The 55,997-nt window shown below is 67.5% G+C and carries 59 protein-coding genes, 1 pseudogene and 1 riboswitch (1 of these 61 running past the window's edge); of the genes and pseudogenes, 25 read left to right on the top strand and 35 right to left on the bottom strand.

What is annotated here, in order from left to right:
• Positions 1-721, top strand: the 3' portion of a protein-coding gene (locus tag HPC46_RS24335) for a hypothetical protein (RefSeq protein WP_179474726.1). The gene continues 167 nt to the left of window position 1, outside the view; 721 of the gene's 888 nt are visible here — the last part of the coding sequence; its start codon lies beyond the left edge, outside the window; its stop codon occupies positions 719-721.
• On the opposite strand, the gene HPC46_RS24330 is transcribed toward HPC46_RS24335, so the two are convergent.
• On the bottom strand, positions 718-1,605 hold the full coding sequence (locus HPC46_RS24330; protein ID WP_179474724.1) for an amidohydrolase family protein: 888 nt from the start codon (positions 1,603-1,605) through the stop codon (positions 718-720). The two genes, HPC46_RS24335 and HPC46_RS24330, sit on opposite strands and share 4 nt — an antisense overlap.
• Positions 1,606-1,830: 225 nt before the next feature.
• Between HPC46_RS24330 and HPC46_RS24325 the strand changes: the two genes are divergently transcribed.
• Together HPC46_RS24325 and HPC46_RS24320 are read left to right on the top strand one after the other, a co-directional pair.
• Complete coding sequence (locus HPC46_RS24325; RefSeq protein ID WP_179474722.1) at positions 1,831-2,472, top strand: response regulator; 642 nt, start codon at positions 1,831-1,833, stop codon at positions 2,470-2,472.
• Positions 2,465-4,027, top strand: coding sequence for a GAF domain-containing sensor histidine kinase (locus HPC46_RS24320; protein ID WP_179474720.1), 1,563 nt, complete (start codon positions 2,465-2,467; stop codon positions 4,025-4,027). Before HPC46_RS24325 ends, HPC46_RS24320 begins: the two co-directional genes overlap by 8 nt.
• On the opposite strand, the gene HPC46_RS24315 is transcribed toward HPC46_RS24320, so the two are convergent.
• The gene (locus tag HPC46_RS24315; protein WP_233716633.1) at positions 4,024-4,248 is read right to left on the bottom strand and encodes a three-helix bundle dimerization domain-containing protein; all 225 of its coding nucleotides are present in this window, start codon (positions 4,246-4,248) and stop codon (positions 4,024-4,026) included. The genes HPC46_RS24320 and HPC46_RS24315 overlap by 4 nt on opposite strands.
• 143 nt (positions 4,249-4,391) lie before the next feature.
• Between HPC46_RS24315 and HPC46_RS24310 the strand changes: the two genes are divergently transcribed.
• Positions 4,392-4,793, top strand: a complete 402-nt coding sequence (locus tag HPC46_RS24310; protein ID WP_179474716.1) for a hypothetical protein — start codon at positions 4,392-4,394, stop codon at positions 4,791-4,793.
• On the opposite strand, the gene HPC46_RS24305 is transcribed toward HPC46_RS24310, so the two are convergent.
• The 6 genes from HPC46_RS24305 to HPC46_RS24280 are packed head-to-tail and all read right to left on the bottom strand — an operon-like array spanning position 4,790 to position 11,367.
• Positions 4,790-5,236, bottom strand: a complete 447-nt coding sequence (locus HPC46_RS24305) for a type II toxin-antitoxin system Rv0910 family toxin (RefSeq protein WP_179474714.1) — start codon at positions 5,234-5,236, stop codon at positions 4,790-4,792. The genes HPC46_RS24310 and HPC46_RS24305 overlap by 4 nt on opposite strands.
• Positions 5,237-5,239: 3 nt before the next feature.
• Entirely contained in the window at positions 5,240-5,446 is a 207-nt protein-coding gene (locus HPC46_RS24300) for an antitoxin (protein WP_179474712.1), read from the bottom strand.
• A gap of 3 nt (positions 5,447-5,449) precedes the next feature.
• The gene (locus HPC46_RS24295) at positions 5,450-7,855 is read right to left on the bottom strand and encodes a cation-translocating P-type ATPase (RefSeq protein WP_179474710.1); all 2,406 of its coding nucleotides are present in this window, start codon (positions 7,853-7,855) and stop codon (positions 5,450-5,452) included.
• Between the two features lie 28 nt (positions 7,856-7,883).
• Complete coding sequence (locus HPC46_RS24290) at positions 7,884-9,467, bottom strand: serine hydrolase (protein WP_179474708.1); 1,584 nt, start codon at positions 9,465-9,467, stop codon at positions 7,884-7,886.
• 18 nt (positions 9,468-9,485) lie between these two features.
• Positions 9,486-10,631: an MBL fold metallo-hydrolase gene (locus tag HPC46_RS24285; protein WP_325096758.1), complete on the bottom strand. Its 1,146-nt coding sequence runs from the start codon at positions 10,629-10,631 to the stop codon at positions 9,486-9,488.
• A gap of 4 nt (positions 10,632-10,635) precedes the next feature.
• On the bottom strand, positions 10,636-11,367 hold the full coding sequence (locus tag HPC46_RS24280; protein WP_179474706.1) for an enoyl-CoA hydratase: 732 nt from the start codon (positions 11,365-11,367) through the stop codon (positions 10,636-10,638).
• A 34-nt stretch (positions 11,368-11,401) separates the two neighbouring features.
• Here HPC46_RS24280 and HPC46_RS24275 point away from each other — a divergent pair, with 34 nt between their 5' ends.
• Entirely contained in the window at positions 11,402-12,874 is a 1,473-nt protein-coding gene (locus HPC46_RS24275; protein WP_179474704.1) for a carboxyl transferase domain-containing protein, read from the top strand.
• Positions 12,875-12,893: 19 nt separating this feature from the next.
• Here the strand turns inward: HPC46_RS24275 and HPC46_RS35785 are convergent, their stop codons facing one another.
• Positions 12,894-13,487 carry a TetR/AcrR family transcriptional regulator gene (locus HPC46_RS35785; protein WP_179474702.1) on the bottom strand — a complete coding sequence of 198 codons (594 nt, stop codon included), beginning with the start codon at positions 13,485-13,487 and terminating at the stop codon, positions 12,894-12,896.
• Between the two features lie 80 nt (positions 13,488-13,567).
• On the opposite strand from HPC46_RS35785, the gene HPC46_RS24265 reads away from it, so the two are divergent.
• Positions 13,568-14,797 (top strand): acyl-CoA dehydrogenase family protein, encoded by a 1,230-nt coding sequence (locus tag HPC46_RS24265; RefSeq protein ID WP_179474700.1) that lies wholly within the window; start codon positions 13,568-13,570, stop codon positions 14,795-14,797.
• Here the strand turns inward: HPC46_RS24265 and HPC46_RS24260 are convergent.
• From HPC46_RS24260 to HPC46_RS24245, 4 genes and pseudogenes are all read right to left on the bottom strand, one after another.
• Positions 14,794-15,387 carry an NUDIX hydrolase gene (locus tag HPC46_RS24260; protein WP_325096756.1) on the bottom strand — a complete coding sequence of 198 codons (594 nt, stop codon included), beginning with the start codon at positions 15,385-15,387 and terminating at the stop codon, positions 14,794-14,796. The genes HPC46_RS24265 and HPC46_RS24260 overlap by 4 nt on opposite strands.
• Before the next feature lie 58 nt (positions 15,388-15,445).
• A pseudogene (locus HPC46_RS24255) lies at positions 15,446-16,093 on the bottom strand (phosphoribosyltransferase); the annotation flags it as partial.
• 39 nt (positions 16,094-16,132) lie between these two features.
• Complete coding sequence (locus HPC46_RS24250; protein ID WP_179474696.1) at positions 16,133-17,950, bottom strand: ABC transporter ATP-binding protein; 1,818 nt, start codon at positions 17,948-17,950, stop codon at positions 16,133-16,135.
• Positions 17,947-19,908 (bottom strand): ABC transporter ATP-binding protein, encoded by a 1,962-nt coding sequence (locus HPC46_RS24245; RefSeq protein ID WP_179474694.1) that lies wholly within the window; start codon positions 19,906-19,908, stop codon positions 17,947-17,949. Before HPC46_RS24245 ends, HPC46_RS24250 begins: the two co-directional genes overlap by 4 nt.
• A gap of 227 nt (positions 19,909-20,135) precedes the next feature.
• On the opposite strand from HPC46_RS24245, the gene HPC46_RS24240 reads away from it, so the two are divergent.
• Entirely contained in the window at positions 20,136-20,837 is a 702-nt protein-coding gene (locus tag HPC46_RS24240; RefSeq protein WP_407665554.1) for a response regulator transcription factor, read from the top strand.
• A gap of 4 nt (positions 20,838-20,841) precedes the next feature.
• Positions 20,842-22,179 (top strand): HAMP domain-containing sensor histidine kinase, encoded by a 1,338-nt coding sequence (locus HPC46_RS24235; RefSeq protein WP_179474691.1) that lies wholly within the window; start codon positions 20,842-20,844, stop codon positions 22,177-22,179.
• Between the two features lies 1 nt (position 22,180).
• Here the strand turns inward: HPC46_RS24235 and HPC46_RS24230 are convergent, their stop codons facing one another.
• From HPC46_RS24230 to HPC46_RS24210, 5 genes are read right to left on the bottom strand one after another with little or no spacing between them, the layout of a single operon-like run.
• Entirely contained in the window at positions 22,181-22,921 is a 741-nt protein-coding gene (locus HPC46_RS24230; protein ID WP_179474689.1) for an SDR family NAD(P)-dependent oxidoreductase, read from the bottom strand.
• Between the two features lie 41 nt (positions 22,922-22,962).
• Positions 22,963-23,325, bottom strand: a complete 363-nt coding sequence (locus HPC46_RS24225) for an FKBP-type peptidyl-prolyl cis-trans isomerase (protein ID WP_005139554.1) — start codon at positions 23,323-23,325, stop codon at positions 22,963-22,965.
• A gap of 18 nt (positions 23,326-23,343) precedes the next feature.
• Entirely contained in the window at positions 23,344-24,129 is a 786-nt protein-coding gene (locus HPC46_RS24220; RefSeq protein WP_179474687.1) for a GntR family transcriptional regulator, read from the bottom strand.
• A gap of 4 nt (positions 24,130-24,133) precedes the next feature.
• Positions 24,134-24,910 carry a 3-oxoacyl-ACP reductase FabG gene (gene fabG / locus HPC46_RS24215; protein ID WP_179474685.1) on the bottom strand — a complete coding sequence of 259 codons (777 nt, stop codon included), beginning with the start codon at positions 24,908-24,910 and terminating at the stop codon, positions 24,134-24,136.
• Positions 24,911-24,936: 26 nt separating this feature from the next.
• Positions 24,937-25,950: a phosphotransferase enzyme family protein gene (locus tag HPC46_RS24210; protein ID WP_179474683.1), complete on the bottom strand. Its 1,014-nt coding sequence runs from the start codon at positions 25,948-25,950 to the stop codon at positions 24,937-24,939.
• A 281-nt stretch (positions 25,951-26,231) separates the two neighbouring features.
• Between HPC46_RS24210 and HPC46_RS24205 the strand changes: the two genes are divergently transcribed.
• Genes HPC46_RS24205 through HPC46_RS24195 form a run of 3 tightly spaced genes read left to right on the top strand, consistent with a single transcriptional unit; the run spans position 26,232 to position 29,439 of the window.
• Positions 26,232-27,806 (top strand): APC family permease, encoded by a 1,575-nt coding sequence (locus HPC46_RS24205; protein ID WP_179474681.1) that lies wholly within the window; start codon positions 26,232-26,234, stop codon positions 27,804-27,806.
• Between the two features lie 37 nt (positions 27,807-27,843).
• The gene (locus HPC46_RS24200; RefSeq protein WP_179474679.1) at positions 27,844-29,163 is read left to right on the top strand and encodes an aspartate aminotransferase family protein; all 1,320 of its coding nucleotides are present in this window, start codon (positions 27,844-27,846) and stop codon (positions 29,161-29,163) included.
• Positions 29,164-29,190: 27 nt separating this feature from the next.
• Complete coding sequence (locus tag HPC46_RS24195) at positions 29,191-29,439, top strand: DUF2630 family protein (RefSeq protein ID WP_179474677.1); 249 nt, start codon at positions 29,191-29,193, stop codon at positions 29,437-29,439.
• Here the strand turns inward: HPC46_RS24195 and HPC46_RS24190 are convergent.
• The 7 genes from HPC46_RS24190 to pdxH form a co-directional block, all read right to left on the bottom strand.
• Complete coding sequence (locus HPC46_RS24190) at positions 29,432-29,848, bottom strand: MarR family winged helix-turn-helix transcriptional regulator (protein ID WP_179474675.1); 417 nt, start codon at positions 29,846-29,848, stop codon at positions 29,432-29,434. The two genes, HPC46_RS24195 and HPC46_RS24190, sit on opposite strands and share 8 nt — an antisense overlap.
• The gene (locus HPC46_RS24185) at positions 29,838-31,289 is read right to left on the bottom strand and encodes an MFS transporter (RefSeq protein ID WP_179474673.1); all 1,452 of its coding nucleotides are present in this window, start codon (positions 31,287-31,289) and stop codon (positions 29,838-29,840) included. The genes HPC46_RS24190 and HPC46_RS24185 overlap by 11 nt, the downstream gene beginning before the upstream one ends.
• A gap of 70 nt (positions 31,290-31,359) precedes the next feature.
• Positions 31,360-32,655 (bottom strand): citrate synthase, encoded by a 1,296-nt coding sequence (locus HPC46_RS24180; RefSeq protein WP_179474671.1) that lies wholly within the window; start codon positions 32,653-32,655, stop codon positions 31,360-31,362.
• A gap of 115 nt (positions 32,656-32,770) precedes the next feature.
• Positions 32,771-33,412, bottom strand: coding sequence for a TetR family transcriptional regulator (locus HPC46_RS34725; RefSeq protein ID WP_325096755.1), 642 nt, complete (start codon positions 33,410-33,412; stop codon positions 32,771-32,773).
• Positions 33,413-33,451: 39 nt separating this feature from the next.
• Entirely contained in the window at positions 33,452-34,114 is a 663-nt protein-coding gene (locus HPC46_RS24170) for a TetR/AcrR family transcriptional regulator (RefSeq protein ID WP_179474669.1), read from the bottom strand.
• A 29-nt stretch (positions 34,115-34,143) separates the two neighbouring features.
• Positions 34,144-35,418: an MFS transporter gene (locus HPC46_RS24165; RefSeq protein WP_179474667.1), complete on the bottom strand. Its 1,275-nt coding sequence runs from the start codon at positions 35,416-35,418 to the stop codon at positions 34,144-34,146.
• Between the two features lie 2 nt (positions 35,419-35,420).
• Positions 35,421-36,047: a pyridoxamine 5'-phosphate oxidase gene (gene pdxH / locus HPC46_RS24160; RefSeq protein WP_218894609.1), complete on the bottom strand. Its 627-nt coding sequence runs from the start codon at positions 36,045-36,047 to the stop codon at positions 35,421-35,423.
• Positions 36,048-36,164: 117 nt separating this feature from the next.
• Between pdxH and HPC46_RS24155 the strand changes: the two genes are divergently transcribed.
• On the top strand, positions 36,165-37,289 hold the full coding sequence (locus HPC46_RS24155; protein ID WP_179474663.1) for a citrate synthase 2: 1,125 nt from the start codon (positions 36,165-36,167) through the stop codon (positions 37,287-37,289).
• Positions 37,290-37,308: 19 nt separating this feature from the next.
• Here the strand turns inward: HPC46_RS24155 and HPC46_RS24150 are convergent, their stop codons facing one another.
• The gene (locus HPC46_RS24150) at positions 37,309-38,646 is read right to left on the bottom strand and encodes an MFS transporter (RefSeq protein WP_179474661.1); all 1,338 of its coding nucleotides are present in this window, start codon (positions 38,644-38,646) and stop codon (positions 37,309-37,311) included.
• A 160-nt stretch (positions 38,647-38,806) separates the two neighbouring features.
• Between HPC46_RS24150 and HPC46_RS24145 the strand changes: the two genes are divergently transcribed.
• Positions 38,807-39,256, top strand: coding sequence for a VOC family protein (locus HPC46_RS24145; RefSeq protein ID WP_179474659.1), 450 nt, complete (start codon positions 38,807-38,809; stop codon positions 39,254-39,256).
• A gap of 7 nt (positions 39,257-39,263) precedes the next feature.
• Positions 39,264-39,737, top strand: a complete 474-nt coding sequence (locus tag HPC46_RS24140) for a 5' nucleotidase, NT5C type (RefSeq protein ID WP_325096754.1) — start codon at positions 39,264-39,266, stop codon at positions 39,735-39,737.
• On the opposite strand, the gene HPC46_RS24135 is transcribed toward HPC46_RS24140, so the two are convergent.
• The gene (locus tag HPC46_RS24135; RefSeq protein WP_179474657.1) at positions 39,734-41,419 is read right to left on the bottom strand and encodes an FAD-dependent oxidoreductase; all 1,686 of its coding nucleotides are present in this window, start codon (positions 41,417-41,419) and stop codon (positions 39,734-39,736) included. The two genes, HPC46_RS24140 and HPC46_RS24135, sit on opposite strands and share 4 nt — an antisense overlap.
• A 19-nt stretch (positions 41,420-41,438) precedes the next feature.
• Positions 41,439-42,455 carry an AurF N-oxygenase family protein gene (locus HPC46_RS24130; protein WP_179474655.1) on the bottom strand — a complete coding sequence of 339 codons (1,017 nt, stop codon included), beginning with the start codon at positions 42,453-42,455 and terminating at the stop codon, positions 41,439-41,441.
• 156 nt (positions 42,456-42,611) lie between these two features.
• Between HPC46_RS24130 and serC the strand changes: the two genes are divergently transcribed.
• Positions 42,612-43,727 carry a phosphoserine transaminase gene (gene serC / locus HPC46_RS24125; RefSeq protein WP_179474653.1) on the top strand — a complete coding sequence of 372 codons (1,116 nt, stop codon included), beginning with the start codon at positions 42,612-42,614 and terminating at the stop codon, positions 43,725-43,727.
• A 72-nt stretch (positions 43,728-43,799) separates the two neighbouring features.
• The gene (sepH, locus tag HPC46_RS24120; protein ID WP_179474651.1) at positions 43,800-44,591 is read left to right on the top strand and encodes a septation protein SepH; all 792 of its coding nucleotides are present in this window, start codon (positions 43,800-43,802) and stop codon (positions 44,589-44,591) included.
• Between the two features lie 3 nt (positions 44,592-44,594).
• Here the strand turns inward: sepH and HPC46_RS24115 are convergent, their stop codons facing one another.
• Genes HPC46_RS24115 through HPC46_RS24105 form a run of 3 tightly spaced genes read right to left on the bottom strand, consistent with a single transcriptional unit; the run spans position 44,595 to position 46,172 of the window.
• Positions 44,595-44,867 carry a DUF2537 domain-containing protein gene (locus HPC46_RS24115; RefSeq protein WP_179474649.1) on the bottom strand — a complete coding sequence of 91 codons (273 nt, stop codon included), beginning with the start codon at positions 44,865-44,867 and terminating at the stop codon, positions 44,595-44,597.
• 49 nt (positions 44,868-44,916) lie between these two features.
• Positions 44,917-45,744, bottom strand: a complete 828-nt coding sequence (locus HPC46_RS24110; protein WP_179474647.1) for a TrmH family RNA methyltransferase — start codon at positions 45,742-45,744, stop codon at positions 44,917-44,919.
• Positions 45,741-46,172, bottom strand: a complete 432-nt coding sequence (locus HPC46_RS24105) for an Rv0880 family HTH-type transcriptional regulator (protein WP_179474645.1) — start codon at positions 46,170-46,172, stop codon at positions 45,741-45,743. The genes HPC46_RS24110 and HPC46_RS24105 overlap by 4 nt, the downstream gene beginning before the upstream one ends.
• A gap of 102 nt (positions 46,173-46,274) precedes the next feature.
• On the opposite strand from HPC46_RS24105, the gene HPC46_RS24100 reads away from it, so the two are divergent.
• Positions 46,275-46,565, top strand: a complete 291-nt coding sequence (locus HPC46_RS24100; protein ID WP_179474643.1) for a DUF2530 domain-containing protein — start codon at positions 46,275-46,277, stop codon at positions 46,563-46,565.
• Positions 46,565-47,017, top strand: coding sequence for an SRPBCC family protein (locus HPC46_RS24095; protein ID WP_005139496.1), 453 nt, complete (start codon positions 46,565-46,567; stop codon positions 47,015-47,017). Before HPC46_RS24100 ends, HPC46_RS24095 begins: the two co-directional genes overlap by 1 nt.
• Here HPC46_RS24095 and HPC46_RS24090 read toward each other — a convergent pair.
• On the bottom strand, positions 47,014-47,904 hold the full coding sequence (locus HPC46_RS24090; protein WP_407665556.1) for a DUF3027 domain-containing protein: 891 nt from the start codon (positions 47,902-47,904) through the stop codon (positions 47,014-47,016). The genes HPC46_RS24095 and HPC46_RS24090 overlap by 4 nt on opposite strands.
• A gap of 171 nt (positions 47,905-48,075) precedes the next feature.
• On the opposite strand from HPC46_RS24090, the gene HPC46_RS24085 reads away from it, so the two are divergent.
• Together HPC46_RS24085 and HPC46_RS24080 are read left to right on the top strand one after the other, a co-directional pair.
• The gene (locus HPC46_RS24085) at positions 48,076-49,683 is read left to right on the top strand and encodes an MFS transporter (protein ID WP_179474736.1); all 1,608 of its coding nucleotides are present in this window, start codon (positions 48,076-48,078) and stop codon (positions 49,681-49,683) included.
• Positions 49,680-50,171 (top strand): DUF2771 domain-containing protein, encoded by a 492-nt coding sequence (locus HPC46_RS24080; RefSeq protein ID WP_179474639.1) that lies wholly within the window; start codon positions 49,680-49,682, stop codon positions 50,169-50,171. Before HPC46_RS24085 ends, HPC46_RS24080 begins: the two co-directional genes overlap by 4 nt.
• Here the strand turns inward: HPC46_RS24080 and HPC46_RS24075 are convergent.
• Positions 50,168-51,031, bottom strand: a complete 864-nt coding sequence (locus HPC46_RS24075; RefSeq protein ID WP_179474637.1) for an alpha/beta fold hydrolase — start codon at positions 51,029-51,031, stop codon at positions 50,168-50,170. The two genes, HPC46_RS24080 and HPC46_RS24075, sit on opposite strands and share 4 nt — an antisense overlap.
• Positions 51,032-51,099: 68 nt before the next feature.
• Between HPC46_RS24075 and HPC46_RS24070 the strand changes: the two genes are divergently transcribed.
• The gene (locus tag HPC46_RS24070; RefSeq protein WP_179474635.1) at positions 51,100-51,720 is read left to right on the top strand and encodes a winged helix-turn-helix transcriptional regulator; all 621 of its coding nucleotides are present in this window, start codon (positions 51,100-51,102) and stop codon (positions 51,718-51,720) included.
• On the opposite strand, the gene HPC46_RS24065 is transcribed toward HPC46_RS24070, so the two are convergent.
• On the bottom strand, positions 51,717-52,715 hold the full coding sequence (locus HPC46_RS24065) for a glutathione S-transferase family protein (protein ID WP_179474633.1): 999 nt from the start codon (positions 52,713-52,715) through the stop codon (positions 51,717-51,719). The two genes, HPC46_RS24070 and HPC46_RS24065, sit on opposite strands and share 4 nt — an antisense overlap.
• Before the next feature lie 18 nt (positions 52,716-52,733).
• Entirely contained in the window at positions 52,734-53,144 is a 411-nt protein-coding gene (locus tag HPC46_RS24060; RefSeq protein WP_005139488.1) for a cold-shock protein, read from the bottom strand.
• A gap of 148 nt (positions 53,145-53,292) precedes the next feature.
• On the opposite strand from HPC46_RS24060, the gene HPC46_RS24055 reads away from it, so the two are divergent.
• The 4 genes from HPC46_RS24055 to HPC46_RS24040 all read left to right on the top strand — a co-directional run.
• Positions 53,293-53,685 (top strand): YccF domain-containing protein, encoded by a 393-nt coding sequence (locus HPC46_RS24055; protein ID WP_179474631.1) that lies wholly within the window; start codon positions 53,293-53,295, stop codon positions 53,683-53,685.
• Positions 53,682-54,746, top strand: coding sequence for a GTP 3',8-cyclase MoaA (gene moaA / locus HPC46_RS24050; RefSeq protein WP_179474629.1), 1,065 nt, complete (start codon positions 53,682-53,684; stop codon positions 54,744-54,746). The genes HPC46_RS24055 and moaA overlap by 4 nt, the downstream gene beginning before the upstream one ends.
• 16 nt (positions 54,747-54,762) lie before the next feature.
• On the top strand, positions 54,763-55,008 hold the full coding sequence (locus HPC46_RS24045; protein WP_179474734.1) for a MoaD/ThiS family protein: 246 nt from the start codon (positions 54,763-54,765) through the stop codon (positions 55,006-55,008).
• Positions 55,009-55,256: 248 nt separating this feature from the next.
• A riboswitch (cyclic di-AMP (ydaO/yuaA leader) is annotated at positions 55,257-55,443 on the top strand.
• 9 nt (positions 55,444-55,452) lie between these two features.
• Positions 55,453-55,997, top strand: a 545-nt coding sequence (locus HPC46_RS24040; RefSeq protein WP_179474627.1) for a transglycosylase family protein, incomplete at its 3' end; no start/stop codon positions are given.

The following is a 55,997-nucleotide window of genomic DNA, read 5'->3' as shown; positions in this document are numbered from 1 at the left end:
GCAACTGTTCACCACGGTCATCCCGTTGATGATCATCGGCTTCAGCTACATGCAGGGCTTCGCCGACAATGCCAGCCCGGGAACGATCTTCACCCGGCAGTTCGCCCTGCAGCATCCGCTGAGCGACCGGCTGCGGGAGGCCTTCGGCAATTCCGCGGGGCTACGGGCGGATTGGACGCTGATCGGGGTGGCGAGTTTTCTCGTCTGGGGCATCCCGATGGCCGCCTCGGTGGCGACGATCTTCGCCAGAGCCTGGCGCCGCGAGCAGTACGGTCTGCTGGCGCGGCTGCTGCGCGGCAGTGCCTGGTTCGTGTTGTACCTGGCCACCATGGCGGTGCAGGAGCGGATCATGTTCGGCCATCACCACCACGGCGTCAGCCGGGGACTGCTGTTCGTCATCGGACTGCTGCCGGTGTGGCTGTTCTGGTCGCTGACTCCGGCGCTGCTGGTGCGCGACGGCGGCCGCGGCCTGCGCTCGCTCGCACTGGCCGGGCTGGCCGGTGTGACGATCGACGGCGTCGCGATCCCGCTGGGCGCCCGCCTGATCTTCCCCTCACTGCTGCACGACTGGGACGGCTTCGGCCCGATCGGTGTGGCGATGGCGTTGCTGATCTGGTGCGGTGCGGTGGGCGCCGGATGGGTGCTGACCGCATGCGTCGGCGCGGTGTTGTGGGAACGCAACGCCCCGTCGGCGATGGTCGTCGAGTCCCAGACCGCCTAGGCCAGGCCGAGCACCCCCAGTGCGTTGTCCTTGAGGATCAGCGAGACCACCGCGGGATCAAGACCGAGGGACTCGAAATCTCGCCGCCAGCGGTCCAGGGCGATATAGGGGTGGTCGGTGCCGAACAGGGCCTTCGTGCGCAGCTGGCGTCCGATCGCCGAAACAAGCTGGGGTGGAAAGTATTTCGGTGACCAACCGGAGAGGTCGAGGTAGACGTTGGCCTTGTGCGAGGCGATGGCGATCTGGGCGTCGACCCATGGCACCGCCGGGTGGGCCATGACGACGGTCAGGTCGGGGAAGTCGGCGGCGACGTCGTCGAGCAGCATCGGGTCGGAGTAGCGCAGCTTGATCCCGTGCCCGCCGGGCAGCGCCGAGCCAAGCCCGGTCTGGCCGGTGTGAAACAGCACGGGCACTCCGGCGGCGGCGATCGCCTCGTAGATCGGATAGAACCGGCGGTCGTTGGGTTCGAAGCCCTGCAGGCTGGGATGGAACTTGAAACCCCGGACGCCGTAATCGCCGGTCAACTCCCCCACCCGCCGCACGGCGTCGGCATCCCACGGGTCGACGGAGCCGAACGGGATGAGGACGTCGTTGTTGCGGACGGCCCCCTCGATCAGCTCCTCCAGCGAGTTGGGCTGATGGCCCGACATCGTGTGCGCGTCGATCGTGAACACGACGGCCGCGGTGTTGTGCTGCCGGTAGTGCTCCGCGAGGTCGTCGACGCGTGCGAAGTAGTCGGGTCCGAGCTTGAAGTAGCGCCCGGTGGCCTCGGCCAGCTCGTCGTCGTAGGCACAGTGGCCGGCCCCGTCGATCTCGACGTGGGTGTGGAAGTCGATCGCGTCGACCGCATGGACATCGATGGCGGGTGAGTACCGGGCGGTCATCGACGCAGTCTAGAAGAGGAGTTTGGGCCGGCGGGATGGAGAAGGATCCACCCGCCGGCCCGAGGTGCGCGCCGTAGGGTGCAGTTACCGACGCGCAGTACCAACGATCCACCCACACGGGTCCCCGCACCAGGCATTGTCAGGCCCCTCCCGGGCAGCGTTTGTCTGTCGATTTCGGGACCAAAGCCCCTACCGGGCCGGGACGCTTCCGGGCTGTACTGCGGTGTGATCAAGGTGTTCCTGGTCGACGACCACGAGGTCGTGCGGCGTGGTCTGGCCGAGCTGCTGGGCAGTGACCCCGAATTGACCGTCGCGGGTGAGGCGGCCACCGTGGCCGAGGCGCTGGCGCGTATCCCTGCGGCACGGCCCGACGTCGCGGTGCTCGACATCCGGCTGCCCGACGGCAGCGGCATCGACCTGTGCCGGGATCTGTTGGCCGCGCACGCCGAATTGCGTTGCCTGATCCTGACTTCGTTCACCGACGAGGAATCCATGCTCGACGCGATCCTGGCCGGCGCCAGCGGGTACGTGGTCAAGGACATTCGCGGCATGGAGCTCGCCGAGGCCATCAAGACCGTCGGTTCGGGAAAGTCGTTGCTGGACAACCGGGCCGCAGCCGCGCTGATGTCCCGGCTGCGCAAAGACACCGAAATCGACGAACGGTTGCGTGACCTGTCGTCAACCGAGCGCACACTGCTTCAGCTGCTGGGCGAGGGCCTGACCAACCGCGAGATCGGGCAGCGAATGTTCCTCGCCGAGAAGACGATCAAGAACTACGTGTCCCGGCTGCTGACGAAGTTGGGCCTGTCCGGGCGCACCCAGGCCGCCCTGTTTGCGGCGGAGACGTTGCGCAGCAACGATGTTTGACCTTGACGTCCGGGACGGCCTGATCGACGCGATGCTCGCGGTCTCCTCCGGGCTGGAACTCGAGAAGAAGCTGCACACCATCGTGCACACGGCAATGGGTTTGGTGCACGCTCGTTATGGTGCAGTCGGGGTGATCGGCTCCGAGCCGGTGCTGGAGCGGTTCGTGTTCGAGGGTATCGACACCGAGACCGCCGCGTTGATCGGTCCGCTGCCCACCGGGCACGGGATGCTGGGCCTGCTGTTGAACAATCCCAAAGTGATTCGCGTCGAGGATCTTTCACAGCATCCGGCGTCGATCGGCTTTCCGCCTCATCACCCGCCCATGCGCAGCTTCCTCGGCGTACCCATCCGGATCCGCGATCATGTGTACGGCAACCTCTACCTGACCGAGAAGGCGAACGGGGCGGCCTTCAGCGAAGCGGACGAGGTGCTGGTGCTCGCACTGGCCGGTGCCGCGGGGATCGCGATCGACAATGCGCGGCTGTACCAGGCGGCCCATAGCCGACAGTTGTGGATCGAAGCCACCCGCGACATCAGCACCGACCTGCTTGCCGGTGACGATCCCGCGGCCGTGCACCGCGAAATCACCGTCAAGGCATTGGCTTTGACCGCATCCGATTTCAGCTTTTACGCCATGCCGGACGATTCGGGTCACTTGGTGATCAACGCGTCGACCCGCGCCGAGTTACTCGACCGTCGGTTACCGGCGGCCGGGTCGGCGGCGGCGGCATTCACCGATTGTCTTCCGATGCGGGTCAGCGAGTTCCACGATCTGTCCGGCGAAGACGACCTGACCGCGCTGGTGCTTCCCGTCTGCGAACCCGACACCGCGACCGCCGTTCTGGTGTGTGCGGCCGGGCCGGGCAAGCGGTTCTCCGAGGCTGATCTGGACATGGCCGCGTCGTTCGCTGCCCAGGCCGGACTGGCACTGCATCTGGCGACCGCACAGCGGCGGATGCGCGAACTCGACGTGCTCACCGACCGCGACCGGATCGCCAGGGATCTGCACGACCATGTGATCCAACGGCTGTTCGCGGTGGGTTTGTCGCTGCAGGGCGCGCTGACCGCCGACCAGGCCGAAGGCGCCCGGCGGGTCACCGGCGCGCTGGACGACCTGCAGGACGTCGTCGAGGAGATCCGCACCACGATCTTCGATCTGCACGGCGGGTCGATCACACGACTGCGTCAGCGCATCGAGCAGGCGGTGACGCAGATGACCGTCGACTCGGGGGTACGTCCGGCGGTGCACATCAGTGGGCCGCTTTCGGTGGTGGACGCCGGGCTCGCCGATCACGCGGAGGCGGTGGTGCGGGAGGCCGTCAGCAATGTGGTGCGCCATGCACAGGCGCGGTCGGTGACCGTGTCAGTGACGGTGGACGACAACCTGACCATCGGCGTGAGCGACGACGGGGTGGGGATCGGCGAGGACACCACCCGCAGCGGTCTGGCCAATCTCGCCGCGCGCGCCCATGAGTGCGGAGGCGAGTTCGGCATTGCCCCGCGTCCCGGCGGCGGCACCCGGCTGGTCTGGTCGGCGCCGCTGACACTGGGTTAGACCGAGATCTCGACGGCCGGCTGCAGGATGAACAACTCGCGGCACTGCCGCTCGACGAACAGCGGGACGAACTCGCGGATGCGGGCGCCGTCGAACCGGTGATGTGCGCTGTCCACGGTGTCGCTGATGACGTGATCGGGTACGTACGGGAACAACTCGGTCAGACGGTCGACCACCTGATCGATCTGGCGCTGCTCCTCAGCACGTTCCACGCCGGACATCATCGGACGAAGTACGCGTTTCGCGCAACTACCGACTCGACGGCGGGTGTCCGTCACGTGTCGGCTCGGTGAACAAAAAGCGGTGGGCGCAGCGACATCTCACCCGTTGCGCGCTAGAAGGCTAGGTCGGCTACAGTTCGCCCGTGACCTCACCGAGCAATGTGGACGCGGGCAATCTCACGCCCGAATCCGCGAATCGCCTTCAGGCCGAACATCTCCGGGAGATGTTGCTGGCCCAGTGTGAACAGCTCGACGCTGACCTGGCTACCTATGGCGGCGCCCTCGAGCGATATCAGCGCCGCGGTGAGCAAACTCAGGCCCGCCGGATTCGGGGAATGATCCGCGCCGCCCAACGCGAGCGCCGTTCGGTGCAGGATCTGATCGCCGGACTGGAGCGCCGGTTCCTGGCCCCCGAGCGCTCCCGAAACGAGCAGCCTCGTCACCCGCTGCCCGGCGCGGGGCCCGCGCGCCATGGCGTGCCCCGAGTGCATCCCTACCCGAGCCCGCATCGCGTCATCAGGGCCCAGGACGGGGCGCGAACCTAGGACGGAGCAAAGACCGCGACGAAGCGGTCCAGCGACTCCTTGATGTCACCGCGCAGCGCAGCGGCCACGATCATGCCGATCGGCCCGAACAGCGGCGCGCCGCCCAGATGGACGTCCATGGTCACCACGGACGCGTCGGGCTTCTCGTCGTGCGCCCGGACCTTGCCGATCAGCTTGACCTTGACCCCGCCGACACCGACGCCGTTGAGCGTCATCGCCTCCGGCGCCTTGAAATGGACGATCGTCCACTTCACCCGGTTGGGCATGCCCTTGACCTCGACGATGGACTCCACGACGGTGCCCTTCTCCAGGGTCTCGGGCAGCGTGGAGCGCCAGACCCGGTGAATGGTCAGCCATTCCTTGTAGCGCGACAAATCAGAGGCATGTTGCCAGGCCTGCTCGGGTGGGAGTGGAACGTCTACCGATACTGAGAGCTTGGCCATAGGTCAGGTCGGTTGGTCACCGGAGTCGGTGCGGTTCTTCTCGACCACGTTCTTGGCGGCGTCCTGCACTTTGTCGACGGTGCTGGAGTACTTGCCCCGTGTCTTCTCATCGATGATGTCGCCGGCCTTGTCGATGGCCTGCTCCACCTTGTCGGCATTCTGACTCAAGACTTCCTTGGTCTTACCGAGGGCTTTGTCGAGGAATCCCATCGCTCAATCTTGCACCGCGGGCTCGGTTCGCCACAACGTGCGCCGTTCGCCCAGCGCCCGGCCCTGCACCCACCACGACACCTCGATCAGCCCTGCCGCGAGCAACCCCAGCGCCACCCCGGACGAGGTGACCGCCAGGTTGGACGGGTCCAGCATGAATGCCTTGCGGGCCAGCGGTATGGCGAATATCACCACGTACGCCAGCCCCGAGGTGGCCACCAGCGCGACCCGCCACCACTGGTACGGGCGGGCAACGACGGCGAGGACCCAGATCGCTCCCATCAGCAGGGTGATCAACGCCGCCGTCGAGGCTTGCGTCTGCTCGGCCGCGGGCGCGCCGTAGCCGTGGGAGGCGATCAGGTACGACGCGTACGTCGTCACGCCGACGATCAACCCGGACGGCAGGGCCGAGGTCATCACCCGTCGCACGAACCCGGTGTGGGCACGTTCGTTGTTGGGCGCCAGCGACAGGATGAACGCCGGGATGCCGATGGTGAACCATGCCGCGATGGTCACGTGGATCGGCTGGAACGGGAACAACAGCGGGGGGGTGCCGAACAGCTTGTGGGACAAGCCTGCAAAACCCACCAACAGGGCCAGCAGCACCGAGTAGACCGTCTTGGTGAGGAACAGGTTGGATACCCGCTCGATGTTGCCGATGACGCGTCTGCCCTCGCCGACCACATAGGGCAGGGTGGCGAACTTGTTGTCCAGCAACACAATCTGGGCTACCGCACGTGAGGCTGGACTGCCCGACCCCATCGCCACCCCGATGTCGGCGTCCTTGAGGGCGAGCACGTCGTTGACACCGTCGCCGGTCATCGCGACGGTGTGATCGCGCGCCTGTAGGGCGTGGACCATGGCCCGCTTCTGATCCGGGCGGACCCGGCCGAACGTGGTGTACGTCTGCATCACGTCGGCCAGCGCGTCCGGCTCGTCCGGCAGGTTCCGGGCATCCATGGTGTCGCCGAGCAGGCCCAGCGTCCCGGCCACCGCACCGACGGACACCGCGTTGTCACCGGAGATCACCTTGACCGACACATTCTGGGAAGCGAAGTATTCCAAGGTGTCTCGGGCATCGGGGCGGACCCGCTGCTCGAGGACCACCAGCGCGACCGGGGTGACGTGGCCGGGCGCGTCGGGGCTGTCGACCGCGACGTCGCCGGCGGCGAGGAGCAACACGCGCAAGCCGTGAGCACCGATTTCCTCGGCCTGCGCGGCTGCGGCCGACTCTGGGTCCAGCAGCACATCGGGGGCACCGATCAGCCAGTTGCCGTGCTCGCCGTAGGAGACCCCGCTCCATTTGGTCGCGGACTTGAACGGTGCACTGCCCGTTGCCGTCCAGCCCGGAGCATCCGGGTACGCCTCGGCGATCGCCTGCATGCTCGCGTTGGGCTTGGGGTCGTCGGCGGCCAGGGAGGCCAACACGTCGGCGACCCGGTGGGCGGTGTCGTCACCGACCGGCGTGACCTCGGCCAGTCGCATGCCGTTTTCGGTGAGGGTGCCGGTCTTGTCGGCACACACCACGTCGACGCGGGCCAGCCCCTCGATCGCGGGCAGCTCCTGAACCAGACATTGCCTGCGCCCCAACCGGATCACGCCGACCGCGAAGGCGATCGACGTCATCAGGACCAGGCCTTCGGGAACCATCGGGACCAGCGCGCCGACCATCCGCAGCACCGACTCCCGCCAGCCGACTCCTGTGGTGAAAAGCTGGGTGTAGATGACCAGCAGGCCGGTGGGCCACAGCAGGTAGGTGATGAACTGCAGGATCTTGTTGATGCCGCTGCGCAGTTCGGATTTCACCAGAGTGAACTTGCTGGCCTCCTCGGCGAGCTTGGCGGCGTACGCTTCACGACCCACCTTGGTGGCGCGGTAGGCACCGGTTCCGGCGACGACGAAGCTGCCTGACATCACCGTGTCGCCGGCATGCTTGGCGATCGCATCAGCCTCGCCGGTCAGCAGTGATTCGTCGACCTCCAGGTTGGCGGCCTCGAGCAGCTCACCGTCGACGACGATCTGGTCGCCAGGCCCGAGCTCGATGACGTCATCGAGCACTACCTCGTTGGGCGGCAACGGCTTTGTCCCAGATCTCCTGCGCACCACGGGCTTGGCCTGACCGACGATAGCGAGGTTGTCGAGTGTCTTCTTGGCGCGCAGTTCCTGGATGATGCCGATACCGCTGTTGGCGACGATGAGCAGCCCGAACATGCCGTTGATCAGCGACCCGGTGGACAGCACGATGCCCAGCAGTACGCCGAGGATGGCGTTGATGCGGGTGAAGACGTTGGCCCGCACGATCTCGCCGACGCTGCGCGATGCCCGGGTCGGGACGTCGTTGGTCTTGCCCTGCGCAATCCGGGCGGCTACTTCATCAGCGGAAAGACCCACCGCGACACCGGTTGTCATCGAATCTTATTCTCTTCGCGCAAGCGGCTCATCGGAAGAAGGTCCCCATCTTGTCTTCGTCGTAGAACTCGAGCGTCAGCTTGTCGCCGGCGAACGTCGCCTTGGAAATGCTTCCCGGCGGGAAATTCTCACTCGGGAATGCGAACGTGAACACGTCACCGTCCCAATGGGTGAGCTCGACGGTGTCGGGTCGCGGACCCATCGAGAGGGTGAGCTTGCCGCCGGACTCGGCGACCACGGCCGGGCCCCAGTAGTCGTTGCGGTACGAGCCGGCGTAGCCGGCAAGCGGTTTCGGCGGCGCCGGATTGGCGGGCGGTGATTTTCCGGCCAGCGACCCGAACGGTTTGTCCATGTCGGCGAAGGCCTGCGCGTAGAGCTTGCGCCAGTCCTCGCGCACCTCGCCGAACTGGACCAGGTCGGCGAACTCCGCGGTCAGCGTCTCCGGTATGCCGGTCGGGGTGGCGTTGGTCAACGCGACGATCGCAACATCCGCCGAGGGGATGATGACGAAGTTGGTTGCAGCGCCGAGATCGAAGGCCCCGGAATGGCTCAGCTGCACGCGAGCCGCCGACGTGGTGCCGACGTTGAACCCGTACCCGTAGAAACCGGTGCGCATCGCCGGCTCACTGGGCGGGCTCGACACGATCTGCGGTGACACCGCGGGCAGCAACGCGGCCGGGTCGACGATCTGCTGCCCGTTGTACTTTCCGTCGGCCAGCATCATCGTCAGCCAATGGGTGACGTCGTTGACCGACGAACTGACCCCGCCCGCGGGTGCTTCGGGGTCCGCGTCGCGCTGGTACAGCGGTTTGTAGGAGCCGTCGATGCGGATGTGCCCGAGCGCCTTGTCTGCCCGGGCTTCGTAGTCGGCGAACTTCGAACTGGTCGACTTCATGCCCAGCGGCCGGTAGAGCACCTCCTCGCTGAGGTCCTCCCAGCTCTTGCCTGATGCGACGGCCACCGCCTCGGCAGCCGCCGTCAGTCCGAAGTTGGTGTAGGCGTAAGAGATTCGGAACGGAGCGAGTGGTAGTTGGCGGAGCCGCTCCAGCACGTAGCGACGGTCGTAGCCGAGGTCCTCGAGCTGATCGCCGGCGTGGTCGGGCAGCCCGGACCGGTGTGAGTACAGGTCGCCGACGGTGACCATCTTGGTGACCACCGGATCCGACAGCGCGAACCACGGCAACTTGTCGATCACCGGCGTGTTCCAGCTGATCGCGTTCTGACTGACCTGATGAGCGACGACGGTCGAGCCGATGGGCTTGGACACCGACGCCAGCTGGAACACCGTGTCCGGATCGACCTTGTTGGCGGGATCGTCGGCCGGGCGGCTGACATCCTTGACGCCGAACCCCTTGGCGTAGACCGTCTTTCCGCCGTGCACGACGGCCACCGCCATGCCGGGGATACCGGAGGACTTCATCAGGTCCTCGGCGATGCCGTCGAGCTTGGCGACGGCATCCTCAACGGCGTTGTCCGGCAGCGCCACCGCGGGCACCAGCGGGGGCGGCTGATCGGACAGCGTCTTGGCGGGTTCTTGGGAGGCGGTGCTGCTACACGCGGCCAGAGCAGCGACGAGAGCAACGATCGCGGCACGCGCTGCCAGAGCGGTCATGCAATGCACCGTAGTGGCTCACAGCTCCCACCACCGGTCTATCGTCCCAGCCGTGGCGGTCACCACCCGCCCGCCGGGACGTGGCACCGCGGTCCGCACGCCCGCATCGCCGGCCGATACCAGCAACCGTTCGACCGGCTCGGCCCAGGGATGGGGGGCCAGCCGGAAGGTGCACCAGTGGATCGGAACCAGCAGCCCGGCGTCGCTGACATCGCGGTGGGCCCGCACGGCTTCCTCGGGGTTCATGTGGATGTCCGGCCAGGCGGTGTTGTACGCCCCGATCGGCATCAGCGTCAGGTCGAAGGGTCCGTGATCGGCGCCGATCTGTTCGAAACTACGGGTGTAGCCGGTGTCGCCGCCGAAGTAGGCGCGATGCTGGGGACCGATGATCGCCCAGGACGACCACAGGGTGGTGTTGCGCGACAGGAACCGGCCCGAGAAGTGCCGCGCGGGCGTGCACACCAACCTCAGGTCCCCGATCCGGGCCTGCTCGTTCCAGTCCAGCTCGATGATGCGCTCCGGCGGGATCCGCCATTGCCGCAGGTGCGCCCCGACGCCGAGCGGGACGACAAACGGCGCCCTTTGCGTGCGGGCGAGCGCGAGGACGGTGTCCATGTCCAGATGGTCGTAGTGGTCATGGCTGATCACCACTGCGTCGAGGGCCGGCAACGCCTCCAGCGGCGCGGGCACCGGATGCAGACGCGCAGGGCCCACGGTGCGCGACGGCGAGCAGCGGTCACTCCACACCGGATCGGTGAGCACCCGGTAGCCGTCGATCTCGACCAGTGCGGTCGAATGGCCCAGCCAGGTCACGGCCAGCGGCTCGGAGCTGATCGGCGCGGCCGAGTGGACCAGCGGAATCGTTCCGGCCGGGCGGCTGGCCGAGCTCCTGCTGAGCATGTCGAACAGGACGAGCCGGTTTTCCTCGGCGTCCAGCTTCAGCGGGGCGGCGGGCTCCAGGTTGTGGAACACGCCCTCCCGGTAATTGGGCGAGCGGTCGGCGACCGGCCGAATCCCGCCCGGCCCGGCGCCCAGCGAGGCGGGTGCGTCGTTCAGCGCGCGCAGGAGCCAGCCGCCGGTGGCCAGCGATGCGGTCCCGGCGGCCAGTCGCAGGGCCGCCTTCCCGGAGGGCAGGAGCGAAGCGACCCGGGGAAGGCTGAGCACGGGCTCAGGCCCCCGTGAACTTCGCGGAGCGCTTCTCCATGCGGGCCACCTGGGCCTCGATGACGTCCTGGCTGCCCCAGGCCTTGTCGAACAGCTCCTTGTGGACGGGCCACTGCTCCTCGAACGCGCCGTCGTCGTTGAGCACTCGCTTGGAGGCCTGCAAGGACAACGGGGCCAGGCCGGCGATCTCGGCGGCCCAGGCCTGGGCGTCGGCCAGGTCACCGAGCCGGTTGGCCATCCCGGTCATCAACGCGGTTTCGGCGTCCAGCTTCTCGGCGCCGAGCAGCATGCCGCGGGCCCGGCCGTAGCCGGCCAACGAACTCAATCGGCGGACACTCCAGTTGTCGAGCGCCAGACCATATTTGGCGATCGGGAACTGGAAATAGGCGCCGGGAGCCACCACGCGCAGATCGCAGATCATGGCCAGCTGAACGCCGGCGCCGATGGCGGGGCCGTTGATCGCGCCGATCACCGGCATCGGCACGGCGTCGATGGCCTTGTTCAGTGCGATGGCCTTGTCGGGGAAGTCGGCGGCGAACACATCCCCGGACAGGTCGGCCCCGGCGCAGAACACCGTGCCCTGTCCGGTGAGGACGATCGCACGCACATCGTCGGCGGCCGCCTTCTCCACTGCCTCGCGCAGTGAGTCCACGAGCTCGGAATTGAGAGCATTGCGGCGTTCTGAGCGCTGCAGCTCGATTGTGGTCACATCCCCGACGCGGTTGATACCGATCATGTCGACGAGCGTACTGGCCCGATAGCCTCCCCTCATGAGTCGCATCGGGGCTGCCGAACTGCGCGACGCCGCACTGGACCCGGGGTCGTTCCGGAGCTGGGATCACACACCTTTGCTCGTCGAGGCCGATGAGGCCTACGCCCGTGAGCTGGAGCAGGCCCGCGCCGCGACCGGTTTCGACGAGTCGGTGCTGACCGGTGAGGGCACCGTGTTCGGCCGCCGGGTCGCGGTCGTGGCCTGCGAGTTCGACTTCCTCGCCGGCTCCATCGGGGTGGCCGCTGCCGAACGCATCACCGCAGCTGTCGAACGTGCGACTGCGGAGAAGCTGCCGCTGCTGGCCTCGCCGAGCTCGGGCGGCACCCGCATGCAGGAGGGCACGGTCGCGTTCCTGCAGATGGTGAAGATCGCCGCGGCGGTCACCGAGCACAAGCGGGCGCATCTGCCCTATCTGGTGTATCTGCGGCACCCGACGACCGGCGGGGTGTTCGCGTCGTGGGGTTCGCTGGGGCATATCACCGCGGCCCAGCCGGGCGCGCTGATCGGATTTCTGGGCCCGCGGGTCTATGAGCACCTCTACGGCGAACCATTCCCGCCTGGGGTGCAAACCGCGGAGAATCTGCTGCGGCACGGCGTAATTGACGCAGTGGTCGGTGTGGAGGCGTTGCGCGCGACGCTCGATCGCGCGCTGACCGTCATCACCGATGCGCCGACCGCACCGCCGGCGGCGGTGGCCGACGAGCCGGTGCCCGATGTGCCGGCATGGGAGTCGGTGATCGCATCCCGACGTCCGGACCGCCCGGGGGTGAGCTGGCTGCTGCGCGAGGGGGCCACCGACCGGGTGCTGCTGTCCGGAACGCACGGCGAGGCGGCCACGACGGTGCTGGCGCTGGCCCGCTTCGGCGGTCAGCCCGCCGTCGTCGTCGGCCAGCAACGCGTGGTCGGCGGAGTGGTGGGACCAGCCGCTCTGCGCGAAGCCCGCCGCGGCATGGCGCTGGCCGCCGGTTTGCAGCTGCCGTTGGTGCTGGTCATCGACACCGCCGGGCCCGCACTGTCGGCCGAGGCCGAACAGGACGGACTGGCCGGCGAGATCGCCCGCTGCCTGTCCGATCTGGTCACGCTGGACACCCCGACGGTGTCGGTACTGCTCGGCCAGGGCAGCGGCGGACCCGCGCTGGCGATGGTGCCCGCCGACCGGGTGCTGGCCGCCCAGCACGGCTGGCTGGCCCCGCTGCCGCCGGAAGGCGCCAGCGCGATCGTCTTTCGCGATACCGAGCACGCGCCGGAACTGGCTGCCGCACAAGGAGTTCGGTCGAAGGATCTGCTGCGTAACGGCATCGTCGACGCGATCGTGCCCGAACATCCCGACGCCGCAGACGAACCGGTCGAATTCGCACGCCGGCTGTCCGACGCGATCGCCAGGGAGGTCCACGACCTTCGCGAGACGCCTGCGGAATCGCGTTATTCGGCCCGCCTGCAGCGCTATCGGCGGATCGGCCTGCCCAGCTGACGCGGGTTGTACCCATTGGTCACGCCGAGGGTGGCTGCAGCAGCGTCAACACCGCCTCGGTGACCGCGTTCAGGTCCTTCTTCGCCGCAGGGCTGGTGGTCGAGGTGCTGTTGAGTGCTCCGATCACCAGATCTCGCAGCGTCCGTGGGTCGATGTCGGTTCGGACCACGCCGGCCCGGCGCCCGCGTTCGAGCACCTCGTGCCAGACGCGTGCGAAGCGGCGCTCGTGGGCCACGTGCGCGGACCGAAGGTGCGGCGGGAGTGTCTCCACCATCCGCACCACTGCGGCGGCGCGGTCATCGCTGGCGTGCAGGGCATCCAGGTGCCCACGGATCGCCGCCCGGAGCCCGTCGATCGCCGGCGCGTCATCGGGCACCGCATCGATCGCGGCTTGCAATGCGGCCCGCGCCGTGCCGACGCCGTCAACCAGAGTGGCTGCCACCAGTTCGTCTTTGGTTCGGAAGTGGAAGTAAAGGCTCCCCACCTGCAATCCGGCCTCAGACGCTATCCGGCGCAGGCTCGCGCCGCCGTAACCGTGTTCGGCGAACACCCTGGCGGAGACGTCGAGGATCCTGCGCCGGGTTCGGGCGGCCTTGCTGTCGACGATCTCCACCCGCCCATCCTATCGAATCGGACGATCGTTCGAATTCAGCTAGCATTCGAACGATCGTCCGATTACCGAGGAGCTCGCCCATGACCGCCGCCATTCGCCGTACGCAAGACGACATGTCCCACGACGTCTTCCTGCCGAGAGAGACCATCGAGCTCAGGGCGCGAGCGCGCGAGTCCGTCGCACGCCACCTCGCCCCCCTGGCACGTGAGATCGGATCCCGCCAGGAGTCGGTCGACAGCTTTCCCTGGCAGTCGTTCCGCGGGCTCGCCTCCGATGGGATGTTCGCCGTGCCGTTCGGACCCGAACACGGCGCCGGTCTGCAATACCCGATGTTGGCCACCTGCACGGTCGCCGAGGAGATCGCGTACGAATCGTCCTCGATGGCAGGGGTCTATGACGGCCAGTGCATTCTGGTTCCCGCCACCCTGCGCTACGCCGACGCCCGGCTACGCGACATGCTGGTGCCCGAGCTGATATCCGGCCGACAGGCATTCGCGTTCGCCACCACAGAGCCCGAGACGAGTTCGGACCTGACGGCCGAGCGGCTCGGCACATTCGCGGAAGAGAGCGATGGCGAGTTCATCGTCACCGGCCGGAAGCGCTGGATCACCAACAGTGTTGTGGCCAATTGGGTTTCGATGTTGGTGCGAGCCGGGCGGACCGGCAGCAGGGCACACATGTTGTTGATCGACCTGACGAGCCCGGGAGTCCGGATCGGTAGCCCCGATCTGAAGATGGGCCATCGCGGGCAGATCACCGCCGACATCGTCCTCGACGAGGTACGCGTGCCGCGCGAGAACCTCCTGGGCGAGTGGGGCCGGGGCATGGCCGTGGCGTTGTCGGCACTTGTTCGCGGCCGGATCGGAATCGGCGCGGCCGGCGTCGGTGTGGCCCAGGCCGCCCTCGACCTCGCGGTGCACCGGCTGCGGACCCGCCACGTCTTCGGCAAGCCGCTGGGGGCCATGCAGCACTGGCAATTCCAGATGGCCCAGCGCGCCACCGAACTGGAATGTGCCCGCAGCCTGTACCAGAAGGCCGCGATGCTGCTCGACACCGGCGACGCCACCGCCGAGCCCGAGGCCGCCATGGCCAAGGCCTATGGCACCCGGCTCGCCAACGACCTTGTGCGCGAGGCGATTCAGATCCACGGCGCGCTCGGCTTCGCCCGCCAGGTCGGCGAGACCGGCGAATCAGTGCGCCTCGAAGAAATGTACCGCGACGCCAAGATCCTCGAGATCTTCGAAGGCGCAAACGAACTTCAACAGTGGATCGTGGCTCGCCGACTGATCGGGCGCGAGATCACCGGTTAGGTGCTGCGCCGGAACAGCTCGGCGGGCCGCCCGCCGGTGCGGGTGACCAGATGGCCGGTGGGCCGCAACAACGGTTTCATCAGACGCCGGAACCCGTCGCGCTGCAGCGGCCGACCGGCGACCGCCTGATGCACCCGGTGCAGCTCGCCGAGGGTGAACTGCCGGCCCAGCAGATGGCCAGGATCGGGCTGCTCGGCGTAGTGGTCGCGGACGTATTCCACCGCGCGGGCGATGATCTCGGCGTGCCCGTACCGCAGCCGTCCCGGGCGGTTCACCGCGACCAGGCGGGTCTGGCCCTGCCCGCGGGACTCCAGGCGACGGAGCGGCACCACTTCGACGTGGGCCACCGACAGCACCCATCCGCGGCTGTCGCGTGCCGGGTCGTCGTAGACGTGTAGCTGGCGCGGGCGCAGGCCTCGCACACCGGCCTTGACCTGAAGGGAGCGCTCGACCGCATCGGCAAGGCGCTCACCGGGATGCAGGAAGGTTCCCGGCAGCGCCCAGCCGCGAGCATCGGCGCGGCGCACCTGAAGGACCATCAACTCCGGGTCGGCCGGGTCCAGAGTCACAAGCGCGGTGTCCACGGCCACATTCGGGCGCGGGTAGTGATCCAGTGGGTGATTCGTTGTATCGGTGATTAACTCATCATTGCGTAAACCCGCGCTCGGCGCACCGCAGAAGTGTGCAGACTTCCTCGTCGGAGGTCTGGTCGAAGTTGTCGTAGCCCTGGCCCACCGCGCTGAAATGCCGTGGCGCACCCGGACATACGACATCGTCGGCATAGTCGCGCAATTCGGCGACGGTGTCGGCTGCGCCGATCGGGGCGGCCAGCACCACCGTCGCCGCGCCCTGCGCGCGAGCCACCAGGCAGGCCGCGCGGGCCGTCGAGCCGGTGGCGAATCCGTCGTCGACGATCACCACGACCCGGCCCGTCAACGGGATCGGGGGGCGACCGCCCCGGTAGCGCTCGACGCGGCGCTGTAATTCGGTGCGCTGGCCGGCCTCCACCTCGGCGATCTCGGCCGCGCTGACGAGCACATGCCGCAGGACCGAGTCGTTGAGCACGCGCACCCCGCCCTCGCCGATGGCGCCGAACGCCAGCTCGGGCTGACTGGGCACCCCGAGCTTGCGCACGACGAGGACGTCCAGTGGGGCCTGGAGTTCCTTGGCAACCTCGAAGGCCACCGGAACCCCACCGCGCGGGAGGCCCAGGACCAGCGGGCCGCGCTCGCGGTAACCGTGCAGCCGGCCAGCCAGCGCCCGACCCGCGTCAGCCCTATCGATGTAGCGCTGCATACGCACATTTTCCGCGCCCGCGACCCCATGTGGGCGCGATTACGCCAGGGACTCCAGCCAGGCCCGGTGCAGCGCCGCATAACGGCCCTGCGAGTCGACGAGCTCGCCGGGCGGGCCGTCCTCGACGATGCGGCCGTGCTCGAGCACCAGTACCCGATCCGCGATCTCGACGGTCGACAACCGGTGGGCGATGATCAGCGCCGTCCGGTCGGCCAGCACCGTCCGCAGCGCCCGCTGCACCAGTCGTTCGCTCGGGATGTCCAGCGAGGAAGTCGCCTCGTCGAGGATCAGCACCGCCGGATCGGCGAGAAACGCCCGGGCGAACGCGATCAGTTGTCGCTGCCCCGCGGACAGCCGTCCGCCGCGGGTGGCGACGTCGGTGTCATAGCCCGCGGGCAGCGCCGCGATGAACTCGTCGGCGCCCACCGCTTCAGCTGCCGCATGCACTTCGGCGTCGGTGGCCGACGGGCGGCCGAACCGGATGTTATCGGCGACGCTTCCGGAGAACAGAAAGTTCTCCTGAGTGACCATCACGACGTGGCGGCGCAGCTCGCTTTGGGCGAAGTCCCGCAGGTCGACACCGTCGAGGGTGACCACCCCGGCGGTCGGGTCGTAGAACCGGGCGATCAGTTTGGCGATCGTGGTCTTGCCGGCGCCGGTGGTGCCGACGAGTGCCACGGTCTGGCCGGCGGGCACCACGAGGGACAGCCCGGGTAGCACCGGACGATCGGGCACATAGCTGAATCGCACGTTGTCGAAAGCGATCTCACCGCGAATCGTCTCCGGGTGAACCGGAACCGGGGGGTCGGCGATGGCCGGCTTCTGGGCCAGCACCCCGGCCAGCTTCTCCAGTGCCGACGACGCCGACTGAAAGGTGTTGAAGAACTGCGAGATCTCCTGCATCGGTTCGAAGAACATCCGCAGATACAGCAGGAACGCCGCAAGCGTGCCGATGGTCATCTCGCCGTGCAGCACCCGAAAACCGCCGTACAGCAACACCACACCGGTGGTCAGGTTGCCGACGAGCTTGACCGCGGGCATGAAGATCGCCAGCTGCCGGAAGGTCTGCTCGTTGTCCTCGCGGTACCGATCCGCGACCTCTTCGAAGATCTCCTGATTGCGCGGCGCGCGACGGTAGGCCTGCACCGCCTTGATGCCCGTCATCGTCTCGACGAACTGCACGATCACCAGCGCGGCGCTCTCCCGCACCCGGCGATACGTCTTGGCCGACTCCGAGGAGAACCACCACACCAGTGCGACGAGGATCGGGAAGGCGGCCAGGCACATCAGCCCCAGCTTCGCGTCGAGAGCGACCAGCAGGATGGCGGTGCCGAACAAGGTCAGCACAGCGGTGATCAAGCTGTCGAAGCCGGTCTCCAGCATGTCCTGGATCGCCTCAACGTCGTTGGTCAGCCGGCTGACCACCCGTCCCGAGGTGTAGCGGTCATGAAAGGCGACGTCGAGGCGCTGAAAGTGCCGGAACACCCGGCGGCGCACCTCCAGCAGCACCCGCTGGCCGATCCGCCCGGAGCGGTTGAGGAACACCAGCCGGCTGATCGCCTGCACACACACCACGCCGCACAGCACGGCGATGACGATGATCAGTTCGCGCGCCGAGCCGCCGGCCAGCAGCGGTGGAATCGCATGGTCGATGCCGCGCTGTACGAGCAGCGGAACCGCCAGACGCGCAGCGTTTTCCACCACGACCACGATGGCGAGCAGCCCGACGGTCAGCTTGAACGGCGCCAGCAGCGAGCCCAGCAGCGCGCGTGCTTCCCGGCGGCGTGGTCTGACGTCGTCGATGGGTAGGTCGTCGGGCTGCTCGTCGAGCCGGCCCCGCCATTCCGTCGCCGTCATCGCCTCCTGCCTTCCGACGCATAGTCGGCGGTGCGGCGCGCGGCGCCGCGCTCCTCGCAGGCCTCCTCGTAGGCACGGTCGAGCCTGCGACGCTCGTCGTCGTCCTCCCAGCCGGGCTGGTGCTCGCAGCCGTCGTCGAGTTCGTCGTCGGCGGCCAGCAGGAAGCGGTATCGCGGAACTCCTGCCAGCAATTCGGCGTGGGTGCCGATGTGGGTGATGGTGCCCGCGCCATCGACGGTGTCGAGCAGTGCGACCTTGTCGGCCAGCAGGACGGTCGAGGCGCGGTGGGCGACAACCACCGCCGTGACACCGGCCAGCACCCGGCTCAGCGCCTCGGTGACCTCGGCCTCGGTGTGGACGTCGAGGGCCGACAACGTGTCGTCGAGCACCAGGATGCGTGGCGCGGCCAGAATTGCACGGGCAAGCGAAAGTCGTTGCCGCTGACCACCAGACAGGCTCATTCCCTGTTCGCCGATGCGCGTCGCCAGACCGTACGGCAGGTCGTAGACGAACTGCGCGGCCGCGACCTCGATGGCGCTGGCGAGGTCGTCGTCAGTTGCCTCGGGCCTGCCGAGCCGGAGGTTCTCGGCCACCGACATGGAGAACAGCGTCGGGTCCTCGAAGGCGGTGGCGACGGTCTCGCGCAGCGCGTCCAAGGTGAGGTCGCGGATGTCGGTGCCGTCGACGCGGATCGCGCCCTCGGTGACGTCGTAGAGCCGGGGCAGCAGCGAAGCCAGTACCGACTTGCCCGCACCGGTGGCGCCCACCAACGCCAGGGTCTCCCCCGGTTCGACAGTCAGATTGACGTGGCGCAGCGCGAACGTGTCGGAGTCAGGACTGGAGCTGTCGTTCCCCGCCGCCGCGGGAAAGCGGAAGCCCACGTCGTCCAACTCCAGCCGGCCCCCCTGCGGCGCGGCAGTGCGCGGCCCGTCGGTGATCTCGCGGGGCGCGTCGAAGATCTCGGCGATCCGGTTGGCCGCCGTCATCGACTCCTGGGTCATCGACAGCAGGAATCCGAGCGAGGCGATCGGCCAGACCAGCGACAGCATCATCGTGATGAAGGCGACCAGGGTGCCCATCGTGACCAGCCCGTGGCCGGCGGCGTACGCCCCGAAGCCCAGCACGACGATCAGCGTGAGGTTGGGGATCACCTCGAGCATGGTCCAGAACTTCGCCGATACCGTGACCTTCTGGATCTGGGTGTCGTACAACGTGCTGGCTTGCTCGTCGAAGCGGTCGTAGACGTAATCCTCGCGGCCGAAGGACTTCACCGCGCGCAATCCCAGCGCCGACTCCTCGACGTGGGTGGCGATGTGGCCGGCCTGGTCCTGGGCCTGGCGGGCCAGCCGGGTGAAGGCCCGTTCGAAGTGCAGCACGGTCAGCGTGATCGGTGCGATCGAGATGAGCACGACCACCCCCAGTGGCCAGTACATGGCCAGCAGGATGATCGTGACGACCGTGATCTGCAGGACGTTGAGGATCAGGAAGACCAGCCCGAACGACAGCAGCCGGCGAATAGTGCTGAGGTCGTTCATGATTCGCGACAGCAGCTGGCCGGATTGCCACCGGCCGTGAAACGACATCGGCAAGATCTGCAACCGGGCGTAGAGATCCTTGCGGATATCGGCCTCGACCCCCATCGTCGCTCTGGCCACCAGCCAGCGCCGGATGAACCACAGCACCGCCTCTGAGATGCCCACGCCCATGGCCGCGGCACCGAGCACCCACAACCCGTGCTGGTCCTGGTGGCGGACCGGACCGTCGATCACCGCCTTGGTCATCAACGGGATGGCGACAGTGGCGACCAGGCTGGTGACCGCGACGACGATCATCGCGATCCAGCGCGCCCGAAACGGCATCAGATAGGGCAGCAAGCGGAGCAGATCGGAGGCGGCCCTGGGCGCAGGACGGGGTGCGGCGATGGCCGGATCCGGACGCACCGGAATTTCGGAACTCACCTTGTCCACCCGTCAACCAGTTCTTTCGTCATCGACTACTGCTGAAGATATGCAGACCGTCCGACATGACCCCCGATGTCGATGATCGCACGCACTGCAATCGGTTATCGGCCACGACGTTCACGCTAGAACCTCAACAATCATTGAGGTCAAACCCTTCCGCCGCACGTCATCGTGTCGTGGCTGCCTCCCACTGGTAGGACCGTCGATCAGGCAAGATGGGGCCCATGGACAGTAGTTCGGCCGCACCCCGAGTACTGGTGGTCGATGACGATCCCGACGTGCTCGCATCACTGGACCGCGGGCTGCGGCTCTCCGGATTCGAGGTTGCCACCGCCGTCGACGGCGCCGAAGCCCTGCGGTCGGCCACCGAGACCAGACCCGACGCGATCATCCTCGACATCAACATGCCGGTGCTGGACGGCGTGAGCGTGGTGACCGCGCTGCGCGCGATGGACAACGACGTGCCGGTCTGCGTGCTCTCGGCCCGCAGCTCGGTCGACGACCGGGTCGCCGGCCTGGAGGCCGGGGCGGATGATTACCTGGTCAAACCGTTCGTGCTGGCGGAACTGGTGGCCCGGGTCAAGGCCCTGTTGCGCCGGCGCGGCGCGACGGCCACGTTCTCCTCGGAGACCATCGGAGTCGGCCCGCTCGAGGTCGACATCCCCGGCCGGCGGGCCAGGGTCAACGGCGTCGACGTCGACCTGACCAAGCGGGAGTTCGATCTGCTGGCGGTGCTCGCCGAGCACAAGACGGCGGTGCTGTCCCGTGCCCAGCTGCTCGAACTGGTGTGGGGCTACGACTTCGCCGCCGACACCAACGTCGTCGACGTCTTCATCGGATACCTGCGCCGCAAGCTCGAGGCCGGCGGCGCGCCCCGACTGCTGCATACCGTGCGCGGCGTGGGCTTCGTGTTGCGCACCCAGTAACCCCGTGAAACTCGCGCGGATCTTTCGCCGCACGCCGTCCCTGCGCACCAGGGTGGCGTTCGCGACGGCGATCGGCGCGGCGATCGTGGTGACCATCGTCGGCGCCATCGTCTGGGTCGGCATCACCAACGACCGCCTGGAACGGCTGGACCGGCGCCTCGACGAGGCGGCAGGTTTCGCGGTTCCGTTCGTGCCCCGCGGGCTCGACCAGATCCCGCCGTCGCCCAACGACCAGGACGTGGTGATCACGGTCCGCCAGGGAGACACGGTCCGGTCCAATTCCGATGTCGTACTGCCCCGGCTGGACTCGGACTACGGGACCGGCGAGGTCGACGGGGTTCGCTATCGGGTGCGCACGGTGGAACTCTCCTACCCGGTGGCCACCACGCTGGAGGTCGGCGCGACCTTCGACGACACCATCGCCGATACCAACAACCTGCACCGACGGGTGTTGATCATCTGCGTGTTCGCGGTCTGCGCGGCAGCGCTGCTGGGCTGGGTGCTGGCCACGTTCGCGGTGCGGCCGCTGCGGCGGCTGGCCGCCCAGACCCGGGAGATCCAGGCCGGCGACAAGGCACCCGATGTCGAGATCGGCGGAGCCACCGAGGCGGTGGAGATCGGCGAGGCGATCAAGGGGCTACTGGAACGCATCTGGACCGAACAGGACCGGACCCAGGCGGCGCTGGCCTCGGCGCGCGATTTCGCCGCGGTGTCGGCCCACGAGCTGCGCACCCCGCTGACCGCGATGCGGACCAACATCGAGATCCTGGCCACGCTGGAGGTTACCGACGAGCAGCGCGCGGAATTGCTCGGCGACGTCACGCGCACCCAGAACCGCATCGAGGCCACCCTGAGTGCGCTGGAACGCCTTGCCCAGGGCGAACTTTCGACGGAGGCCGACCAGGTTCCGGTCGACATCACCGATCTGCTCGACCGCGCCGCGCACGACGCGATGCGCGTCTACCCCGACCTCGAGGTGTCGCTGGCGCCGTCGCCCACATGCATCATCATCGGACTGCCCGCCGGTCTGCGACTGGCGGTGGACAACGCGATCGCCAACGCGGTCAAGCACGGCGGCGCGACCCGCGTGCAGCTGTCGGCGGTCAGCTCGCGAGAGGGTGTCCAGATCGCGATCGATGACAACGGCTCCGGGGTGCCGGAGGCGGAGCGCGCGAAGGTCTTCGAACGCTTCGCCCGCGGGTCGACGGCGTCGCACTCCGGTTCCGGACTCGGCCTGGCGTTGGTGGCCCAGCAGGCCGAATTACACGGCGGCACAGCCACGTTGGGAGACAGCCCACTCGGCGGCGCACGGCTGACGCTGCGGCTTCCCCCGCCGCACTAGCTCACGCGCCTTCCGGCTGGCGCCATTCGATCGGCCGCAGCAACACGATCTCGGGCACCACGCAACTGCGGGATACCCGGATCGTCATGCGGATCGCCTCGGCGATATCGCCCGGAGCGATCATCTCCTCCGGACCCACGGTGTCGCGGTAGTCGTCGGCCATCGGGGTGTCCACCAGGCCAGGGCAGATCGCCGTCGCCTTGATGCCGGAGGTCGACAGCTCGTCATGCAGCGATTCGGTGAACCCGACGACGGCGAACTTGGTCGCCGAGTACGACGCCAGCGTCGCCTCGCCGCGCTTACCCGCGTTCGAGGCGATATTGACGATCTGTGCCGACTTGCGCTGCTGCACAGCCTCTTTCAGTAGCGGCATACACCTGGTCGTCAGCAGGATCACCGCACGGATGTTGACCGCGAGCTGCTCGTCGAGAAAGTCCGCGGTGATATCGCCGACCGCGCGGTTGCCGGATACCCCGGCGTTGTTGACCAGCAGATCCAGCGAGCCGTGCGGTGCGGCGTGCTCGGCGACGATCCGGTCGAGGAGCGCCTCCTCGGCCAGCGACCCGGCGATCGTGTGTACCGGCGGACCAGTATCGAGCGACGATGCCACCGCATCCAGCTTGGCCGGATCACGGCCGACGAGAGTGAGGCCGAAGCCCTCTTCGTGCAGCATCGCCGCGATGGCCGAACCGATTCCGCCGGATGCGCCGGTGACGATCGCACTGCGCTGGTGAACACTCACACCGGAATTACACATCCCGGCGGCGAAGTGCGCTCGGCGAGCTAGCGGGTCGCCAGCAGATCGATGACGAAGATGAGCGTCTTGCCGGACAGCTGGTGCCCGGAACCGGCCGGACCGTAGGCCTGCTCGGGCGGGATCGTCAACTGCCGCCGGCCACCCACCTTCATGCCCGGGATGCCGTCCTGCCAGCCCTGGATCAGCCCGCGTAACGGGAAGGAGATGGACTCCCCACGCTTCCACGAGCTGTCGAACTCTTCACCGCTGTCGTACTCGACACCCACATAGTGGACATCCACGACGGCGCCGGGGGTGGCCTCATCGCCCTCGCCGACCACCAGGTCTTTGATGACCAGTTCGGTGGGCGCCGGGCCGTCGGGGAATTCGATCTCGGGTTTGGTCGTCACCGGACTCACACTAGCGGGTCAGGCGCTGCTGACCGAGCGTTCCACCCGGCCGTCGGTGCCCCTGCGTTCGCGCGCGGTGACCGTGGACGTGGTCGCCGTCAACCGCACCCGGTCGGCGCGGAACAGGTCGTAGGCGTACTCGAAGGGCGGGTCGGCGGCATCCCGGGTGACCCGGGTGATCGCCACCAGCGGGCGGCGGTGCGCGACGCCGAGGCACTGCGCCTCCCGCGGGCTGGCGCTGACGACCTCGATGGTCTCGGTGGACGTGGCGGGCACCAGGCCGTAGCGGACGGCGAACAACTCGTAGAGCGAGCCGCCGAGCGGTTGCTCCAGTAGATCGAGGACATGGTCGGCAACGAAACAGGAGAAGTCCAACGACAACGGCACCCCGTCGGCGTAGCGCAACCGGCGGATCGCGAAAACCTCTTGGCCATCCGCGATTTCGAGTGCGGCAGCCTCGGCGGGGGTGGGCGGCCTGCGATCGGTGGACAGCACCCGGGTAGCGCTGGTGTGCCCGCCGCTGCGCAACCGGGCCGGCAGGCCGGCCAGCTCGGCGGCGTTGCGTTCCACCACGTCGGCGCGCACGAATGTGCCGCCGTTGCGGCCGGTTCGCCGCTCGAGAACCCCGGCACGACTCAACGGCAGCAGGGCGCTGCGCAGGGTGGACCGGGACACCTCGAAGCGGTCGGCCATCTCGCGCTCGGTGCCCAGCCGTGAACCGGGCCGCAGCGTGCCCTGCGCGAGCATCGAGAGGATGCGCCGCCGCACATCCTCGGCAATCGGTCCCCCCTCCGACTCCGCCATCGGACTAGGGGCGCACCGCATCCGGCGATTCGGGCAGCACCTGGCCGCCGTCGACCGCGATGGCCTGACCGGTGATGTAGCCCGCCTCGACCGTGGCCAGGAAGGCCGCGAGGTGACCGATGTCCTCCGGCTTGCCGAGCGCGCCGGCCGGGATCGCTCGGGTCATGCCCGCGATGTATTCCTCGCCCATGTCGGCGAGGCCTTCGGTGAAGATGTTGCCCGGCAACACTGCGTTGACCGTGATCCTGTGCGGGGCCAGTTCGATTGCGGCGGTGCGCATGAAGCCCAGTTGGGCGGCCTTGGACGCCCCGTAGTGCGACCAGTTCGGGAATCCGGTGATCGGCCCGGTGATCGACGATGTCAAGATCACCCGGCCGCGCCCGGAAGCGATCAGCGCGTCCAGACAGGCCTGCACGGTGAACACGTTGCCCTTGACGTTGACGTCGAGCACCTCGGCCAGTTGCGCCGGCGTCATGGTGGCCAACGGTGCCTCGGGGAAGATGCCTGCGTTGGCGCAGACGACGTCGATCCCGCCGAACGCCTCGACGACGTCGGCGGCCAGGCTTGCGCAGGCCACCGGGTCGGTGACGTCGGTCTGAACGCCCAGCACCTTTCCGGTACCCAGTGCGTCCAGGTCGGCCACCGCGGTGTCGAGTTCGGCCGCCGAGCGTGCGGCGATCGCGACATTGGCGCCCGCAGTAGCGAACACCGCGGCGATCCCCCGCCCGATTCCCTTGCTGCCGCCGGTCACGATCACCGCCGTCGATTGCAGATCAAACACCGTAATCCTTTCTGCTCTATCGTGATTCAAACTCGTGAGCTGAAGATCGCGTCCTGCAGCCAGGTCGGGTCCTCCAGGTACCGCCGGGCAAGCAGGGCGGTGTTCGGCGCGAACTGTTCACCGACGCCGATTGCCGCGTCGGCGTCGTGGTGCGAGGCGATCCAGGCGGTGAGCATGATTCGCCGCATCATCACGAACGACGGGATGAGGGCGAGATGCTCGGCCGGGAACGACCCGGCCTCGAAATAACCGGTCAGCCAGTCGGCGATGATGCGTTCACCGGCCGGGGTGTCCTCGATGAACGACACCGCGGCCCCGAGATCGGCCAGGTACCACGACCAGCCGCAGTCGTCGAAGTCGATCACAGTGATCCCGGCCGCCGCATCCGCGGGGTCGACCATCAGATTGGCCAGCCGGAGATCGGCGTGGACCAGCCCGAACCGGTCTGGTGCACAGCCGAATTCGGTCAGCTTGGCGGTGATGTCGTCGACTGCGCGCTGGATCAGGACGCGGTCGGCGTCGGTCAGGCCGGGGGCCAGCCGCCAGTTACCCCAGCGGGCCTGCGGGCCGAGGATCGTCTCGAGGTCCCAGCGGAAACGGGTGAACCCGGGCGGAAACGTCCAGTTTCTGGCGTGTTCGTGCATGACGGCGGTCAGCCGCCCGAGCTCGTCGAACCCGACGGCCTCGGGATTCTCCTCGGCCGTGCAGCCGGCGACGAACGTGACCGCGTCGACGTGCAACGCGCCGCCGTCGAACTCGGCAACGACGACGTCGGTACCGTCGTGAGCCGCGACCAGCTCCGGTGTGATCACCGACGTTTCGGTGCGCAAAGCCTGCATCCACGCCAGCTCCGAGCGGATGGCCTCCAGCGAGTGATAGCCGGGCCGATGCACCCGCAGCACGATCGGCTCGTCGTCTCCGACCAGGTAGGTGGCGTTCTCGGACAGGCTGAGCAGACGCAGCGGCGTCTGGCCGTCGCGGCCATAGGCCGACAGCGCTGCACGCGCGAAGAACTCATGAGTCGGCGGCAGTCCCGGCATGCGACCAGTCTGGACCATAACAATGCGACGAGCAGACCAAATCGACAGTTTTAACGCCGCTGTTTCCTACCAAAGGATTGGGAAACACGACCGAAACATTCCGCCGGTATTGGCTCGATTGTTCCTGTTGACCAGGCGATCTCGTGGGGGTAACAATGTCGTCGTCGCACCACAGAGCCGTTGTCGACATTGCCATCGCTCCCCGGGCGCACCAGCACTCGGGCTAAACCAGACCAAAAACACGCGGGACCCCAGTCACGCATCAGATCGGAATTCACACTATGAGCGACATCATCGATTCGCCCGCCACCATGGGCACCGGGGGAAAGACCGAAACCGTCCAGCGGCTCAAGCCCAATGCCGTCGGGTTGATCGGCGTCCTGTTCATGGCCGTCGCCACCGCCGCACCGATCACCGCCATGGTCGGCAACGTGCCGATCGCGGTCGGATTCGGCAACGGCGTCTACGCCCCGGCCGGGTACTTCGTCGCCACCATCGTGTTGACGCTGTTCGCGATCGGCTACGCCGCAATGAGTAAGCACATCACCGCCACGGGTGCGTTCTACGGTTACATCTCGCACGGCCTTGGCCGAATCGTCGGCCTCGGCGCGGGCTTCCTGACGGCGATGGCCTACATGGTCTTCGAGGCCTCACTGATCGGTATCTTTGCCTTCTTCGGCAATGACACCTTCAATTCCCTTTTCCACCTTGATATTCCGTGGATCGTGTTCGCGATCGCGATGCTCGCGATCAACGCGCTGCTGACCTACTTCGACATCAACGTCGCCGCGCGAGTGCTCGGGGTGTTCCTGATCACCGAGATCGTGATGCTCGCCTTGATGGCGCTGTCGGTGTTGTTCACCGGCGGCGGACCGCAGGGCTGGTCGTGGGGATCACTCAATCCGCTCAACGCTTTTCAGAACCTCTCCGGTGCGGTGGCCGGTGCCGACGGCAGCATGATCACGGTGGCCGGATCGGCGGGCATCGGCCTGTTCTTCGCGTTCTGGTCGTGGGTCGGTTTCGAGTCCAGCGCGATGTACGGCGAGGAGTCCAAGAACCCCAAGAAGATCATCCCGATCGCGGTGATCAGCTCGGTGATCGGCATCGGCGTGTTCTACGTGATCATCTCGTGGCTGGCGATCGTCGGCACCGGTCCGCAGAATGCCGTCGCGCTGGCGCAGGATTCGGCAACCGCCGGTGACATCTTCTTCGGGCCGGTCGGTGCGCACCTGGGCACCTGGGCCGTCGACCTGTTCAAGATCCTGTTGATGACCGGTTCGTTCGCCTGCGGTATGGCGTTCCACAACTGCGCTGCCCGCTACATCTACGCGATCGGCCGCGAGAACGTCATCCCCGGCATGCGCAAGACGCTGGGCGCCACCCACCCGTCGCACGGCTCGCCGCACATCGCCGGATTCGTGCAGACCGGATTCGCCACCGTCGTGGTGCTGTTCTTCGCGCTGACCGGACGTGACCCCTACACCGGCCTGTACGGGTTGATGGCTCTGCTCGGCACCACCGCGATCATGATTGTGCAGGCGCTGGCCGCCTTCGCGGTGATCGCCTACTTCCACGTCGGCAAGAATCACCCGGAGACCGCCAACTGGTTCCGGACTCTGCTGGCCCCACTGCTGGGCGGCCTCGGCATGCTCTATGTGGTGTACCTGTTGGGCAAGAACGCGTCGTTCGCGGCGGGCACCGCGGCGTCTGACTGGGTATTCGCGGCGATCCCTTATGTGGTCGGCGCGGTCGGCATCGGCGGTATCCTGCTGGCGGTGGTGCTGAAATACAAGTCCCCGCAGCGCTATTCGGAGCTGGGCCGGACCGTTCTCGAAGAGGCACACGAGCGCCAGTGAGTGCAGTCACGGGCCGCGTCAACGAAGGGGTAGTGCTGTGAGTTTCTCGAACATCATGGATTCCAACAGCTACTCCGCGGATCAGCCGGTCGATCCGGCCACCGAATCGTTGATCGCGGCCCGTGACCGCATTCTGGGCCCTGCCTACCGGCTGTTCTATCAGCGCCCGGTACACCTGGTCCGCGGCGAGGGCACCCGGCTCTACGATGCCGACGGCGCTTGTTATCTCGACGCCTACAACAACGTCGCCAGTGTCGGCCACTGCCACCCGCACGTCGTCGAGGCCGTCAGTCGCCAGCTGTCCACCCTGAACACCCACACCCGCTATCTGCACGGCGGGATCGTCGACTACAGCCGGCGACTGCTCGACACCATGCCCGAGCAGATCGATCAGGTGATGTACGCCTGCACCGGCTCGGAGGTCAACGACCTGGCCCTGAGAGTTGCCGAAATGCACACGGGTGCAACAGGTGTCATCGTCACCAGCGACGCCTACCACGGCAATACCGCAGCGGTCACCGCGATCTCGCCGTCCATCGGCGGGGCGACGGTACTCGGCGAACACGTCCGCGCGATCCCGCCGCCGGACAGCTACCGGATCCCGGCCGGTGAGCTGGCCGCCCGGTTCGCCGACGACGTCGTCGCGGCCATCGCCGACCTGAAGGCTTCCGGTGCCGGGTTCTGCGCGCTGATCGTGGACTCCATCTTCTCGTCCGACGGTATCTACCCCGACCCGTCGGTGCTGGCTCCCGCGGTACAGGCCACCCATCGCGCCGGCGGCGTGTTCATCGCCGACGAGGTCCAGCCCGGCTTCGCCCGCACCGGGGAGGCGATGTGGGGTTTCCTGCGCCACGGCGTCGTCCCCGACCTGGTGACGATGGGCAAACCGATGGGCAACGGACTCCCGATCGCGGCGATGGCGGCCCGGGCCGACATCCTCGGCGCATTCGCCCGCGAGGTCCCCTACTTCAACACGTTCGGCGGCAATCCCGTGACGGTGGCCGCCGCCGCGGCCGTTCTCGACGTGATCGAGGACGAGAAGCTGATGCGCAATGCGAACGAGGTGGGCACCGAACTGCGCACCGAGCTGGCGCGGCTGGGCGGCGGGCATCCGCGTATCGGCGACGTGCGCGGCACCGGCCTGTACGTCGGCGTCGAGGTGATCTCCGAGGCCGGCGCCCCGGACCGAGCCGGCGCCCGGGCACTGGTCAACGCGATGCGGGACCGCCGGGTACTGATCTCGGTGTGCGGCCGGGACGGCAATGTGCTGAAGATCCGCCCGCCGCTGGTCTTCTCGAGCACCGACGTCGACTGGTTCTGCAGCGAGTTCAGCGCTGTCCTGGCTTCCCCGTTCTGACACCCCATCGTCGGGCACACTGGAACCGTGGCATCAGACAACGAAACCCTCGCACGCATCCACGACCTCGTGGCCCAGGAACGCGAACTGCGTGACCAGTTGATACACCGGCAGATCGACGAGTCGGAAGAACACGCGCGCCTGCGGGCCATCGAGGTCGAACTCGACCAGTGCTGGGACCTGCTTCGCCAGCGCCGCGCACTGCGTGAGACCGGCGGCAATCCTCAGGACGCAGCCGTGCGGCCCGGCGACGAAGTCGAGGGCTACCTCAGCTGATCAGGCGCGCCAGGATCGTCCGCAACGCGGCAAGGTCCTGCTCGTCCAGCGCGGCCAGCGCCTCGGGAGCGGGGTCGTCGGTCGCATCGAGCACGGCGATGACGTCGCGGCCGGCGTCGGTCAATGACACCAGCTTGCAGCGCCGGTTGTCCGGATGGGTTTGGCGCACCACCAGGCCGCGAGATTCGAGATCGTTGACGGCCACTGTGGCGGCCGGGGCGTCGATGGTGGCCGCCTCGGCGACCTCCTTGACCGTCATCGGCTGCGATGCCAGCCGGCGCAGGATGCGAATCCTGCTGAACGGCAAGCCGGTTCGCTCCACGACCGCGCGGCGCCAGCCGTCCTTGTTGTCCAGCACCAGGCTCGACATCGCCCGCCACACCTGATCGGCGACCGGGTTAGGAGACATGGGCAGGCTCGATTCGGTGATTCTCGATCAGGGGAGCCAGCCGCTCCGCGGAGAGTTTGGCCCGTCCCGACGTGGACACCACGGCCAGCAGTGTGATCACCAGGCCCAGCCCGATGCTCACCCACCACAGCGGCCGGGCCGCCGAGGTGAAGTCCACTCCCACCACCGCCAGCGCCGAGCCGGCGACCGAACCACACAGTGCCACACCGATACTCACACCGACCTGCCTGCTGGTGGAGGTCACCGCCGACGCCGCGCCGGCCCGGTCTTGCGGCATACCGCTGACCGCGGCGTTGGTGATCGGCGCGTTGACCATGCCGAAGCCGATGCCGTAGACGGTGAAGATCACCAGGAGCTCCCAGATCGGCGTGGTGGCGTTCAGGAAGGTCAGCATCGCCGACGCTGCGGTGATCAGGATGCCCGACACCAGCAGCGACGGGCGGGCGCCGAAGCGGCCGACCAGCCGGCCCGACAGCGGCGAGAAGAACAGGGCACCGATCGCGATCGGCAGATAGATCAGGCCGGTGTGGGCAGCCGAGTAACCGCGCTCTCCCTGCAGATATAGCGACATCATGAACAGGAACGCACCCCAGGCCGCGAAGGCGCACACGGCGATGACAGTAGCCGACGAGAACGGAACGCTCCGGAAGAACCGCAGATCGATGAAGGGTTCGTGGCGGCGCGACTCGTAGCGCAGGAAGCCCAGCAGGGCCACCAGTGCGCCCGCGGCGATCGCGAGGATGCGCGGGTTCGTCCAGCCCATCCCCGGCGCTTCGATGAGCACGAAGACCACGCCGAACAGGGCCAGCACGGCCAGCAGTTGGCCGACCGGATCGATATCGCGCATGGTGGCCGACTTGCTCTCCGGCACGAAGATCGCGGTCAGCAGGATCGCCGCCGCGCAGATCGGCAGGTTGATCCAGAACACCGCCCGCCAGCTGATCGCCTGGATCAGGAAACCACCGACGATCGGGCCGAGCGCCATCGAGATGCCGACCACCGCACCCCAGAGCCCCAGCGCGCGGGCGCGTTCCACCCTGCCGACGAAGATCTGCGAAATGATGGACAGTGCAACGGGATTCATCATCGACCCACCGAGCCCCTGAATCAGCCGGGCACCGATCAGAGTGTCGATGTCGGGTGCCAGGCTGCACAGCAGCGAACCCAGCGCGAAGGCAGCCAGGCCGATCTGGAACACCCGGCGGCGGCCGAACCGGTCGCCGGTCGCGCCCGACAACATCAGCAGCGAGGCCAGCACCAGGGTGTAGATGTCGATGACCCACTGCATCTGCGACGGCGTGGCATGCAGATCCGAGCGGATCGCCGGGATCGCGACGTTCACGATCGTCGCGTCCATCGACACGATCAGCAGGCTCAGGCAGCAGGACGCAAGGATGATCGTCTTGCGCCGCGCGCTGAGCTCACCGACAGTTGTAATCACACAACCATTGTGAAACTACAACTGCCTGATGGTCAAGGGGGTGTGGCCCAGCAGACAGTGAATGAGAAAACTAGCGGCCGTCGATCGGGGCGTAGTCGCGCTCGGTGTAGCCGGTGTAGATCTGGCGCGGCCGGCCGATCTTGCTGCTGCCCTCGTCGTGCATTTCCCGCCAGTGCGCGATCCAGCCCGGCAGCCGGCCGAGTGCGAACAGCACGGTGAACATCCGGGTCGGGAAGCCCATCGCGCGGTAGATCACGCCGGTGTAGTAGTCGACGTTCGGGTACAGCTTGCGCTCGATGAAGAAATCGTCGGTCAGGGCGATCTCTTCGAGCTGCTTGGCGATGTCCAGCAGCTCGTCGTCGCCGCCGAGCTTGCCCAGGATCTTGTCGGCCTGCTCCTTGACGATGCGCGCCCGGGGGTCGTAATTCTTGTAGACCCGGTGCCCGAAGCCCATCAGCTTCACACCGTCTTCGCGGTTCTTGACCTTCTTGACGAAGGTCTGCACGTCGTCGTCGCCGGCCCGGATCTTCTCCAGCATCTCCAGCACCGCTTGGTTGGCGCCGCCGTGCAACGGACCCCACAGGGCATTGATGCCGCCGGAGATCGAGGTGAAGAGGTTGGCCTGCGACGAGCCGACCAGCCGCACCGTCGAAGTCGAGCAGTTCTGCTCGTGGTCGGCGTGCAGGATCAACAGCATGTCCAGGGCACGGACGATCTCGGGATCCACCTCGTAGGGCTCGGCGGGGAAACCGAACGTCATCCGCAGGAAGTTCTCCACCAGGGTCAGCGAATTGTCCGGGTACAGGAACGGCTGGCCGGCCGACTTCTTGTACGCATACGCCGCGATGGTCGGCATCTTGGCCAGCAACCGGATCGTGGAGAGCTCCACCTGCTCGGTGTCCAGCGGGTCCAGCGAGTCCTGGTAATAGGCGCTCAGGGCATTGACCGCACTGGACAGCACCGGCATCGGATGGGCGTTGCGGGGGAAGCCGTCGAAGAACCGCTTGAGGTCCTCGTGCAGCAGGGTGTGCCGCTGAATCTGGTTGGTGAACTTCTCGAGCTGCTCGGTCGTCGGCAGCTCGCCGTAGATCAGGAGGTAGCTCACCTCGATGAAGGTCGACTTCTCCGCGAGCTGCTCGATCGGGTACCCGCGGTAGCGCAGGATCCCGGCGTCACCGTCGATGTAGGTGATGGCGCTCTTGGTCGACGCGGTGTTCACAAACCCCTGGTCGAACGTGGTGTAGCCGGTCTTGGCCAGCAACGAACCCAAGGCGATTCCATCGGAACCCTCGGTCGCATGCACGACGTCGAGGTCCAACTCGCCACCCGGGTACTTCAGGGTGGCAGTCTCGTCGGTTGCGGCCACATGAACCCCTTCTGAGCTCTTCGACGCCGGCTGCGGCGTCCGTACTAGTGGAAGGTAGTCGCTATTCTGCCGACACGCCCGCGGGGGGTTCGCGGGGGGTAGGTCGCGGGGAAGGTCACTGCCCCCAGAGCCGGGTGAAGAAGCCGTACGCCGACTCGATCCGGTTGCACAGTACGTCGGGTTCGACCGGTGGTCCCCCCACGGCTCCGAGGCCGTGGCAGGCCACCCCCATCACCACCGCCCAGGTGTCGAACAGGATGCGGATCGCCGGGTGAGACGCGGCCACGCCCATCCGCCGCGCGGCGACGTCGACCGCCGCATAGTGGAGGCCGTCGGTGCGGAACATGAACGGTCGCAGCCCGATCGCCGGCGCCGAGTTCACGATCGTCAGCAACAGCCGCATCCGTTCGAAGGGCGCGGAATCGGGGATGCCGTATTGCGCGCTCCGAAAGACCTCGAGGTGGGCCCGGGCCAGCGCCTCGTATTGGGTGATGTCGGTCGGCTGACGGGCAAAGCACTCGGCCACATCGTCGGCGACCCCGCCGAGGATGGCGACGATCACCGCTTCCTTACTCGAGAAGTAGCGGCTGAAGGTGCGCGGCGCGATCTCGGCGCGGGCCGCGATCTGCTCGACGGTGGTGTTCTCGTAGCCCTGCTCGATACACAGATGGAGGGCGGCGTCGATCAGCGTCGCTCTGGTTCGTTGTTTCTTGAGTTCACGGAGGCCGGTGGCGGCAGCGTTCGCGACAACAGCCACGTCGCGCCACCCCCCTCGCCTCTCGCGAGCCCCCGGACGTCAAGGCGTCGAGGGTAGCCCCGATCGCACTTCCATGGCGGCGATATCGACGAATTCACCGAAGGTGGTCTCGAGGCGCTCGGCCATGATGGCCGCGCAATCGTCGTAATCGTCGGGCCCGATCACCAGCTGGCCCCACGCGCCTGCGGTGATCGCTCCCCACATCGACACGATCAACGCCACCTGCTTGTCCCTCGGGTCGACGCCAAGGCGGGCGGCCACCCCGATGACCAGGGGCACCAGCCGGGTCGCGGCGGCCGCGAGCCGCAGCGCGCTCGACGAGGAGATGACGTTGACCATCAGGACCAGGCGATGCATGGTCAGCCCGGTCACGTCGCCGGACGGGACCCGGTGCAGCGCCCGGGTGTGCGCACGCGCCAGTGCGGCCAGCGGCGGAACGTCGGCGTCGATCGTGGCGAGCTCGCCCACCGCGGCGTGGACCAGGTCGTCCAGCACGGTCATCATCACCGAGTCTTTGGTCGGAAAATACCGGCTGAAGGTGCGGGGCGACACTTCGGCGGCGGCCGCGATCTGCTCCACCGTGGTGTTGTCGTAGCCGTGCTCTATGCACAACCTCACTGCAGCATCGACCAGCATGGCGCGGGTTCGTTGCTTCTTTCGTTCGCGCAGCCCAGGGGGTGCCTGCGCGATGACATCGGCCACCTGCGCAATCGTAGTCGGAGCGTCCCGACCTACGAGTTGGCCGGTTCCACCCGGTAGCGGACAAAGACCGGGACCGCCGCCGCGGCGATGAGGACACCGACGACGACGAGCACTCCTCCGCCCGCGGCGGCGATGGTGGTGCCGACGACCGCGGCCGCCGCGCCGTGCGCCGCGTCAGCCAGCCGAGGACCACCGGCGACGACCACCGTGAACACACCTTGCAGCCGGCCACGCACATCGTCGGAGGCCACCTGCTGCAAGATGGTCGACCGGAACGCCGCCGAGACCATGTCGGCCGCGCCACCAATCGCCAAGAACGCCACGGCAATCCACAGCATCGTGCCGGTGCTGCCGTGTGCCAGTCCGCCCGCCACACCGAAACCGATCATCGCCACGCCCCACACCACGATCGAGATCACCACGGCCAGGCCCTGACGCCGGATGCGGGGAAACCAGCCGGAGAACACCCCGCCCGCCACGGCACCTATCGACATCGCGGCCGCCAGCAGCGCGATGGTCGTGCTGCCCTCGATAGGCCCACCGAAACTCTGATGCGCCATCTCGGGGAACAGCGCCCGCGGCATGCCCAGGATCATCGCGATCAGGTCCACGACGAAGGACATCAGCACCACCCGGTTGCCGGACAGGAAGCGGAAGCCCTCGAGAACGGAGCGAACAGCAGCCAACCCCTTGCCGCTGCCCCCGTTGGACGGCGGTATCGGAGCGAGCCGGCAGGCCACCCAGATCGGCACCACGCAGGTGAGGGCATCGATCAGATACAGCGCGGACAAGTCGACCCAGCGCAGCATCACGCCGGCCAGCAGCGGGCCGACGATGGCACCGAACTGGAACACCGTGAAGTTCAGCGAGTTCGCCGACGCCAGCTGGTCACCGGGCAGCATCCGGGGTATCGCCGCCGCTCGGGTGGGGCTGTCGATCGCGTAGAACGCCTGCTGCACCGAGAGCAGGCACAGCACCACCCACACGTTGTTCAGTCCGAGCGCGGCCTGCAGCCACAGCAGCACCGAGGACACGCCCAGCCCACAGGAGGTGATGATCAACAGCACCCGCCGGTCCATCGCGTCGGCCCAGGCCCCGCCCAGCAGCCCGAACACGATCAGCGGAACCAGGGCGAACAATCCGGCCAGGCCGACATAGGCCGAATTCTGGGTGAGTGCGTACAACTGCACGGGGACGGCGAAGATGGTGAGGTTGGCCCCGATGACCGTGACGATGCCGGCCACCCACAGCCGGCGGAAGTCCGGCGTTCGCAGTGGGGTGGTGTCGGCGAAAAGCCGCGCCACCGCTAGGGCTGCAACCGCTCGATGCTGGTACCCGTCACCCGAATCCGGTTGTGGACCCGGTTCTCTCGGCCCTGCCAGAACTCGACGACCTCCGGGGAGATCCGATAACCGCCCCAGTGCGGGGGTACCGGGACCTGCTCGTCACCGGCGAAACGTTCGGTCGCTTGCGCGAGCTGGCTCAGCAGTTCGGCTCGGGAGCCGACCGGGCGGGACTGAGCCGACGCCCACGCACCGAGCTGCGAACCGCGCGGGCGCCATGCCCAGTACCGGGCGGTCTCCTCGGCGCTGACCTTGGTCACCGCGCCGCGGATGTGTACCTGACGGCCCAGGGCGAACCAGGGGAAGGTCACCGAGGCGTACGGGGTCGCCGCGAGCTGATGGCCCTTGGCGGAATCGTAGTTGGTGTAGAAGGTGATGCCGGTCTCGTCCACGCTTTTGCACAACACTGCGCGGCTGACTGGTCTTCCCGAATCGACGGTGGCCAGCACCATGGCATTGGGCTCGGAGATTCCGGCCGCCTCCGCGTCGGCTATCCACCTGTGCAACAGGGCAAGCCAGCCCTGCGCGAGCCAGTCGACATCGAGATCGGTGCTGCCGTCCTTCTCGACCGAGCCGTACTCCACCCGCATCGCCGCGAGGCGATCACCGTCGGAAATTTCCACGGATCAACGGTACGCCCGAAGCTGCTGAGCGGCTGTTACCGACCGGTAGCGGGGACGCGATCGACGAGTGGGAGAATCCAGGACATGACTGTGGTGCCCGACGATTTCGTGCCCGGCCTGGAAGGTGTGGTGGCCTTCACCACCGAGATCGCCGAGCCAGACAAAGACGGCGGTGCACTGCGCTACCGCGGCGTCGACATCGAGGATCTGGTCGGCAATCGGGTCACGTTCGGTGACGCGTGGGCCCTGCTGGTCGACGGCCGGTTCGGCGACGGCCTGCCGCCCGCCGAGCCGTTCCCGCTGCCGATTCACACCGGTGATGTGCGGGTCGACGTGCAGGCCGGCCTGGCGATGCTGGCGCCGATCTGGGGTTACGCGCCGCTGCTCGATATTGACGGCGAGACCGCCCGCGATCACCTGGCCCGCGCGTCGGTGATGGCGCTGTCTTATGTCGCGCAGTCTGCGCGCGGTATCTATCAGCCCGCCGTGCCGCAGCGCGTCATCGACGAATGCTCCACTGTCACAGAACGTTTCATGACCCGCTGGCAAGGCGACCCTGATCCGCGGCATGTCGAGGCGATCGACGCCTACTGGGTGTCGGCAGCCGAGCACGGCATGAACGCCTCGACGTTCACCGCGCGGGTGATCGCCTCCACCGGGGCCGACGTCGCGGCCGCCCTCTCGGGTGCGATCGGCGCGATGAGCGGGCCACTGCACGGCGGCGCGCCGGCGCGGGTGCTGCCCATGCTCGAAGAGGTCGAGCGCGCCGGGGATGCCCGGGCGGTGGTCAAGGGCGTGCTGGACCGCAACGAGAAGCTGATGGGCTTCGGCCACCGGGTCTACCGCGCCGAAGACCCCCGCGCGCGGGTGTTGCGTGCCACGGCGAAGCGGCTGGCCGCGCCGCGGTACGAGATCGCGATCGCGCTGGAGCAGGCGGCACTGGCCGAACTGCGTGAGCGGCGGCCGGACCGGGCGATCGAGACCAACGTCGAGTTCTGGGCCGCCGTGATCCTCGACTTCGCCCAGGTTCCGGCCAAGATGATGCCGGCCATGTTCACCTGTGGGCGTACCGCCGGATGGTGCGCCCACATCCTCGAGCAGAAGCGGCTCGGCAAGCTGGTGCGCCCGTCGGCGATCTACGTGGGGCCCGCGCCCCGCCCGGTGGACGCGGTCGAGGGCTGGAACGAGATCGCACACGCAGCCCTCTAGTGGTTGGCGGTCTGGCTGATCACGCCCCGAATGCCGAGCCGCGCTCCCGGTCCAGATACGTCTCGGCCTTGTTGCGCAGGAAGAACACGTACACCACCAACGACACCGCGATGCAAGCCGTGACGTAGGCGATGAACAGCGGTACCTGACCGTGCTCCTTGGCCGCCTGGTAGATCAGCGGCGCCGTGCCGCCGAAGATGGAGTTCGCGAGCGCATAGCCGACCCCTACACCGAGCGCCCGCACCTGCGCCGGAAACAGCTCCGACTTCACCAGCGCGTTGATCGAGGTGTACCCGGTCAGGATCACATAACCGACCGCGACCAGTGCGAAAGACGCCAGCGGCGAGCGTGTCTGGGGCAGGTACGTGATGAGGACGTAGGTGTAGAACAGCCCGCCGACACCGAAGAACACCAACATCGGCTTGCGCCCGATCCGGTCACTGATGATGCCGCCCACCGGCTGGAGCAACATCAAGAAGATCAGCCCGGTCAGGTTCACCCACGTCGCCGTCATGCCCTCGCCCTTGAACGCGGTCTTGACGATCGCCGGCGCGTTGACGCTGTAGGTGTAGAACGCCACCGTGCCGCCGAGCGTGATGAGGAAGCACAGCAGCAACGGCCGCCAGTACTGCGTCACCAGTGCCCGCATGGACCCGGCGCCGGTGTCCTGCCCCGCCTTGGCCGCCTCGATGACGTCCTCGGACAGCGACTCGTCCATGGTGCGTCGCAACCAGAACACCACCACCGCCGCGACGCCACCCACGGCGAACGCGATGCGCCAACCGAACTCGCGCAACTGGGCATCGCTGAGGAACGTCTGCAGGATCAGCAGCGTGAACTGCGCCAGCACGTGGCCGCCGATCAGCGTCACGTATTGGAAGGACGAGAAGAATCCGCGCCGTTCCCGTGTCGCGGCTTCCGACATGTAGGTCGCGGACGTGCCGTACTCACCGCCGGTTGCGAAGCCCTGTACCAGCCGAGCGAGGACGAGGACGATCGGCGCGGCCATCCCGATCACCGCCTGTGACGGCACCACCGCAATCATCAAGGAGCACAGCGCCATCAGCGACACGCTCACCGTCAGCGCCGCGCGCCGGCCATGCCGGTCGGCGAAGCGGCCGAAGAACCATGACCCGATGGGGCGCATCACGAAGGTGATTGCGAATATCGCGTACACGTACACCGTCGAGTTCTTCTCGGACTCGTCGAAGAACTGGCCTTCGAAATACGTTGCGAACACGGTGTAGACGTAGACGTCGTACCACTCGACCAGGTTGCCCGAGGACCCGCGGATGGTGTTCCAGATCGCCCGCCGGGTTTCGGCGGCGCTCGAGCGTGGCACTGTCGTGGTGGTCATCGTCGGCCTCCCTGTGTCAGCCCGAACCGTACTCCACTGCGGGCCGTTTCTGTCGGTCCCTGATGGTTGCATGGCGCATGGGCGATGAGTTCTGCTCGCCCGTGGTGTCTACAACTCCGAGGCGGTCCGCCGGGCCGCCGTGAAACGACAGGAGACCGTCATGGCAATCGACGTTCAACCCGCAGTGATCCCGCACCTGGTCGTCGACGACGCGCCCGCGGCAATTGACTTCTACGTCAAGGCGTTCGGCGCCGTCGAAATCGGTCGGGTCCCCCGTCCCGACGGCAAGCTGATTCACGCCGCCGTCGAGATCAACGGGGCCACGGTGATGCTGAACGACGACTTCCCGGAGATGTCCGGCGGAAAGACGACGACCCCGCCCGCCCTTGGCGGCACCCCGGTGACCATCCACCTGACCGTCACCGACGTCGACGCGAAGTTTCAGCAGGCGGTCGACGCCGGCGCCACCGTGGTGATGCCGCTCGAAGACCAGTTCTGGGGGGATCGCTACGGCATGGTCGTCGATCCGTTCGGTCACCAGTGGTCGCTGGGCCAGCCGGTCCGCGAGGTCAGCTACGAAGACATCCAACAGGCCGTGAGCCAGGCATGATGCTCGTGTGACGCAGCACCGCCGCAAGATCCTCTACATCGACCTCGACAACACGATGGTCGACTTCGGCCATCGGATCGAGGGCCTCGACCCGGTCGTGGTCGAGAAGTACCACGGCCGGATGGACGAGGCGCCGGGCATCTTCGCATTGATGCGCTCGATGCCCGGCGCGATCGAGGCGTTCACCGAGCTGTCGGACCTGTTCGACACCTACCTGCTCTCGACCGCGCCGTGGCGCAACCCGTCGGGCTGGCAACACAAGATCGAGTGGGTACACGAACACCTTGGCGCCGAGGAGGATTCACCGGCCTACAAGCGGCTCATCCTCACCCATCACAAGGACCTCAACCGCGGCGATTTCCTCGTCGACGACCGGCCCAACAACGGCGCCGAGCGCTTCCATGGCGAATGGATTCACTTCGGCTCCGCCGAATTCCCGGACTGGGCCACAGTGCTGAACTACCTGCGGGACAAGGCTTAGCGCAGAAGTCCGGCCAGCAGGCGGCTGACCACCGGGCGTTCCGGAGCGGCGGCGGCCGCGGCGACCATGTCAGCCACGGTCGTGAACTTCACCCGCGGCCGGCCCTCGGCTTCGCCCCGGGCGGTCTCGGCGGCGTCGATCGCACGCCAGCCGGCCCCGTCGACCACGTTCGGTTGACGGGCGCGAATCAGCTTGTCCAGCATCGTCGGTCGCGCGGTGGGATCGGTGAGCAGACCCGCGTTGAAGTCGTCGACCAGGTTGGACACGGTCTGCATGGCACACGATTTGTTGGTGCCGATGAAGCCCGTGGGGCCGCGCTTGATCCAGCCCGCGACGTACGCGCCGGGAACCGGCCGGCCGGTGGCGGGGTCGACGACTCGGCCGTGCTCGTTGGGCACGACGGCGGCGGCCTCGTCGAACGGCAGACCGGCAATCGGCGCGCCCCGGTATCCGATCGAGGTCAGCACCAGCCCGGTGACGAGTTGCACCACCTCATCAGTCCCGGTGCGGTGGAACTCGATCCCGCTCACGCGCCCGGTCCCGAGCACCCGGTGCGGAGTCAGCCGGTAGGCCAACCGGATTCGCGGTCGCGCGGCGATGTGCGAGGCGATCGGCAGCTTGGCGAGGATCTCGAGCTTGCCGACCGTCAGCGGGTCGGTGGCGGTGGCCAGATCCTGCTGGACGAGGGCGTGGTCGTCGGCGTCGAGGACGACCTCGGCCGTCGACGTCAGACCGATGAGCTCGGGCAGCGTGAACGCCGAATCGATCGGCCCGCGACGGGCGGCGATGACGACCTCGCGCACTGCCGAGTTGCGAAGACTGCCCAGCGCGGTGTCGGAGATATCGGTGCGAGCCAGGTCGTCCGGGTCGGCGGTGAGGATCCGCGCGACGTCGAGGGCCACGTTGCCGTTGCCGATCACCACCACGCGTTCGTGGCCGAGGTCCACGGAAAGCCCGGCGAAGTCCGGATGCCCGTTGATCCAGGCCACGGTCTCGGTGGCGGTGCCGGTTCCGGGCAGGTCCATGCCGGGGATGTCGAGCCTGCGATCGTTCGGCGCACCGACGGCGTACAACACCGCGTGGTGATGCTGCAGCAGTTCGGCATGCGAAATATGCTGTCCCACTTCGACATTGAGATAGAACGAGAATCGGGACCGCTTACTGATCCGCGCGAAGACCCCCGTCACGCCTTTCGTGTTCTGGTGATCGGGCGCGACGCCGGCCCGCACCAGACCGAACGGGGTCGGCAATTTGTCGAAGACATTGACCCGCACACCCTTCTGGGTGAGCAGTTCGTCGGCGGCATACATGCCCGCCGGCCCCGAACCGACCACGGCCACGGTGAGATCGCCCCCGCCCCGTCGCACCTGGGGTGCGGGCAGCACCGGTGCGAGCTGGGAGGTCGGCGGCAACTTCACCCCCGCGGGCCGCTCCGGATAGAACGCGGCGTTGAGGCCGATGAACGGCAGCTGCGTGGCGGTCAGCTTGCTGTCGGGCGCTATCGCGCCGACCGGGCATGCGCTGACGCAGGCGCCACAGTCCACGCAGGCCACCGGATCGATGTAGAGCATCTCGGCGGTCGCGAAACCCGGCTCGTCGGGGCTGGGATGGATGCAGTTGACGGGGCAGGCGTAGACGCAGGACCCGTCGCTACAGCACGACTGGGTTATCACATGGGGCACAGGCGTGGGTTCCTTGGGTCTACGCGGCGCTCACGACGTGCTGGCGTTGCGGCTCGCTGCGGTAGCGGCTCGGCGCACCGTCGATCCGGCAGATCCGCCAGATCAGCTTTGCCAGCGGGTTCATCAATCCGGTGTCGTGGCACAACATCCGGACGTCGCCGAACATGTCGCGCAGCATCTGCCGCGACTGCGGCGAGGCGAAGAAGATCTCCTTACGGACCGAGCGGGGAATGTCGAATTCCTTCCAGAACGCCTTCGGCGGCACGATGATCGCCGAACACAGCACGCGCATCACCACCGGTACGTAGAGCGACAACCAGAATCGTTTACGCCGCGGCAGGTGCGGCACCCGCTTGCGCAAGTACTCGTGGGCAAACGAAATGTGGCGCGCCTCCTCCGCGACGTGGATGGCCATCACGCGCTCCATGATCGGGTGCAGCGTCTTGCCTTCGCGCAGCACGTTCTTCTGCGTGTGGTCGATGGGCTCCTCGCCGGCGAGGATGCCGAACCAGAACGGGATCGGCAGCGGACCGGCCACCAGCGGGATCGCCGGCTGGACCCACTTCAGCAGCCGCGGCATGCCCGGCACATCGGCGCCGATGTGGTTCACCATCTCCTGAAACATCATGGTGTGGTTGCATTCTTCGACCGCCTCGTGCAGGCAGTAGCGGTATTCCGGTGAGCCGTTGGGCGTCCAGAAGGCGTACTCCATCAAGCCGCGGATGAGGATCGACTCGAAGTGCAGTCCGACCTTGGCGACGTTGGACTGCCGCCACATGCCGATCTCGATCTGCCGCTCCTTCGGCTGCGACTGGTACCAGGGATGCTGTCCGATCGGGTCGGTCGCCGGCAGGATCCAGCGCTCGTCGCCCGGAACGACGGCGAACTCCGGCGAGTCCCAGTCGATATCGGTGTAGGGGTTGAAGTTGCGCCGCACCGACCCTTCGGAGAGGGTCATCAGCTTCTCGACATAGGCGATGTCGTCAGAGACGTCCATGTTGCGACGCCAGCGCCGGATGATCTTGGTTCTCGCCATGACAGTCTCCTCAAAGAGGGTTTACATTAGGGCGGTAGTTGTCCAAACAGTACCGCGGGTATCGCATACTTGTCCATACCCGTTTTCGGGTTTGCTGAACGCCTCGGTATACCCCTCTGTTTCATGGGCGATCGCGCGGACTCCTAGGCTTGAGGCATGGCTGAACCGCTCACGATCCCCGCTGATCTCAAGCCCGCCGACGGCCGGTTCGGCTGCGGCCCCTCGAAGGTGCGCCCCGAGCAGCTGCAGGCCCTGCAGGCCTCAGCCGCACTGTTCGGCACCTCGCACCGCCAGGCCCCGGTGAAAAACCTGGTCGGACGGGTGCGCGACGGGCTGCGCGAGTTCTTCTCGCTGCCCGACGGCTACGAGGTGATCCTGGGCAACGGCGGCGCGACCGCGTTCTGGGACGCCGCCGCGTTCGGCCTGATCGAGAAGCGCTCGCTGCACCTCACCTACGGCGAGTTCTCCTCGAAATTCGCCTCGGCCGCGACGGCCAACCCCTTCATCGACGACCCGATCGTCATCAAGGCCGACGCGGGCAGCGCCCCCGAACCGCAGTCCGATCCCTCGGTCGACGTCATCGCCTGGGCGCACAACGAGACATCGACCGGCGTCGCCGTTCCGGTGTGCCGCCCTGCCGACTCCGGAAACGCCCTGGTGCTGATCGACGCCACCTCCGGGGCGGGCGGGCTGCCCGTCGACGTCAACGACGTCGACGCCTACTACTTCGCGCCGCAGAAGAACTTCGCCAGCGACGGCGGGCTCTGGCTGGCGGTCGTCTCCCCCGCGGCGCTGGCCCGCATCGAGGCCATCGCGGCCGGTGGCCGGTGGGTGCCGGACTTCCTGTCGCTGCCGATCGCGGTGGACAACAGCCTCAAGAACCAGACCTACAACACTCCGGCGATCGGCACCCTGGTGCTGATGGCCGAACAGGTGGACTGGCTCAATGGCAACGGCGGGCTGGATTGGGCGGTCAAGCGCACTGCCGACTCGTCGCAGCGGCTGTACTCGTGGGCCGAGGCGTCGTCGTACGCCACCCCGTTCGTCACCGACCCCGCACTGCGGTCGCAGGTCGTCGGGACCGTGGATTTCAGCGACGACGTGGATGCGGCGGCGGTGGCCAAGGTGCTGCGGGCCAACGGGATCGTCGACACCGAGCCCTACCGCAAGCTGGGCCGCAACCAGTTGCGCATCGCGATGTTCCCGGCGGTCGAGCCCGATGACGTCTCGGCGCTCACCCAGTGCGTGGACTGGGTCGTCGAACACCTCTAGTCACACCCGGCGTGTCCTGACCGTTACATTGCGACGCCCGGGTTACATTCGCCGACGTAGAAGGAGGTCGACATGCGAGAACTCAGGGTGATCGGACTCGATGTCGACGGCAGGCACATCATCTGTGAAGGTCCCGACCCGGCCGACAAGTTCACCCTGCAGGTCGACGACCGACTGCGCGCCGCCGTCCGCGGCGACCGGTCGCTGGGCCAGACTCTGAGGGACAAAGAGGTCAAAGGCGTGTTGCGACCCAGGGATATTCAAGCGCGCATCCGTGCGGGTGCATCCGTCGAACAAGTTGCCGCATCATCCGGCATGGACGTCAGCAAGGTCGAGCGCTTCGCCCACCCCGTACTGCTGGAGCGCGCGCGGGCGGCCGAGCTGGCGTCGGCCGCTCATCCGGTGCTCGCCGACGGGCCGGCCGTGACGACCCTGCAGGAGACCATCACCACCGCCCTCGTCGCGCGCGGCCTCAGCCCCGAGGCGACCGAATGGGATGCCTGGCGCGGTGAAGACGGCCGCTGGGTCGTGCAGATGGCCTGGCAGGCCGGACTCTCCGACAACGTCGCGCATTTCCGCTTCAGCCCGGGGGCCCACGGCGGCACGGTCGCCGCCCTCGACGACGCCGCCAGCGAGCTGATCGACCCGGCATTCGAACGCCCGGTGCTGCGGCCCGTCGCTCCCGTCGCGCAACTCGAACTCGAGGAGCAACCCGCTCCGGCTCAGGCTCCGGTCGAGGAGACGCCTGCCCCCGCGCCTGCTGCGCCGGCGCCGGCACCCCGGGCCCGGCGCGCCAAGGCCAAGCCCGCAGTGCCCGGCTGGGAGGACGTCCTGCTGGGCGTGCGTTCCAGCGGCGAGCGCTGAGCCCTACCGCGCGGCGGTCAACGCCAGCAGCGTCACCCACCCGGCGGCGACTCCGATTCCGGCGCCGAGAACGAACCACCGTCGTACCGGGATGCGCCGCCACCCCCACAGCGTGGGCGCCAGCCCGCCGACCGCGATCAGATTGAGCACGATCGCAACCAGCGGATGCACCCGGATCATGCCGATGCTCAGCACCACGATCGCGGTGCCGGTGACCGCCGCGACGAATGCCGCCACGGTCAGGCCGGTCCCCCACGGCGTCGACTCCTCGCTCATGGGCTCACCCCTTTCCCGGGTCGCTTCGCTCCTGCCCTCCGAACCCTAATCACCGTGCCCGCTCGTAGAACGCCAGCGCCGCGGCGGTGGCGACATTGAGCGAATCGGTACCCCGCGACATCGGGATCCGGACCCGGATGTCGCTGGCCCGCATCGCCGTCTCGGTCAGCCCGGGCCCCTCGGCACCGACCAGCACTGCGACCTTGTCACCCGCCAGACCGGACATCGCCCCGGCCAGCGTCTGCGCCGCCGGGTCTGGAGTCATCGCGAGCAGCCGGAATCCACGCGTGCGCAGCTCGCCGAGGTCGGCAGGCCACCGCTGCGCACGGGCGAACGGCACCAGCAGCGCATGCCCCATCGAGACCCGCACTGCGCGCCGATAGAGCGGATCGGCGCAGCCGGTGCCGAAGATGACGGCATCGACGCCGAGCCCGGCGGCGTTGCGGAAGATCGACCCGAGGTTCTCGTGATCGTTGACGCCTTCCAGGACGGCGACCGTGCGCGCGCCGCCGAGCACGTCGGCCGGCGCCAGCTCGGGAGGTCGCCGCGCGGCGCCGAGGACACCGCGATTGAGATGGAAGCCGACCACATCGGCCATCACCTCGGCCGAGGCGCGATAGAACGGCGCCGGCACGCCGGCGAGATCGCCGCTCAATTCACCGAGGCGACGATCGGTGCCCAGAAAGGCGTGCGGGGTGAAGCGCGAGGCGATCATGCGCTGGACCACCAGCACGCCCTCGGCGATCACCAGGCCCTTGCCGCTGGGCAGGTCCGGTCTGCGGTCGACACTGTTGAGGTCGCGGAAGTCATCGACGCGGGGATCACCGGGGTCAGTGATGTCGACTACTTCGAACGCCCCGAAAGCCTTGCCGCTCACGCGTCTTCGTCGACGAGCATGGTCATCAGGTCGGCTGCCCGCAGCAAGACGTCGCGGTCCTCGCTGTCCAATGTCGCAAGCCTGCCACGCAGCCACTCCTGGCTGGCCTGGCGCTCACTGTCGACCAGCCCGGCGCCGGACTCCGACACCTCGACCAGGACCTGGCGTCCGTCGGCAGGATGCGATGTGCGCACCACCAAGCCGAGTTCGACGAGCGAGGCGATCACCCGGGTCATCGACGGCGGGCGGACCCGTTCCTTGACCGCCAGTGCGCCTGGCGTCATGGCGCCGTCTTTGGCCAGGGTGGCCAGGGCGGACAACTGCGAAAGGGTGACCGGTGATTCGGACCGGCGAAAACGCAGCTGGCGTGCCAGCCGCATGACGGCCAGCGACAAGTCGCTGGCCAGCCGCAGGTCACCGTCCAACACAATCGCAAACACTACGACACCACATCACCTGACCAACGATGAACCGGACAAGTGTCGAACTGCGGAGCGGGGCGCCACCTCGATCGGTTACCTTGGACGACAATGCCTTCCGATCAGCCCGAACCCGAGCCGCCGGCGCTGCCCGCGGCCCTGCTGGATCCGTGGCCGGTGATCGTCGCCGGGGCCGTGCTGTGGTTGCTGGCCACCATCGCTGCGTTCACGATCGGCGCGTGCGAGTCCTGGCGCCCGATCGCGATCGCCGGGCTGGGCACCGGTGTGGTCGGCACGTCGATATTCCTGTGGCAACGCACCGCGGCCCGACGCGGTGCGCGAGGCGCGCAGACCGGTCTCGAGCCGAGCCGAAATGAACGCGGAACAACCGAGGAGAAGTGATGGCAGCGCCGCTGTTACAAGCCGAGATCGACATCAACGCTCCGGTGAGCCGGGTGTGGTCGCTCATCTCGGACCTGGGCAACATGCCCAAATGGAGCCCGCAGTGCCGGATGATGAAACCGCTCGGTGAGGTGAAGCCGGGTACTCGCACCGTCAACCTGAACCGGCGCAACAACCTGTTCTGGCCGACGACGTCGACGATCACCGAACTGATCCCCGAGCGCAAGCTGGCCTTCCGCGTCAACGCCAACAACACCGTCTGGTGCTATGAGCTCGAGGCCACCGCCACCGGCACCCGCGTCGTCGAGACCCGGCACGCCGAGAACGGCGTCAAGGCCGTCTCGACGATGACGGTCAATGCGGTGATGGGTGGGGTACCGAACTTCGAGAAGGAACTCGTCGACGGCATGAACACATCACTGGCGCGCATCAAGGCCGCCGCGGAAAGTTAAGTCTGCTCGGCCGTTTCGGAGTTTTCGGCCAATTCGGGAGCCTCGTCCGCTTCGGCAGGTTCGGGCGCCTCGGCAATGGCCGGCGGCTCGACCGTCGGGATCTCGACGACCTCGAGCACCCCGTCGTCGTATGGGTCGTACATCGGCGACCCGCTACCGGGCGGCGCCGGAGTATCCGAATGCGCGCCGCAGCCGTACTCGAAATCGACGACGTGGGCGTCGGCCGACATCTCGTTGCAGCACACCCCGAACATGACTCCGAGCGCACCGGACAGCGGAACCATGAATCCGCAGTCGCGGCACACCCGCTTGGTCCCGCGGGCCATCGGCGCCCCGGGACCGTGATCCCCGTCGTGCCAGCGCTGCGCGGCATCGTCGCGGCCCAAGGCGCTGAGCACCTGGCGGCGGCCGAAGCCGACCTCATAAGCGACATCGTCGATCGCCGGATCACCGGTGCCGGTGTACCCCGGGACCAGCCGCGGATCGTCCTTCACCGGCGCGAGCAGGTCGCCGGGGCTCAAGTCGCCAGGCTTGACGCGCTCTTCCCACGGCACCCAGGCCGGGGCCAGCAGGGCCGTCGGACCGGGCACCAGAACCACTTCGCTGACCGTCGCGTGGTCCGCGCCCGGGCAGGCCGCCACAACCACCGCCCACTGCCAGCCCTGATAACCGGTCATCTTCGCCAGGAATCGGTGGGTTGCCGCGCTCTCGTCCTCGAAGCTGACGCCGAGGTACTCGCCGACGGTGTCGCCGCTGAACTCCACGATCGCCTGCCGGGCCTGCTCCACGGCGCCGCTCAGGACGGCGGCGGCCGCGTCTGACGGCACACCGGGTTGGGCCGATGCCGTGGCTTCTGCGGAGTCGATCGAGCTGTCCATCGTCACCAATCTTGCCTCACGGCCCGGGTCTGCAGCCACACCGGTCACGTGCACGCCGCACATGCCGCGATGGGGGACAATCGTGGCGTGTCTGAAAGCCGCCGTGACGAGCCCCGCGGGAATCCGGCTTTCGGGCCGGGTCGCCGCTCGTCTGCCGGCGCACCGGACGAACACCCGGGCATGGCCAACTATCCCAGCGACGGCGACGGTCTCCGCCGTCCCGGAGCCGGCCGGCGGTCCAACCCGACTCCCAGCGCCAACCGCTACCTACCGCCGCTGGGCGATCACGGTCAACGCACCGAGAACCTGTCCGCTCCGCCGCCGGGCTCGCATGGTGGTGTCGGCAACAGTGCGGGCGAACGCGTCACCGTCACCCGCGCCGCAGCGATGCGCAGCCGCGAGATGGGGTCGCGGATGTATTCGATGGTGCATCGGGCGGCCACCGCCGACGGTGCCGACAAGTCCGGCCTGACCGCACTCACCTGGCCGGTGGTCGCCAACTTCGCGGTGGACTCGGCGATGGCCGTCGCCCTGGCCAACACGTTGTTCTTCGCCGCCGCGACCGGCGAGAGCAAGGGCAAGGTCGCGCTGTACCTGCTCATCACGATCGCGCCGTTCGCGGTGATCGCCCCGCTCATCGGCCCGGCGCTGGATCGTGTGCAGCACGGCCGCCGCGCGGCGTTGGCGATGTCGTTCATCCTGCGCACCGTGCTGGGGATCGTGCTGATCATGAACTACGACGGCGCCAGCGGCGGTTACCCGTCATGGGTGCTCTACCCGTGCGCGCTGGGAATGATGGTGCTGTCGAAGTCCTTCTCCGTGCTGCGCAGTGCGGTGACCCCACGCGTCATGCCACCGACGATCGACCTCGTTCGGGTGAACTCCCGACTGACGATGTTCGGCCTCATCGGCGGAACGATCGTCGGCGGCGGTATCGCCGCGGCGACGGAGTATCTACTCACCACGGTCTTCGAGTTGCCCGGCGCGTTGTTCGTCGTCGTCTTCGTCTCCGTCGCGGGCGCCTCGTGGTCGATGAGGATCCCGAAGTGGGTGGAGGTGACCGAAGGCGAGGTGCCGGCCACCCTGACCTACCACGGTGACACCGGCCCGCTGCGCTGGACCGACCACGAACCGCCCAACAAGAAGGGGGCCCGGCGACAGCCGTTGGGCCGCAACATCATCACCTCGCTCTGGGGTAACTGCACGATCAAGGCGATGGTCGGGTTCCTGTTTCTGTACCCGGCGTTCGTCGCCAAGTCCCATGAGGGCAACAGCTGGGAGCAGCTGGCCATGCTGGGCCTGATCGGTGCGGCGGCCGGGATCGGGAACTTCGCGGGGAACTTCACTGCGGCACGCATGAAGCTCGGCAGGCCATCGATGCTCGTCGCCCGCACGACGGTTGCGGTGACGGTGATGGCACTCGTGGCCGCGGTCACCGGCAACCTGATCGTGGTGGCGGTGGCCGCACTGATCACCTCGGGGGCGACGGCGATCGCCAAGGCGTCGCTGGACGCGTCGCTGCAGGACGACCTGCCCGAGGAGTCACGGGCCTCGGCGTTCGGGCGTTCGGAGTCGGTGCTGCAGCTGGCCTGGGTGCTCGGCGGCGCGCTCGGGGTACTGGTGTCCACCCAACTGTGGGTAGGCTTCACCGCGATCTCCGCGCTGCTGATCATCGGCCTGGCGCAGACCATCGTCAGCTACCGCGGCGATTCCTTGATCCCCGGCTTCGGCGGTAACCGTCCGGTGCTGGCCGAGCCCGAAGGGGCATCGACGGTGACCAACCAGTGACTCGGTGGGTTCGCCGGCTGCTGGTGGTCCTCGTCGTGTGCGCGTCGATCGGCGCCGGGGTCGGTGCGTGGGCGCTGACCCGCGACACCGGATCCCGGCTGCCCGAGATCAGTGCCTACTCCCACGGCCGGTCGGTTCGCGTCGGACCGTTCGTCTACTGCAATGTGGTGAACCTCAACGACTGTCAGAACCCACAGACCCAGGGTGAGCTCGCGGTCAACGAGCGCTATCCCGTCCAGCTCTCGGTGCCGACGTCGATCGGGCGGGCGCCGTGGCGGCTACTGCGGGTCTATGAGGACGAGCGGAACTCGACCACCACCATCTACCGGCCCGATACCGAACTGGCCGTGACGATTCCGACGGTCGACCCGCAGCGGGGCAAGCTGACCGGAGTGGTGGTGCAGCTGCTCACCCTGGTGCAAGACCAGAACGGCGACCTGCGCGACGCCCCGCACGCCGAGTGGTCGGTGCGGCTGGTCTGGAGCTAACGCCAATCCCGGATGGCAGCGGCGAAGCCCTCGGGGGCGTCGGACTGGACGAAGTGACCCGCACCCTTGAGGATCACCGTCCGGTGGTTGATGAAGGTCTTTTCCCAGCGCCGTAATTCATTGTCTCCGAACGCGATATCGGCATCGCCCCAGATGATGAGCGCGGGCATGTCCGCGATTCCGTCGAGCCCGGCCTCGACGCCGGCGAGGAACGCCCGGCTGGCGGTGAGCTCACGGGGGAAGATGGCGGACGCGTTGCGCCGGCCAGGGCTGTCGAGGGCCTTCTGGTAGTGGCTCATCTCGACGTCGTCGGGCTTGGCCAACCGGTGCCCGGCGGGGATCATCACGTTGACGAACAGGTTGAACTGCCGGATCAGCAGCCGGCCGAGTGGCCCGCCCATCACATGGGACATGACCTGCACGTGCGGCGCGCCGATCGGCCAGGCCCAGGTGTTGGCCAGCACCACCTTGTCGAAGACGCCCCGGTGCCGCTCGACCAGAGCCAGGCCGATCGGGCCACCCCAGTCATGGGCCACCAGCGTCACCCCGCTCAGCCCGAGAACGTCGATGAAGGCGCTCATGACTTCGGTGTGTTCAACGGGCAGATACCGGTAGCCCGGCGCGGCCGACGAGAGCCCGAAACCCGGGTAATCGACTGCAATACAACGGAATTCGTCGCGAAGAGTTTCGATGATTCCGCGGTAGACGAACGACCACGTCGGGTTGCCGTGAAAAAACAGCAACACCGGCCCCGAACCCTCGTCCACGTAGTGCAGGCTGTGGCCGTCGATCTCGACGAACTTGCTCTCGAACGGGAACAGCGTGTCGTCAACCCACGCCGGCCTTTCCGCGACCGCCATGTCCACCCCTATCGATGAGTTTCGATTGATATAATCAAGCTCGCTTTAAAATATCAAGTGGAGCTGTGATGAGTCGAGACTACGGCCAGTACTGCGGCCTGGCCCGTGCCCTGGATGTGGTCGGTGACCGGTGGAATCTGCTGATCGTCCGCCAGCTCCTGGTGGCCCCGGCTCGCTACCGCGAACTGCGGGACGGATTGCCGGGGATCGCCACGAACCTGCTGACCGACCGGCTGCGCGATCTCGAAACCGCGGGCGTCCTCGAACGGCGTCTGGCCGACGAGGGCAATGCGACCATCTACGCCCTCACCGAATGGGGAGCGCAGCTACGGGAGCCCATCGCAGGGTTGATCCGGTGGTCCACTCCGCTCATGATCCGCGGGCCGCAGGGCGACGAGTTCCGCACCGAATGGCTTCTGGTGGCGCTGCCCGCGCTGTTCACCGGTCGCGCGCCCACCCGGACGGCCACCGTGGGCATCGACATCGGCGGCGACGTGATCCAGTTACAGGCGACCGCGTCGGGTGTCGACGTGAGCCTGCCGGACGGACGCGAGTTCGACGCTGTCCTGCGGGCCGATGCGTCGATCACCCTCGGACTCGCGACCGGCCTGCTGACACTCGACGACGTCGCCGCTTCGATCGACATCGACGGCGACCGCTCCGCCGTGCACACCGTGTTCGCGCGCTAGAACTGGTCCGGCACCCGCTCGCCATCACGCGTCGGCCCCGGCGGGGTGCCGTCACCGAAAGGCCTGCCGCCCAAAGCTTCTCGACCGTGCGGCGTCAGCCAGCCGGACAGATCGGGCCCCTTCGGCACGATCCGGGTGGGGTTGATGTCGGCGTGCACGATGTAGTAGTGCGCCTTGATCTGGTGAAAGTCGGTGGTGTCACCGAATCCCGGGGTCTGGAACAGGTCTCGGGCATAGGCCCACAAAACCGGCATCTCGGACAGTTTGGCCCGGTTGCACTTGAAGTGGCCGTGGTACACCGGATCGAAGCGCGCCAGCGTGGTGAACAGGCGCACGTCGGCCTCGGTGATGGTGTCACCGACCAGATAGCGCTGATCGGCCAGCCGCTCCGAAAGCCAGTCCAGCGCAGTGAACAACCGGTCGTAGGCCGCCTCGTAGGATTCCTGCGAGCCGGCGAACCCGCAGCGGTAGACCCCGTTGTTGACCTCGGTATAGATCCGCTGGGCCACCTCGTCGATCTCGTCGCGCAACGGCTCGGGGTACAGCTGCGGTGCGCCTTCTCGATGGTAGGCCGTCCACTGCGTGGAGAAGTCCAGCGTGATCTGCGCGAAGTCATTGGTCACCACCTGGCCGGTGGCCACCTCGACGATCGCCGGGACAGTGATTCCCTTGGGATAGTTGGGAATTCGGGCAAAGTAGGCGTCCTGTAGCCGTGGGATCTTGAGAACCGGGTCGACGCCACCGGGATCGAGGTCGAAGGTCCAGCTGCGCTCGTCGTGCGTCGGCCCGCAGAACCCGATGGACAGCGCATCCTCCAAGCCGAGCAGGCGGCGCACGATGATCGTCCGATTCGCCCACGGGCAGGCCCGCGCCACGATGAGCCGGTAGCGGCCGGGCTCGACGGGATACCCGTCGGCACCGTCAGCGGTGATCCGGGTGGTGATGTAGTTGGTATCGCGCTTGAACTCGCCGCCGCCGGCGACATAGGCACCCACGAGTCCAGTTGTACCCGCTTACGCGTCGAGTTCCCGGGCGACGGCCTTGACGACTTCGGAAACCCGCCGGGCGACCTTGCGATCCGGGTAGCGGCCCTTACGCAATTCGGGCTGCACCGCGCCCTCGAGCAACGTGATCATGTCCTCGACCATGCCGTGTAGTTCGTCCGGGGTGTGCTTGCGTTCGACCGGGGTGGCCTCACGACGCGTCCGGGTCAGGCTCGGCGGCGGATCGATCAGTTTGACGCTCAGTGCCTGCGGCCCGCGGCGCCCCGACGCGACACCGAATTCGACCTTCTGGCCGGCCTTGAGACCCTCGATGCCCTCGGGCAGCGCCGAGGAACGGACATAGACGTCCTCGCCGTCCTCCTGGGACAGGAAGCCGAAGCCCTTCTCGGCGTCGTACCACTTCACCTTGCCGGTCGGCACTGGTCTCACCTGCTTGTCTAACGGGGTTCGTGACAACATGACGAAGCGTCCCGCCGGTGCGAGACGCGCGACGGTGATCCTACTCGGGAACAGGTGCGCTCAGCACCCCTGTTTAGTTCTGTAGGCTGGGCAAACCGCTGGAGGAGACATGCGCCTGATCTTGAACGTCGTCTGGTTGCTGTTCGGCGGGCTGTGGCTTGCCCTCGGTTACCTGCTGGCCGCGGTCATCTGCTTCGTTCTGATCATCACCATTCCGTTCGGCTTCGCCGCGCTCCGGATCGCGAACTATGCCCTGTGGCCGTTCGGGCGAACCATCGTCGAGAAGCCAGGCCCGCGGCCGGGGGCCCTGATCGGCAATGTGATCTGGGTGCTGCTCTTCGGGATATGGCTGGCGATCGGCCATCTGGTCAGCGCGGCCGCCATGGCGATCACGATCATCGGGATCCCGCTCGCGCTGGCGAACCTCAAGCTCATTCCGGTCTCCCTGGTGCCGCTGGGTAAGGAGATCGTCCCCGCCGGCCAGCCGCAGGTGGCCGTATGACGATGACGTCGCTCGGCTTGCCCACGATCCGCCGCGCTGCCGAACATCTCTCGGCCGAGATGCCGCGATCCGGCCCGCTCGTCGACACGTTCGGGCGGGTGGCCACCGATCTGCGAGTATCGCTGACCGATCGATGCAATCTGCGCTGCACCTATTGCATGCCGGCCGAGGGCCTGGACTGGCTGCCTGGCGAGGAGCTCTTGAGCCGGGACGAGCTGGTCCGGCTGCTGACGTTGGCCGTCACCCGGCTCGGGATCGACAGCGTCCGCTTCACCGGCGGGGAGCCGCTTCTCTATCGGGGCCTCGAAGAGGTCGTGGCCGCGGTCGCCGCGCTGCGCCCGCGCCCCGAGATCGCTCTGACCACCAACGGGGTGGGCCTGGCGCGGCGCGCTGGGGCCCTGGCCGACGCCGGCCTGGACCGGGTGAACGTCTCCCTGGACAGTCTCGACGCCGCGCACTTCGCCGCCATCACCCGCCGCGACCGGCTCTCCGACGTGCTGGACGGCCTGTCGGCGGCGGCCGAGGCCGGGCTGGGGCCGGTGAAGGTCAACGCGGTGCTGGACGCTGGCACCGGCCTGAGCGACGCCGTCGAGCTGCTGGATTACTGCCTGCGCTACGGCTACCAACTGCGCATCATCGAGCAGATGCCGCTGGACGCCTCACACCTATGGAGCCGCGACGCCAGCCTGAGCGCCGACGAGATCTTCGCGGCACTGGCCGCACGCTTCGAGCTGACCGCCGATCCGGCGCCGCGCGGATCGGCCCCGGCTCAGCTGTGGCAGGTCAACGGCGGGCCGGCCACCGTCGGCATCATCGCCTCGGTGTCGCACGCGTTTTGCTCAGCGTGTGACCGCACCCGTTTGACCGCCGACGGTCAGGTCCGCAACTGCCTGTTCGCCGCCGAGGAGACCGATCTCCGCGCCCTCCTGCGGGGCGGCGCCGACGACGACGCCGTGGAGTCGGCCTGGCGTTCGGCGATGTGGCGCAAGGCGGCCGGGCACGGCATCAACGATCCGGGATTCGTGCAGCCGCAGCGGCCGATGAGCGCGATCGGTGGCTGAGGTGACCGCACCGGTCATGGTGACTGTCCGCTTCTTCGCTGCGGCCCGAGCTGCGGCCGGAACGGAGTCGGACCTGCTCACCGTTCACCACGGCGCGACGGTCGCCGATGTGGTGAACGAACTCTGTTGCCGCAGTGATGAATTGGCACGCGTGTTACAGCGATGTTCATATCTGTGCGATGGCATCGCGGTCCGCGATCAGGGCATCGAACTGCAATCGGGCCAGACCCTCGACGTGTTACCCCCCTTCGCCGGCGGATGATCGTGATTTACGTCACATCACGATCAGGTAACGAGATGGCCACGGGGGAATTTTCTATCCGGATTACCTGGGCTAACGCCAAAACGTAGTGGGGCTTTAACCTTTTATCAGGTTTGCCACTAGCAGAAACGCCGAAATTTGCAAAAGGTGACGGCTCTCTCGGTTGCCGTTAGCGTCTCTGCCAGGTCCACCCCCTCCCCCCGGGGGAAGGCCCTCTCCGCTTCTAGCGCTCAGCTCCATCCAAGGAGCGGAGGGACCAACGAGAACCATGGATGGAGGCGGGGGACCCACCGGTCCACCGATTAGGACCAGGAATCGCACGCAGATTCCTTGGGGTGAAGCCGAGATCGTCTCGAGCAGAGACGACGACGGCCGGGCGACCTCTCCAGCCCGAACCCGACAGCTGACCTCGCAGGCGCATTGACGAGAGGAAAACATCGCCATATGAGTGGACGGCATCGCAAGCCCACTTCATCGTCTGTCAGCGTCGCCAAGATCGCGGTTACGGGTGCGGTCATCGGAGGCGGCAGCATCGCCTTCGCCGGCCAGGCCCAAGCGGCTCCCGATGCCGAATGGGATCAGGTCGCCCGCTGCGAGTCCGGCGGCAACTGGGCCATCAATACCGGCAACGGTTACCAGGGTGGCCTGCAGTTCTCCCCCGGCACCTGGGCCGCCCACGGCGGCGGCCAGTACGCCCCGGCCGCCAACATGGCCACCAAGGACCAGCAGATCGCGATCGCCGAGCACGTTCTGGCCACTCAGGGCCGCGGCGCGTGGCCGGTCTGCGGTCGCGGCCTGTCGGGTGCGACGCCGCGCAACGTGATCAACGAGCCCGCTCCGGACGCTGTGCCGGTCGAGGCTGTCGCGTTCGACGCTCCGCTGCCCGACGCTCCCGCTCCGGACGCTCCGGACGCTCCGGCTGATCTGCCCCCGGCACCGCAGGACCTCCCGCCCGCCCCGCAGGACCTCCCGCCGGCACCGGCTGACCT

Origin of the sequence: Mycolicibacterium vinylchloridicum (genome assembly GCF_013404075.1) — a bacterium.
GTDB lineage: Bacteria > Actinomycetota > Actinomycetes > Mycobacteriales > Mycobacteriaceae > Mycobacterium > Mycobacterium vinylchloridicum.
This window is presented reverse-complemented; position numbering and strand designations above follow the sequence as displayed.

Bases quoted from the DNA above. Each gene is read 5' to 3' on its own strand.
- pdxH (WP_218894609.1), bottom strand. From the start codon at position 36,047: ATGCGGGTGGAGTACGGCTCGGTCGAGAAGGACGGCAGCACCGATCTC.
- HPC46_RS24320 (WP_179474720.1), top strand. From the start codon at position 2,465: ATGTTTGACCTTGACGTCCGGGACGGCCTGATCGACGCGATGCTCGCG.
- sepH (WP_179474651.1), top strand. From the start codon at position 43,800: ATGCGAGAACTCAGGGTGATCGGACTCGATGTCGACGGCAGGCACATC.
- HPC46_RS24145 (WP_179474659.1), top strand. From the start codon at position 38,807: ATGGCAATCGACGTTCAACCCGCAGTGATCCCGCACCTGGTCGTCGAC.
- HPC46_RS24130 (WP_179474655.1), bottom strand. From the start codon at position 42,455: ATGGCGAGAACCAAGATCATCCGGCGCTGGCGTCGCAACATGGACGTC.
- HPC46_RS24190 (WP_179474675.1), bottom strand. From the start codon at position 29,848: ATGTCTCCTAACCCGGTCGCCGATCAGGTGTGGCGGGCGATGTCGAGC.
- HPC46_RS24115 (WP_179474649.1), bottom strand. From the start codon at position 44,867: ATGAGCGAGGAGTCGACGCCGTGGGGGACCGGCCTGACCGTGGCGGCA.
- HPC46_RS24155 (WP_179474663.1), top strand. From the start codon at position 36,165: ATGACTGTGGTGCCCGACGATTTCGTGCCCGGCCTGGAAGGTGTGGTG.
- HPC46_RS24300 (WP_179474712.1), bottom strand. From the start codon at position 5,446: ATGGGATTCCTCGACAAAGCCCTCGGTAAGACCAAGGAAGTCTTGAGT.
- HPC46_RS24295 (WP_179474710.1), bottom strand. From the start codon at position 7,855: ATGACAACCGGTGTCGCGGTGGGTCTTTCCGCTGATGAAGTAGCCGCC.
- HPC46_RS24095 (WP_005139496.1), top strand. From the start codon at position 46,565: ATGGCAGCGCCGCTGTTACAAGCCGAGATCGACATCAACGCTCCGGTG.
- HPC46_RS24045 (WP_179474734.1), top strand. From the start codon at position 54,763: ATGGTGACTGTCCGCTTCTTCGCTGCGGCCCGAGCTGCGGCCGGAACG.
- HPC46_RS24250 (WP_179474696.1), bottom strand. From the start codon at position 17,950: ATGACGGCGACGGAATGGCGGGGCCGGCTCGACGAGCAGCCCGACGAC.
- serC (WP_179474653.1), top strand. From the start codon at position 42,612: ATGGCTGAACCGCTCACGATCCCCGCTGATCTCAAGCCCGCCGACGGC.
- HPC46_RS24305 (WP_179474714.1), bottom strand. From the start codon at position 5,236: ATGGCCAAGCTCTCAGTATCGGTAGACGTTCCACTCCCACCCGAGCAG.
- HPC46_RS24330 (WP_179474724.1), bottom strand. From the start codon at position 1,605: ATGACCGCCCGGTACTCACCCGCCATCGATGTCCATGCGGTCGACGCG.
- HPC46_RS24240 (WP_407665554.1), top strand. From the start codon at position 20,136: ATGGACAGTAGTTCGGCCGCACCCCGAGTACTGGTGGTCGATGACGAT.
- HPC46_RS24055 (WP_179474631.1), top strand. From the start codon at position 53,293: ATGCGCCTGATCTTGAACGTCGTCTGGTTGCTGTTCGGCGGGCTGTGG.
- HPC46_RS24205 (WP_179474681.1), top strand. From the start codon at position 26,232: ATGAGCGACATCATCGATTCGCCCGCCACCATGGGCACCGGGGGAAAG.
- HPC46_RS24100 (WP_179474643.1), top strand. From the start codon at position 46,275: ATGCCTTCCGATCAGCCCGAACCCGAGCCGCCGGCGCTGCCCGCGGCC.
- HPC46_RS24085 (WP_179474736.1), top strand. From the start codon at position 48,076: ATGGCCAACTATCCCAGCGACGGCGACGGTCTCCGCCGTCCCGGAGCC.
- HPC46_RS24220 (WP_179474687.1), bottom strand. From the start codon at position 24,129: ATGGCGGAGTCGGAGGGGGGACCGATTGCCGAGGATGTGCGGCGGCGC.
- moaA (WP_179474629.1), top strand. From the start codon at position 53,682: ATGACGATGACGTCGCTCGGCTTGCCCACGATCCGCCGCGCTGCCGAA.
- HPC46_RS24280 (WP_179474706.1), bottom strand. From the start codon at position 11,367: ATGATCGGTATCAACCGCGTCGGGGATGTGACCACAATCGAGCTGCAG.
- HPC46_RS24265 (WP_179474700.1), top strand. From the start codon at position 13,568: ATGACCGCCGCCATTCGCCGTACGCAAGACGACATGTCCCACGACGTC.
- HPC46_RS24315 (WP_233716633.1), bottom strand. From the start codon at position 4,248: ATGTCCGGCGTGGAACGTGCTGAGGAGCAGCGCCAGATCGATCAGGTG.
- HPC46_RS24150 (WP_179474661.1), bottom strand. From the start codon at position 38,646: ATGACCACCACGACAGTGCCACGCTCGAGCGCCGCCGAAACCCGGCGG.
- HPC46_RS24075 (WP_179474637.1), bottom strand. From the start codon at position 51,031: ATGGCGGTCGCGGAAAGGCCGGCGTGGGTTGACGACACGCTGTTCCCG.
- HPC46_RS24290 (WP_179474708.1), bottom strand. From the start codon at position 9,467: ATGACCGCTCTGGCAGCGCGTGCCGCGATCGTTGCTCTCGTCGCTGCT.
- HPC46_RS24210 (WP_179474683.1), bottom strand. From the start codon at position 25,950: ATGCCGGGACTGCCGCCGACTCATGAGTTCTTCGCGCGTGCAGCGCTG.
- HPC46_RS24070 (WP_179474635.1), top strand. From the start codon at position 51,100: ATGAGTCGAGACTACGGCCAGTACTGCGGCCTGGCCCGTGCCCTGGAT.
- HPC46_RS24275 (WP_179474704.1), top strand. From the start codon at position 11,402: ATGAGTCGCATCGGGGCTGCCGAACTGCGCGACGCCGCACTGGACCCG.